General features: G+C 73.0%; 57 protein-coding genes, 1 tRNA gene and 1 riboswitch (2 of these 59 running past the window's edge). Of the genes, 38 read left to right on the top strand and 20 right to left on the bottom strand.

Annotation, left to right across the window (positions count from 1 at the left end; genetic code table 11):
* The 3 genes in view from GLX25_RS17645 to pnuC are tightly spaced (at most 24 nt apart) and all read left to right on the top strand, a layout consistent with a single transcriptional unit that may run on beyond the window.
* On the top strand, positions 1-437 hold the final stretch of the coding sequence (locus GLX25_RS17645) for a thioredoxin domain-containing protein (protein WP_155843813.1). 1498 nt of this gene lie to the left of the window's left edge; only the last 437 of its 1935 coding nucleotides appear in the window; its start codon lies off the left edge, out of view; it ends in the stop codon at positions 435-437.
* Between the two features lie 24 nt (positions 438-461).
* A complete protein-coding gene (locus GLX25_RS17640) occupies positions 462-899 on the top strand; it encodes a DUF3054 domain-containing protein (protein ID WP_155843812.1) in 438 nt (145 codons plus the stop codon).
* Positions 896-1570: a nicotinamide riboside transporter PnuC gene (pnuC, locus tag GLX25_RS17635; protein WP_166548964.1), complete on the top strand. Its 675-nt coding sequence runs from the start codon at positions 896-898 to the stop codon at positions 1568-1570. The genes GLX25_RS17640 and pnuC overlap by 4 nt, the downstream gene beginning before the upstream one ends.
* 39 nt (positions 1571-1609) lie before the next feature.
* Here pnuC and GLX25_RS17630 read toward each other — a convergent pair whose 3' ends face one another.
* The gene (locus GLX25_RS17630; protein ID WP_155843811.1) at positions 1610-1942 is read right to left on the bottom strand and encodes a hypothetical protein; all 333 of its coding nucleotides are present in this window, start codon (positions 1940-1942) and stop codon (positions 1610-1612) included.
* Positions 1943-2090: 148 nt separating this feature from the next.
* Between GLX25_RS17630 and GLX25_RS17625 the strand changes: the two genes are divergently transcribed.
* From GLX25_RS17625 to GLX25_RS17610, 4 genes are all read left to right on the top strand, one after another.
* Positions 2091-3683 carry a DUF7059 domain-containing protein gene (locus GLX25_RS17625; RefSeq protein ID WP_271192493.1) on the top strand — a complete coding sequence of 531 codons (1593 nt, stop codon included), beginning with the start codon at positions 2091-2093 and terminating at the stop codon, positions 3681-3683.
* Between the two features lie 75 nt (positions 3684-3758).
* On the top strand, positions 3759-4691 hold the full coding sequence (locus GLX25_RS17620; protein ID WP_155843809.1) for a J domain-containing protein: 933 nt from the start codon (positions 3759-3761) through the stop codon (positions 4689-4691).
* Positions 4692-4788: 97 nt separating this feature from the next.
* The gene (locus GLX25_RS17615; protein WP_155843808.1) at positions 4789-6072 is read left to right on the top strand and encodes a M18 family aminopeptidase; all 1284 of its coding nucleotides are present in this window, start codon (positions 4789-4791) and stop codon (positions 6070-6072) included.
* A 143-nt stretch (positions 6073-6215) separates the two neighbouring features.
* Positions 6216-6725: a rhodanese-like domain-containing protein gene (locus GLX25_RS17610; protein WP_155843807.1), complete on the top strand. Its 510-nt coding sequence runs from the start codon at positions 6216-6218 to the stop codon at positions 6723-6725.
* 73 nt (positions 6726-6798) lie between these two features.
* Here GLX25_RS17610 and GLX25_RS17605 read toward each other — a convergent pair whose 3' ends face one another.
* Positions 6799-6990, bottom strand: coding sequence for a hypothetical protein (locus tag GLX25_RS17605; protein WP_155843806.1), 192 nt, complete (start codon positions 6988-6990; stop codon positions 6799-6801).
* 64 nt (positions 6991-7054) lie between these two features.
* Positions 7055-8428 carry an L-serine ammonia-lyase gene (locus tag GLX25_RS17600; protein ID WP_166548963.1) on the bottom strand — a complete coding sequence of 458 codons (1374 nt, stop codon included), beginning with the start codon at positions 8426-8428 and terminating at the stop codon, positions 7055-7057.
* A 282-nt stretch (positions 8429-8710) separates the two neighbouring features.
* On the opposite strand from GLX25_RS17600, the gene GLX25_RS17595 reads away from it, so the two are divergent.
* The 3 genes from GLX25_RS17595 (at position 8711) to GLX25_RS17585 (ending at position 10944) form a co-directional block, all read left to right on the top strand.
* Positions 8711-9811 carry a ThuA domain-containing protein gene (locus GLX25_RS17595; protein WP_166548962.1) on the top strand — a complete coding sequence of 367 codons (1101 nt, stop codon included), beginning with the start codon at positions 8711-8713 and terminating at the stop codon, positions 9809-9811.
* 99 nt (positions 9812-9910) lie between these two features.
* Positions 9911-10510 (top strand): GNAT family N-acetyltransferase, encoded by a 600-nt coding sequence (locus GLX25_RS17590; RefSeq protein WP_155843804.1) that lies wholly within the window; start codon positions 9911-9913, stop codon positions 10508-10510.
* Positions 10511-10554: 44 nt separating this feature from the next.
* Positions 10555-10944 (top strand): MmcQ/YjbR family DNA-binding protein, encoded by a 390-nt coding sequence (locus GLX25_RS17585; RefSeq protein WP_166548961.1) that lies wholly within the window; start codon positions 10555-10557, stop codon positions 10942-10944.
* 32 nt (positions 10945-10976) lie between these two features.
* Here GLX25_RS17585 and GLX25_RS17580 read toward each other — a convergent pair whose 3' ends face one another.
* From GLX25_RS17580 to GLX25_RS17570, 3 genes are all read right to left on the bottom strand, one after another.
* Positions 10977-11594, bottom strand: coding sequence for a CoA-binding protein (locus GLX25_RS17580; protein WP_155843803.1), 618 nt, complete (start codon positions 11592-11594; stop codon positions 10977-10979).
* On the bottom strand, positions 11591-12910 hold the full coding sequence (locus tag GLX25_RS17575; protein WP_155843802.1) for an O-acetylhomoserine aminocarboxypropyltransferase/cysteine synthase family protein: 1320 nt from the start codon (positions 12908-12910) through the stop codon (positions 11591-11593). Before GLX25_RS17575 ends, GLX25_RS17580 begins: the two co-directional genes overlap by 4 nt.
* Positions 12911-12988: 78 nt before the next feature.
* Positions 12989-13552, bottom strand: coding sequence for a cysteine hydrolase family protein (locus tag GLX25_RS17570; protein ID WP_155843801.1), 564 nt, complete (start codon positions 13550-13552; stop codon positions 12989-12991).
* A gap of 98 nt (positions 13553-13650) precedes the next feature.
* Between GLX25_RS17570 and GLX25_RS17565 the strand changes: the two genes are divergently transcribed.
* Both GLX25_RS17565 and GLX25_RS17560 read left to right on the top strand, forming a co-directional pair.
* A complete protein-coding gene (locus GLX25_RS17565; protein ID WP_166548960.1) occupies positions 13651-13941 on the top strand; it encodes an antibiotic biosynthesis monooxygenase family protein in 291 nt (96 codons plus the stop codon).
* A complete protein-coding gene (locus tag GLX25_RS17560; RefSeq protein ID WP_155843800.1) occupies positions 13938-15110 on the top strand; it encodes an FAD-dependent oxidoreductase in 1173 nt (390 codons plus the stop codon). The genes GLX25_RS17565 and GLX25_RS17560 overlap by 4 nt, the downstream gene beginning before the upstream one ends.
* 31 nt (positions 15111-15141) lie before the next feature.
* Here GLX25_RS17560 and GLX25_RS17555 read toward each other — a convergent pair whose 3' ends face one another.
* Positions 15142-15942, bottom strand: coding sequence for an alpha/beta fold hydrolase (locus GLX25_RS17555; RefSeq protein WP_155843799.1), 801 nt, complete (start codon positions 15940-15942; stop codon positions 15142-15144).
* Between the two features lie 315 nt (positions 15943-16257).
* Positions 16258-16324: riboswitch (guanidine-III (ykkC-III) riboswitch) on the top strand.
* Between the two features lie 14 nt (positions 16325-16338).
* Here GLX25_RS17555 and GLX25_RS17550 point away from each other — a divergent pair.
* From GLX25_RS17550 to GLX25_RS17530, 5 genes are all read left to right on the top strand, one after another.
* Positions 16339-16665, top strand: coding sequence for a DMT family transporter (locus tag GLX25_RS17550; protein WP_155843798.1), 327 nt, complete (start codon positions 16339-16341; stop codon positions 16663-16665).
* A gap of 244 nt (positions 16666-16909) precedes the next feature.
* On the top strand, positions 16910-17341 hold the full coding sequence (locus GLX25_RS17545; protein ID WP_155843797.1) for a hypothetical protein: 432 nt from the start codon (positions 16910-16912) through the stop codon (positions 17339-17341).
* The gene (locus GLX25_RS17540; RefSeq protein ID WP_155843796.1) at positions 17335-17568 is read left to right on the top strand and encodes a helix-turn-helix transcriptional regulator; all 234 of its coding nucleotides are present in this window, start codon (positions 17335-17337) and stop codon (positions 17566-17568) included. Before GLX25_RS17545 ends, GLX25_RS17540 begins: the two co-directional genes overlap by 7 nt.
* The gene (locus GLX25_RS17535) at positions 17565-18563 is read left to right on the top strand and encodes an NAD(P)-dependent alcohol dehydrogenase (RefSeq protein ID WP_155843795.1); all 999 of its coding nucleotides are present in this window, start codon (positions 17565-17567) and stop codon (positions 18561-18563) included. Before GLX25_RS17540 ends, GLX25_RS17535 begins: the two co-directional genes overlap by 4 nt.
* Positions 18563-19615 carry an NAD(P)-dependent alcohol dehydrogenase gene (locus GLX25_RS17530; RefSeq protein ID WP_155843794.1) on the top strand — a complete coding sequence of 351 codons (1053 nt, stop codon included), beginning with the start codon at positions 18563-18565 and terminating at the stop codon, positions 19613-19615. The genes GLX25_RS17535 and GLX25_RS17530 overlap by 1 nt, the downstream gene beginning before the upstream one ends.
* Before the next feature lie 88 nt (positions 19616-19703).
* Here the strand turns inward: GLX25_RS17530 and GLX25_RS17525 are convergent, their stop codons facing one another.
* Positions 19704-20720: a YeiH family protein gene (locus tag GLX25_RS17525; protein WP_155843793.1), complete on the bottom strand. Its 1017-nt coding sequence runs from the start codon at positions 20718-20720 to the stop codon at positions 19704-19706.
* Positions 20717-22417 (bottom strand): dolichyl-phosphate-mannose--protein mannosyltransferase, encoded by a 1701-nt coding sequence (locus GLX25_RS17520; protein WP_155843792.1) that lies wholly within the window; start codon positions 22415-22417, stop codon positions 20717-20719. Before GLX25_RS17520 ends, GLX25_RS17525 begins: the two co-directional genes overlap by 4 nt.
* 52 nt (positions 22418-22469) lie before the next feature.
* Here GLX25_RS17520 and rsmI point away from each other — a divergent pair, with 52 nt between their 5' ends.
* The 10 genes from rsmI to GLX25_RS17470 all read left to right on the top strand — a co-directional run bounded on the left by rsmI (position 22470) and on the right by GLX25_RS17470 (position 33971).
* Entirely contained in the window at positions 22470-23297 is an 828-nt protein-coding gene (gene rsmI / locus GLX25_RS17515) for a 16S rRNA (cytidine(1402)-2'-O)-methyltransferase (protein WP_166548959.1), read from the top strand.
* A gap of 157 nt (positions 23298-23454) precedes the next feature.
* Positions 23455-24576 carry an NADP-dependent oxidoreductase gene (locus tag GLX25_RS17510; protein ID WP_155843790.1) on the top strand — a complete coding sequence of 374 codons (1122 nt, stop codon included), beginning with the start codon at positions 23455-23457 and terminating at the stop codon, positions 24574-24576.
* Positions 24577-24651: 75 nt separating this feature from the next.
* Positions 24652-26217 carry a methionine--tRNA ligase gene (gene metG / locus GLX25_RS17505; protein WP_155843789.1) on the top strand — a complete coding sequence of 522 codons (1566 nt, stop codon included), beginning with the start codon at positions 24652-24654 and terminating at the stop codon, positions 26215-26217.
* Positions 26214-27116 carry a TatD family hydrolase gene (locus GLX25_RS17500; protein ID WP_166548958.1) on the top strand — a complete coding sequence of 301 codons (903 nt, stop codon included), beginning with the start codon at positions 26214-26216 and terminating at the stop codon, positions 27114-27116. The genes metG and GLX25_RS17500 overlap by 4 nt, the downstream gene beginning before the upstream one ends.
* A gap of 58 nt (positions 27117-27174) precedes the next feature.
* A complete protein-coding gene (gene rsmA, locus GLX25_RS17495; protein ID WP_271192491.1) occupies positions 27175-28083 on the top strand; it encodes a 16S rRNA (adenine(1518)-N(6)/adenine(1519)-N(6))-dimethyltransferase RsmA in 909 nt (302 codons plus the stop codon).
* Between the two features lie 88 nt (positions 28084-28171).
* Positions 28172-29131, top strand: coding sequence for a 4-(cytidine 5'-diphospho)-2-C-methyl-D-erythritol kinase (locus tag GLX25_RS17490; RefSeq protein WP_155843788.1), 960 nt, complete (start codon positions 28172-28174; stop codon positions 29129-29131).
* Between the two features lie 46 nt (positions 29132-29177).
* Positions 29178-31085 (top strand): ABC-F family ATP-binding cassette domain-containing protein, encoded by a 1908-nt coding sequence (locus GLX25_RS17485; RefSeq protein WP_155843787.1) that lies wholly within the window; start codon positions 29178-29180, stop codon positions 31083-31085.
* 186 nt (positions 31086-31271) lie between these two features.
* A complete protein-coding gene (locus tag GLX25_RS17480) occupies positions 31272-32159 on the top strand; it encodes a MetQ/NlpA family ABC transporter substrate-binding protein (RefSeq protein WP_155843786.1) in 888 nt (295 codons plus the stop codon).
* A 124-nt stretch (positions 32160-32283) separates the two neighbouring features.
* Positions 32284-33312: a methionine ABC transporter ATP-binding protein gene (locus GLX25_RS17475; RefSeq protein WP_155843785.1), complete on the top strand. Its 1029-nt coding sequence runs from the start codon at positions 32284-32286 to the stop codon at positions 33310-33312.
* Positions 33312-33971 carry a methionine ABC transporter permease gene (locus GLX25_RS17470; protein WP_155843784.1) on the top strand — a complete coding sequence of 220 codons (660 nt, stop codon included), beginning with the start codon at positions 33312-33314 and terminating at the stop codon, positions 33969-33971. The genes GLX25_RS17475 and GLX25_RS17470 overlap by 1 nt, the downstream gene beginning before the upstream one ends.
* Positions 33972-34060: 89 nt before the next feature.
* Here the strand turns inward: GLX25_RS17470 and GLX25_RS17465 are convergent, their stop codons facing one another.
* Positions 34061-34558, bottom strand: a complete 498-nt coding sequence (locus GLX25_RS17465; RefSeq protein ID WP_155843783.1) for a MarR family winged helix-turn-helix transcriptional regulator — start codon at positions 34556-34558, stop codon at positions 34061-34063.
* Between the two features lie 92 nt (positions 34559-34650).
* Between GLX25_RS17465 and GLX25_RS17460 the strand changes: the two genes are divergently transcribed.
* The 5 genes from GLX25_RS17460 to GLX25_RS17440 all read left to right on the top strand — a co-directional run bounded on the left by GLX25_RS17460 (position 34651) and on the right by GLX25_RS17440 (position 39546).
* Positions 34651-35160 (top strand): flavodoxin domain-containing protein, encoded by a 510-nt coding sequence (locus tag GLX25_RS17460; protein ID WP_155843782.1) that lies wholly within the window; start codon positions 34651-34653, stop codon positions 35158-35160.
* Between the two features lie 84 nt (positions 35161-35244).
* Positions 35245-35316, top strand: a tRNA-Gln gene (locus GLX25_RS17455).
* 1 nt (position 35317) lies between these two features.
* Positions 35318-36784, top strand: coding sequence for a bifunctional UDP-N-acetylglucosamine diphosphorylase/glucosamine-1-phosphate N-acetyltransferase GlmU (gene glmU, locus GLX25_RS17450; protein WP_155843952.1), 1467 nt, complete (start codon positions 35318-35320; stop codon positions 36782-36784).
* A gap of 33 nt (positions 36785-36817) precedes the next feature.
* The gene (locus GLX25_RS17445) at positions 36818-37795 is read left to right on the top strand and encodes a ribose-phosphate diphosphokinase (RefSeq protein WP_155843781.1); all 978 of its coding nucleotides are present in this window, start codon (positions 36818-36820) and stop codon (positions 37793-37795) included.
* The gene (locus GLX25_RS17440) at positions 37795-39546 is read left to right on the top strand and encodes a long-chain-fatty-acid--CoA ligase (RefSeq protein WP_155843780.1); all 1752 of its coding nucleotides are present in this window, start codon (positions 37795-37797) and stop codon (positions 39544-39546) included. Before GLX25_RS17445 ends, GLX25_RS17440 begins: the two co-directional genes overlap by 1 nt.
* Here the strand turns inward: GLX25_RS17440 and GLX25_RS17435 are convergent.
* From GLX25_RS17435 to GLX25_RS17410, 6 genes are all read right to left on the bottom strand, one after another.
* Positions 39543-39908, bottom strand: coding sequence for a hypothetical protein (locus GLX25_RS17435; RefSeq protein ID WP_155843779.1), 366 nt, complete (start codon positions 39906-39908; stop codon positions 39543-39545). The genes GLX25_RS17440 and GLX25_RS17435 overlap by 4 nt on opposite strands.
* Entirely contained in the window at positions 39902-40231 is a 330-nt protein-coding gene (locus GLX25_RS17430; RefSeq protein ID WP_155843778.1) for a DUF202 domain-containing protein, read from the bottom strand. Before GLX25_RS17430 ends, GLX25_RS17435 begins: the two co-directional genes overlap by 7 nt.
* On the bottom strand, positions 40228-40584 hold the full coding sequence (locus GLX25_RS19215) for a YidH family protein (RefSeq protein WP_166548957.1): 357 nt from the start codon (positions 40582-40584) through the stop codon (positions 40228-40230). The genes GLX25_RS17430 and GLX25_RS19215 overlap by 4 nt, the downstream gene beginning before the upstream one ends.
* Before the next feature lie 42 nt (positions 40585-40626).
* Positions 40627-42096: an NADP-dependent phosphogluconate dehydrogenase gene (gene gndA / locus GLX25_RS17420; protein ID WP_155843776.1), complete on the bottom strand. Its 1470-nt coding sequence runs from the start codon at positions 42094-42096 to the stop codon at positions 40627-40629.
* 162 nt (positions 42097-42258) lie between these two features.
* Positions 42259-42978 carry a FadR/GntR family transcriptional regulator gene (locus GLX25_RS17415; protein WP_155843775.1) on the bottom strand — a complete coding sequence of 240 codons (720 nt, stop codon included), beginning with the start codon at positions 42976-42978 and terminating at the stop codon, positions 42259-42261.
* A gap of 32 nt (positions 42979-43010) precedes the next feature.
* Complete coding sequence (locus GLX25_RS17410; protein ID WP_166548956.1) at positions 43011-43571, bottom strand: SRPBCC family protein; 561 nt, start codon at positions 43569-43571, stop codon at positions 43011-43013.
* Positions 43572-43731: 160 nt separating this feature from the next.
* On the opposite strand from GLX25_RS17410, the gene GLX25_RS17405 reads away from it, so the two are divergent.
* Positions 43732-44466: a hemerythrin domain-containing protein gene (locus tag GLX25_RS17405; RefSeq protein ID WP_166548955.1), complete on the top strand. Its 735-nt coding sequence runs from the start codon at positions 43732-43734 to the stop codon at positions 44464-44466.
* Between the two features lie 24 nt (positions 44467-44490).
* Here the strand turns inward: GLX25_RS17405 and GLX25_RS17400 are convergent, their stop codons facing one another.
* A complete protein-coding gene (locus GLX25_RS17400; RefSeq protein ID WP_166548954.1) occupies positions 44491-45333 on the bottom strand; it encodes a UbiA family prenyltransferase in 843 nt (280 codons plus the stop codon).
* Positions 45334-45570: 237 nt separating this feature from the next.
* Between GLX25_RS17400 and GLX25_RS17395 the strand changes: the two genes are divergently transcribed.
* The 3 genes from GLX25_RS17395 (at position 45571) to GLX25_RS19210 (ending at position 48539) form a co-directional block, all read left to right on the top strand.
* A complete protein-coding gene (locus GLX25_RS17395) occupies positions 45571-46212 on the top strand; it encodes a 50S ribosomal protein L25/general stress protein Ctc (protein WP_155843771.1) in 642 nt (213 codons plus the stop codon).
* A gap of 107 nt (positions 46213-46319) precedes the next feature.
* Complete coding sequence (gene pth, locus GLX25_RS17390) at positions 46320-46949, top strand: aminoacyl-tRNA hydrolase (RefSeq protein WP_271192490.1); 630 nt, start codon at positions 46320-46322, stop codon at positions 46947-46949.
* Positions 46950-46991: 42 nt separating this feature from the next.
* Complete coding sequence (locus GLX25_RS19210; protein WP_155843770.1) at positions 46992-48539, top strand: adenylate/guanylate cyclase domain-containing protein; 1548 nt, start codon at positions 46992-46994, stop codon at positions 48537-48539.
* A gap of 90 nt (positions 48540-48629) precedes the next feature.
* Here the strand turns inward: GLX25_RS19210 and GLX25_RS17380 are convergent, their stop codons facing one another.
* A complete protein-coding gene (locus tag GLX25_RS17380; protein WP_155843769.1) occupies positions 48630-49343 on the bottom strand; it encodes an RNase H family protein in 714 nt (237 codons plus the stop codon).
* A gap of 105 nt (positions 49344-49448) precedes the next feature.
* On the opposite strand from GLX25_RS17380, the gene mfd reads away from it, so the two are divergent.
* Positions 49449-53117, top strand: a complete 3669-nt coding sequence (gene mfd, locus GLX25_RS17375; RefSeq protein ID WP_166548953.1) for a transcription-repair coupling factor — start codon at positions 49449-49451, stop codon at positions 53115-53117.
* Positions 53118-53163: 46 nt separating this feature from the next.
* On the opposite strand, the gene nhaA is transcribed toward mfd, so the two are convergent.
* Positions 53164-54366 carry a Na+/H+ antiporter NhaA gene (gene nhaA / locus GLX25_RS17370; protein WP_155843768.1) on the bottom strand — a complete coding sequence of 401 codons (1203 nt, stop codon included), beginning with the start codon at positions 54364-54366 and terminating at the stop codon, positions 53164-53166.
* Between the two features lie 169 nt (positions 54367-54535).
* Between nhaA and GLX25_RS17365 the strand changes: the two genes are divergently transcribed.
* A complete protein-coding gene (locus GLX25_RS17365) occupies positions 54536-55246 on the top strand; it encodes a nucleoside triphosphate pyrophosphohydrolase (protein ID WP_155843767.1) in 711 nt (236 codons plus the stop codon).
* Between the two features lie 55 nt (positions 55247-55301).
* Here GLX25_RS17365 and GLX25_RS17360 read toward each other — a convergent pair whose 3' ends face one another.
* Positions 55302-55313, bottom strand: the final stretch of a protein-coding gene (locus GLX25_RS17360; RefSeq protein WP_155843766.1) for an ABC transporter permease. The gene runs 1068 nt beyond the window's last position; the window shows 12 of its 1080 coding nt (coding positions 1069-1080); its start codon lies off the right edge, out of view; its stop codon occupies positions 55302-55304.

Below are 55313 nucleotides of genomic sequence, written 5' to 3'. Positions count from 1 at the left end.
CCGACGCCGCGTGGCGGCTCGCCGCGCTCGGCGCGGGCGATCGGTACCGCGAGCTCGCCGAGGCGGCCGCGCGAGTGGTCGCCGGCATCGCGCCGACGAGGCCGATCGCGTTCGGCGGTGCGCTCGGCCTGATGTCGTGGCTCGCCGCGCCGCTCGTGCAGCTCGTGGTCGTGGCACCCGACGACCCGACCGCCCCGCCGGCCGACCGGGACGGTCCCGCGACGGAGCTCATCGAGGAGGCGCGCCGGGCGGAGGCATCCGTCACCGCCGTCGTCACCGAGACGCAGGCCGCCGCATTCGCGGACGCCGGGTTCGAACTGTTCGCCGGCCGGACGACCCGGGACGGCCGTGCCACGGCGTATCGGTGCCGGTCGTTCGTGTGCGCCCTGCCCGTGACGTCGGCGGCCGAGCTCCGGTCGCTCTCGTCGGCCGGGTGAGTCCCGGCGACCTACGATGGTCGCATGCCCGCCGCACCCCGTCTCCCCGTCGTGGCGGCCGCCGCTGGGGCGGCCGACGTCGTCCTCGTCGTCGTGTTCGCCGCGATCGGTCGGGCCAGCCACGGTGAGACGGTCGACGTCGCCGGCACGTGGGAGACCGCGTGGCCGTTCCTCGTCGGCCTGGTGATCGGATGGCTCGTGGCGCGCGGGTGGCGCCATCCGCTCGCCGTGCGGCCGACCGGGATCGCCGCGTGGGTGTCGGCCGTGGTCGTCGGCATGCTGCTTCGACTCGCGACGGGGGCCGGCGCGGCGCTCGCCTTCGTGGTCGTCGCCTCGGTGACGCTGGCGGCGTTCCTGCTGGGCTGGCGGGCCGTCGTCTCGCTGGTCCGGCGCGCCCGGCGCGCCCGGCGCCCGCGCCGCGAGACGACGACCGAGCACGGCGACGCGGCGGTCGCGCCGTGAACCCGATCGCGTGGCTGTTCGACGCGCAGCTGGTGATCGGCGACCAGGTCATCCTCTGGCGTGAGATCGTCGGGAACGCGTTCGGCCTCGCGTCGGCGCTCGGCGGGCTCCGCCGCAAGGTGTGGGCGTGGCCGGTGGGCATCGTCGGCAACGTCCTGCTCTTCACGGTCTTCCTCGGGGCCGTGTTCGGCACGCCGAACCCGGTGAACCTGCTCGGCCAGGCCGCCCGTCAGGTCATGTTCATCATCGTGTCGATCTACGGCTGGATCCAGTGGTCGCGCAACCGGCACGGCGACGCGTCCGCTCCGGCCGTGACGCCGCGGTGGGCGACGGGCCGGGAGCGCGTGCTCCTCGTCGTGCTCCTCGTCGGCGGCACGCTCGCGCTCACCCCGGTCTTCCGGGCGCTCGGATCGTTCGAGCCGGTGTGGGCCGACGCGTGGATCTTCGTGGGATCGCTGCTCGCGACCTGGGGCATGGCGCGCGGCTGGACCGAGTTCTGGCTCATCTGGGTCGCGGTCGACATCGTCGGGGTCCCGCTGCTCGTGAGCGCCGGATACTACGCGTCGGCGCTGCTCTACCTGTTCTACGGGGTGTTCACGCTCGTCGGCTTCATCACCTGGATGCGGGTGCAGCGGCGTGCGGATGCCGCGAACGCGCCGGCCGCGACCTGACCCGCCGTCGACCCGGCGTGACGGACGCCGGGCGGCCGGTCACCAGGCGGTCGGGACCCGGCCGAGCAGGCTCCACACCGCGGTGCTGAGTTCGGGGTGATCGAGCGCGATGTCGCGGAGGATCTCGAACTCGAAGCGCTCGGCGGCGCCGCGTCGCGCGGTCGGATGGTAGGCGCGCGCCCGGGCGGGGCTCCAGCGCTCGGAGTGCAGGCGCTCCTCGCGGAGCGTCGCGACGACCTGCTCGTCGACCGACGGCAGCTCGGGCAGGAAGGCCCACGGGTCCTCGCCGAGGCGGCACCGCAGTTCGATGAGTGCGGCGAGTTCGTCTCGCGCGTCCTGTCGCAGGCGCTCGAGCGTGGTCGGCTCTGCCATGTGCGACCTCCCCTCGCTCGTCCGATCGTAACCGACCGTACCCGGGACGTGTGTCGTCCGGGTTACACGGGCCGGCGGCGCATGGACGTGCGGTGGCCGGCGGATGACGAACGGGCGACGGAGGCGGCTCGGCTGGTTGAATACCATCGTGAGCACACCCGCCGGCGGGCCCGACGACGCACCCGACCCCGAGTCGGTGGACGCGCTCGCGGCCGACCTGGGTGCCGCGGGGTACACGGTCGCGGGGATCGAGGCACTGTGGGAGCGCGGCGCCGCCGAGACGTCCACCCACCCGGGTGCCGCCCTCCGCCGGGGCCATCGCGTCCCCGCCCTCCGGGCGCTCGCCGACGTCGAGCCCGACGAGCGGCCGCTCGCGACGCTCGTGCGGTGCTTCGTGCTCGGCGTGCCCGTGGCATCCGTCGACCTCGCCGAGGCCCTGCCGGGGCTCGGCATCGACCGCGCCGCAGCGCTCGGCCTGGTGAACGTCGAGGGCGCCCTCGCCGCGCCGCGGGTGGACCTGCGTCCGTACGCGTTCGACGATGCCGCCGGCCGGGGGGAGTGGTGGATCGCATCCGACCCCGGCGAGCTCGCGACCGGCGGCGCACTCCCCGAGGAGTACGTGCTCGGCGTCGGTGGCGCATCCATGACGCTCAGCGGCCTCCTGCTGCAGCGGTCGATCGCGACCGCGTTCGACCTCGGCACCGGGTGCGGCATCCAGGCGATGCACGCGTCGCGGTTCAGTGACCGCGTCATCGCGAGCGACATCTCGGAACGCGCGCTGCGGTTCGCCCGGCTGAACGCGCGGCTCAACGGCATCGACGGCGTCGAGTTCCGGCTCGGCAGCCTCTACGAGCCGCTCGGCGACGAGCGGGTGGACCGCATCGTCTCGAACCCGCCCTTCGTGATCACGCCACGACGCGACGGCGTCCCCGCGTACGACTACCGCGACGGCGGAATGGTGGGCGACGCGATCGTCGAGGCGGTCGTGCGCGGCGCCGCCGATCGCCTCGCCCCCGGCGGGATCGCGCAGCTGCTCGGCAACTGGGAGTACCGGCGCGCGGGAGACGACCTCGCCGACGGGCTCGAACGCGTCGCCGGATGGGCCGCCGAGGCGGGCCTGGAGTACTGGGTCGTCGAACGCGAGCGGCAGGACCCGAGCGAGTACGCCGAGACGTGGATCCGCGACGGCGGGACCAGGCCGGGCACGCCCGAGTTCGAGGACCTGCACGGCGCGTGGCTCGAGGACTTCGCGAGTCGCGCCGTCGAGTCGGTCGGGTTCGGGTACGTGCTCCTGCGCCGTTCCGTCGAGGGCCGCGCACCGGTCCTCGCGCGCGCCGAGCGGCTTCACGGACCGCTCGGCGACGTCACCGGCGGTCTCGCCGCGCACCTCGAGACGTGCCTCGCGGCGTCCGACCTCGTCGGCGCGCTCGACGACGCCGCGCTCCGCGCCCTGCGCCTCGCGGTCGCCGAGGACGTGACGGAGGAACGGCACCACTGGCCGGGCGCCGAGCAGCCGACGGTGATCCTCCTCCGCCAGGGCGGCGGCTTCGGCCGGGTCGTCGACGCGGGCACCGGGCTCGCGGCGCTCGTCGGGGCGGCCGACGGGGACCTGCCGCTCGGCGTGCTCGTCGATGCGATCGCCGACCTGCTCGAGGTCGATCGCGCCGAGCTCTGGGACGAGCTCGCGCCGGCGACGCGCGAGCTCGTCGCCGGCGGGATGCTGCGCCCGGTCGTCGCCTGAGCCGTCTCGGAGGCGGCGCACGGCGAGATCCCCGACGGCGGCGGTATCCTCGTGGCTGCCACCGAAAGCGAGCCCATGCCCGACTCCCCTCTGTCCGATTCGCCCTACGAGGTGCTCGGCGTCTCCTCCGACGCGGACGCCGCGTCACTGCGCCTCGCGTACCGGCGAGCGTTGCGGCACGCCCACCCCGACACGGGCGGCGATGCCACGCGGTTCCACGCCGTGCAACGCGCCTGGGAGCTCGTCGGCACCCCCGAGGCGCGTGCGGCGTTCGACCGCGGGTCGGGCGGCGGCATGGCCGAGCCCCAGCACGAGGCGTGGGCGCCCGCGGCCCCTCGCCCGCGCCGCGACTCGCGGCCCATGGCCCGCGCGTACGGGCACCCGGGCGGCTGGACGCGCGAGCGCTACCTCGACCTCATCCGCGAGTGGGCGGGCCGCGGCGTGACGCTCGACGACCCGTACGACGCGGCGCTCGTGCGGTCGGCGCCGCGCGACATCCGTCACGTGCTCGCCGACGCGCTCGCCGAGGAGGAGACCGCCCGCGCGCTCGCGACCCTCGGCATCGCCTACACGGTCTGGCACGACATCGCGACGGATGCCGCCGGCCCGGGGTTCCCGCCCAAGCTCGACCACCTCGTGCTCGGCCCGACCGGTCTCCTCGCGATCCAGTCGGAGGACTGGGGCGGACCGGTCGCGTTCAAGCGCGGCGAGCTCGTCGGCGAGGCGCTCGACGGCGAGCGGCCCATCCGGTTGCTCGCCGCACGCGCGAAGGCCGTCGCCCGCGCGGCGCGGGTCAAGCCGACGGCGCTCGTGGTGGTCGTGCCCGACGAGGACGCCGCGATGCCGCTCGAGGTCGGCGGGTCCGTGCGCGGCGCGGCGGTCGTGCTCGCGCGGCGGTCGCGGCTCGCGAGCGCGATCCGCGAGGGCATCCCCGGGTCGCCCCTGCTCGGCGGTGCGGACGTCATGGAGATCCGGGCCCGGCTGCAGGCGACCATCCGGTTCGCCTGACGGCGTCGACCTGGGACCCGCGGCCGGCCGGCGGCGCCGGCACGGCGCGGCACGGCGGCGGTCCGGGGCACCGTCCGAGGTTTGCCAAGATGGAGGGATGGGCACCCCTGACGTCGACGCGTACATCGAGGACTTCACCGCGTTCGTGACGGCATCGCCGTCGTCGTACCACGCGGCCGAGGAGGTGGCCCGCCGCCTCGAGCAGGCCGGGTTCGACCGGCTCGACGAGCGCGACGCGTGGCCGAGCGACCCCGGACGCCGGGTCGTCGTCCGCGACGGCGCGGTGATCGCCTGGGTGCAGCCCGCCGGCGCGGAGGCGACCACGCCGTTCCGGATCCTCGGCGCGCACACCGACTCGCCGTCGTTCAAGCTCAAGCCGAACCCGTCGAGCGCGGCGGCCGGTCTCTCGCAGGCGAACGTCGAGGTCTACGGCGGGCCGTTGCTGAACTCCTGGCTCGACCGGGAGCTGCGCCTCGCCGGCCGACTCGCCACGCGCGACGGCGCGACCCACCTCGTCGCCACGGGCCCGCTGCTGCGCATCCCGCAGCTCGCGGTGCACCTCGACCGCGGCGTCAACACCGACGGCCTCACGCTCGACAAGCAGCGCCACGTGCAGCCGATCTGGGGCGTGGAGACGATCGGCGACCCGGCCGACATCGTCGCCCACCTCGCCGCGCTCGCCGGCGTCGACGCCGACGAGGTCGTCGGGCACGACGTGCACGTCGTCGACGCGGCGGCGCCCGCCCGGTTCGGCCGGGGCGACGTGTTCCTCGCCGCCGGGCGGATGGACAACCTGACCTCCGTCCATGCCGGGCTCACCGCGATCCTCGACGCGCCCGCCGACGCGGGGCACATCAGTGTCCTCGCCGCCTTCGACCACGAGGAGCTCGGCTCGGACTCGCGGTCGGGCGCGAGCGGGCCCTTCCTCGACGACGTGCTGGCCCGCATCGGCGCGGGGCTCGGCGCGGGCGTTGAGGAGCGCCGCCGCGCGTTCGCCGCGTCGTCGCACGTCTCGAGCGACGCCGGCCACGCCGTGCACCCGAACTACCCCGAGCGGCACGACCCGGTGAACCGTCCCGTGCTCGGCGGCGGGCCGCTGCTGAAGCTCAACGCGAACCAGCGGTACGCGACGGATGCCTCGGGCGCGGCGCTCTGGGCGGCGGCGTGCCGCGCAGCGGGCGTGCCGACCCAGGAGTTCGTGTCGAACAACGCGATCCCGTGCGGCTCGACGATCGGGCCGCTCACCGCCACCCGCCTCGGCATCCGCACCGTCGACGTCGGACCGCCGCTGCTCTCGATGCACTCGGCCCGGGAGCTGGCGCACGTCGAGGACCTCGCGGCCCTCGGCGCGGCGGTCGGCGCGTTCCTCCGCGGCGCCTGACGCCCAGGGGCGCCCGGGCGCGGGCATCGGGCGGCACGCATGCCCCGAGGACGAGGACGCGGTCCGGCGATCTGGCGGGATGTCGCGCAACGCGGGCCGGATTCGTGCCCGTCATCCGGTGAGCTCGGTGCGAGCATCGGAGCATGTCGAACGCGATCGCTCCCGTGCCCGCCGCCGCCGCGGCATCCGTCGACGGGCTCTTCGCCCACGTCGCCACGCCGGAGGAGGCCGTGCGCCACTTCCGCGCGCGACTCGGCTTCGAGACCGACGTCTCCGACGTGTCGGCGGCGCTCGGCGCATCCGACCCCGGCTTCGTGCTCGTCGACACGCGCAGCGAGGCCGCCTGGGCGGCCGGTCGCATCCCCGGGGCGGTGCACCTTCCCGGGCGTCGCATCGCGGAGGTCGCTCCGACGCGGTTCGCCCCGGGGACGCCGGTCGTCGTGTACTGCTGGGGCCCCGGCTGCAACGGTGCGACGCGCGCGGCGCTCGCGTTCGCGAGCCTCGGGCACCCGGTGAAGGAGATGCTCGGCGGCTTCGAGTACTGGGTGCGCGAGGGGTTCGAGGTCGAGCGCGACGGCGGGCGCGAGCGGCGTGCGGTCGACACGCTGACCAACGTCGAGACGGGCGGCCCGGTCGTCGAGTGCGCCTGTTAGGGGGACACGGGCGCGGGGCGGCGGGATGCGTCCGCGCGCGTCGACGACGGGCCGAGTCGTCGTGCGGGCGCGATCAGCGCAGCGGGCCTCGCCGCTGCTCGAGCCAGAGCGTGTGCTCGCGGAGGCCGTTGCGGACGGCGGCCTTGATGATCAGGTAGCCGATCCAGAGGCTCAGCGCGATGATCGCCAAGTAGATGAGCGAGCCGATGATGAGGGCGGCGACGCTCAGGCCGCCGACCATGCCGGGGTCGATGTTCGGGTCCACCCGGCTACCTTCGCAGAGTCGCGGCCTGCGGCGGAAGCGACCCATCCGGGGGACACGGCCCGGTTCAGCACTCGATGACGTTCACCGCGAGGCCGCCCTCGCTCGTCTCCTTGTACTTCGACATCATGTCGATCCCGGTCTGGCGCATCGTCTCGATCACGGTGTCGAGCGAGACGACGTGCGTGCCGTCGCCGTGCAGGGCGAGGCGCGCGGCCGACACCGCGGTCGACGCGGCGATCGCGTTGCGCTCGATGCAGGGCACCTGCACGAGCCCGGCGACCGGGTCGCACGTGAGCCCGAGGTGGTGCTCCATCGCGATCTCCGCTGCGTTCTCGATCTGCGCCGGCGTACCGCCGAGCACGGCGCACAGGCCGCCCGCGGCCATCGCGCACGCGGAGCCGACCTCGGCCTGGCATCCACCCTCCGCGCCCGAGATCGACGCGTTCCTCTTCACGAGGCTCGCGATCGCCGACGCGGTGAGCAGGTAGCGTCGGATGCCCTCGCGGTCGGCGCCCGGCACGTACTTGAGGTAGTAGTGGCCGACCGCGGGGATGATGCCGGCCGCTCCGTTCGTCGGCGCGGTCACGACCCGGCCGCCCGAGGCGTTCTCCTCGTTGACGGCGAGCGCGAAGGCGTGCAGCCATTCGGTGGACGTGTCCCGCACGTGCTCGTCGCGGTCGTATTCCTCGAGACGGCGGCGGACCTCGGGCGCGCGGCGCTTCACGCGGAGGCCGCCGGGGAGGGTGCCCTCGGTGGCGAGCCCGTGCGAGACGCACTCGGCCATGGCGTCCCAGATCGCGTCGAGGCCGGCGACGATGCCCTCTTCGCCGTGCACTGCGACCTCGTTCCGCCAGGAGATGTCGCAGAGGCTCACGCCGTGCTCCTGGCAGAGCGCGAGCAGCTCCGCCGCGTTCGAGTAGGGCAGCGGATGGCGCAGCGCCTCGGCCTGGTCGGGCGCGTCGCCGTCACGACGGATGAAGCCGCCGCCGACCGAGTAGTACGTCCCCTCGGCGATCGGGAGTGCGTCGTCGTCACCCCACGCCTGCAGGGTGAGCGCGTTCGGGTGACCGGGAAGCCGGGTGCGGGGTTCGAGGGAGACGTCGGCCTGCGACATCCGCACGGCGTGGTGACCGGCGAGGAGGACCTCGGCACCGTCGCCGAGCCTCGCCCACGCGCTGCGCACGTCGTCGGGGTCGCAGTCGTGCGGGGCGAGCCCGCCGAGGCCGGCGACCACGGCGTCGGGCGTGCCGTGACCGAGCCCCGTCGCCCCGAGCGAACCGTAGAGCGAGCAGGTGATGCGGCGCACGCGCTCGAGGCGGCCATCGGCGGCCAGACCGTCGACGAACATCCGCGCGGCCCGCATGGGTCCGACCGTGTGCGAACTCGAGGGGCCGACGCCGATCGAGAACAGGTCGAGGGCTGAGACGAACGCTGTCACGCTTCAAGGCTACGTCGCAGCACGCGCAGGCATTCGCCGCGGATTCGCAGAATCGTGCGTCCGACGGGCGCATCTCCGCCGGAATGCACCGACATTGCGCATCTGCGCACTTTGATGTCGATGACGACAAAAGATGCTCACGTAGTGCACAGGTATCGACGGAAGGGATTGACATCTCCCGACGCCGCCGAATAGTGTCGGTCGCGCAATATGTCGCCTGACGCAACATATTCAGCGGTTCAGGCGGCACCGGAACGGTCCACTCGAAGGGGAGAACGACCCATGAAGCAACCTGCCAAGCTCGCCGTCACGGGGCTCTGCGCCGTCGGCCTCACGCTCGGCCTCGGCATCGCCGCGGCACCCGCCCAGGCGGACGACGACTACGAGGTGCTCGTCGTCGGCGAGACCCTCGGGTTCCGCCACTCGCACATCGACGACACCACGAACGCGATCATCGCGCTCGGCGAGGAGCACGGCTTCGACGTCGACGTGTGGGATCCGCCACAGGGCAACTCGCCCGGGCAGCCCGCGCTGACGCTCGCGAGCTCGCCGTTCACGACCGCCGATGACCTGTCGACGTACGCCACGATCATCTTCGCCTCGCCCGTGGACGCGACCAACAACCTCGACCCGAACCGGCCCCGCCTGCTGAACGACACCGAGCTCGCGGCGTTCCAGGGCTACATCCGCGGCGGGGGCGGCTACGTCGGTCTGCACGCGGCGACCGATTCGATGCACACCGTGCCCTGGTACAGCGAGTTGACCGGCGGCAGCGCCCGGTTCCGCAACCACCCCGCGCAGCAGACCGCCACGATGCGCGTCGAGAGCCCGGCGCATCCGTCGACCGAGATGCTGCCGACCGAGTGGGTGCGCTTCGACGAGTGGTACAACTTCACGACCAACCCGCGCGACGACGTGCACGTGCTGCTCACGCTCGACGAGTCGACGTACAACCCGGGCAGCGGCGCCATGGGCGCCGACCACCCCATCGCGTGGTGCCACAACTTCGAGGGCGGCCGGTCGTGGTACGAGGGGGCCGGGCACGTGGATGCCGCGTGGTCGGACCCGCTGTTCCTCAGCCACATCCTCGGGGGGATCGAGTGGACCGCCGGCGTCGTCGAGGGCGGCGGCGACTGCGTGACCTTCGGCGAGGTCGGGGGCGTCCTCGACGGGCTCGCGGACGGATCGATGCGCGCGCAGATGCTCGGCAGCGGCGTGGGCGAGTACCTCGCCGAGGCCGAAGCCGCCGCTGATGCCGGCGACCACGCCTCCGCTGCGGCAATCCTCCGCCAGGCCCAGGGGAAGGCCCACGGCCTGCAGGACGACGTGCTCGTGGCGAAGATCGGCGACCTCATCGAGTGGCAGGTCGGCCTGACCGGCTGACCTCGCCGAAACGGGCGACGGCCGGGGAACGCGATCCCCGGCCGTCGCTGCGCGCGGTACCCGGCGGAGGCACAGCCGTCGACGCGTAGGCTGGATCGGATGCCCACCACCGAATCGATCCCGACGTTCCGCCTCCCCGCCTCGACCGCCGACGGGGTGGCGATGCGACGCATGCGCGACGACGAGATCCCGCTGGTCGGACGACTCGTGCGCGACGCGTACGCGGGCGACTACGAGCTGACCGAGGCCTACCTCGACGAGATCGAGGCCGTCGGCGAGCGTGCGCGCGAGCACGAGGTCTGGGTCGCCGCCGACACGGTGACCGGCGAACTGCTCGGCACCGTGACGCTCCCGCGACCGGGTCGGCGCATGTCCGCCGTCGCGCGGCACGAGGACGAACTCGACTTCCGGTTCCTCGGCGTCGCGGCGGCCGCGCGTGGGCGTGGCGTCGGCGAGGCCATGGTGCGGCACGTGCTCTCGCTCGCCGTGAGCCGCGGCATCCGTCGGGTCGTGCTCAACACGGGCGAGCAGATGCGGCCGGCGCGCCGGCTCTACGAGCGCATGGGCTTCGAGCGGCTCGAGGACCGCGAGTTCACGTTCTCGCGGCCCGACGGCACGCCCGTGCACATCCTCGCCTACGGGATCGACGTGCCCGGCGCGAGCAGCGGCCCGGGCGTCGCCACCGCGCCCGCGGCCTGACGGTCGGCCGTCCGCCTGACGGTGGGGCGGCGTAGCCTCGAGGCGTGGCCACCATCCACGACCTTCGCCGCGCCGCCGGCGCGCTTCCCGGCAGTGAGGAGCGCGCGATGACGGGCGGCGCCGCGTGGTTCGTCCGCCGCAGGCTCTACGCGTGGGAGTGCCATCCGTGGCCCAGCATCCCGGCCGACATGCGCGAGATCATCGCGGCCGAGCTCGTCGTCGGGGTCAAGGTCGCCGAGCCTGTCGATGCCCTCGCGCTCGTGCAGATGGCGCCCGACGTGTTCCTGCGGACGACCACGACCTGGGGCGAGCCGAAGGTCGCGTTCCGGATGGCGGCGATCGACCCGGATCATCTGGCCGAACTGGTCACCGAGGCGTGGCGCGTGCAGGCGCCGAAGTACCTCCGCGCCGAGTTCGACGCCGCGCTCGGCTAGGGTTCCGGGCGCCGTGCTCGTGAGCCGCGGACTCAGCGACCGCCGCGGCGACTCGTGATCTGGCCGGTGTCGAAGCCGAGCAGGTGCAGCCCGCCGTGGAAGCGCGCGTGCTCGACCTTGATGCAGCGGTCCATGACCACCGTGAGGCCCTGCTCCTCGCCGTAGTACGCGGCCTGCTCGTTCCAGATGCCGAGCTGGACCCAGATGGTCTTCGCGCCCGCCGCGACGACCTCGTCGACGACCGACGGGATGTCGCTGCCGCGCCGGAACACCACGACGACGTCGGGCACCTCGGGCAGGTCCGTGAGGCTCGCGTACGCCGGCTGGCCGAGGATCTCGGTCTCGTTCGGGTTCACGAAGTACACCCGGTAGTCGCTCGACTGCTGCAGGTACGTGCCGACGAAGTAGCTCGAGCGCTGCGGCTTCGGCGAGGCGCCGACGATCGCGACCGACTTCGCCGCGTTCAGGATTCGAAGCCGCGCCTTGGCGTCGGGCCCGATCCAGGTGCGCTGCGACTTCAGCAGCTTCGCCAGCGGCGAGCTCGCCGGGAGTTCGCAGGAGAGCCCGTTGACGAGGCGGACGGTCTCGACGTCGGATGCCGCGGCATCCGCCTCGGCTGCGGTCGTGCCGGTCTCGCTCGCGATGCTCATCGTGCGCCTCCCAGGGCGGTCAGGACGCGGTCCCGCGTCGCGGCGGTCAGCGCCTGGTCGAGGTCGGCGATGATGTCCTCCACATCCTCGATGCCGACCGAGAGGCGCACGACGCCCGGCAGCACGCCCGCGTCGACGAGCTGCTGGTCGGTGAGCTGCGCATGCGTGGTCGACGCGGGGTGGATGATGAGCGTCTTCGCGTCGCCGATGTTGGCGAGGTGCGAGGCGAGGTTCACGTTCTCGATGAGCTTCTGGCCCACCTCGCGGCTGCCCTTCACCTCGAAGCTGAACACCGAGCCCGGCCCCTTCGGCAGGTACTTCGCCGCGCGCTCGAAGTGCGGGTGGTCGGGCAGGCCTGCCCAAAACACGCGCTCGATGCGCGGGTCGTCGTCGAGCCACTCGGCGACCTGGCGCGCGTTGTCGATGTGCGCTTGGATGCGGTACGGCAGCGTCTCGACGCCCTGTGCGAGCAGGAACGCCGAGTGCGGGGCGAGCGCGGGCCCGATGTCGCGCAGCTGCTCCGCACGGAGGCGCGTGAGGAACGCGTACTCGCCGAAGTTGCCCGACCACTGCAGGCCGCCGTAGCTCGGCACCGGCTCGCCGAACAGTGGGAACTTCTCGGAGTGCCAGTCGAACCGGCCCGACTCGACGACCACGCCGCCGAGCGTCGTGCCGTGCCCGCCGAGGAACTTCGTCGCCGAGTGGGTGACGAGGTCGGCGCCCCACTCGATCGGTCGGTTGAGGTACGGCGTCGCGATCGTCGAGTCGACGATGAGCGGGATGCCGTGCGCGTGCGCCACGTCGGCGAGGCCCTCGAGGTCGGCGATCTCACCCGAGGGGTTCGCGATCGTCTCGACGAAGATCGCCTTGGTGCGCTCGGTGATCGCGGGCGCGTAGTCCGCCGGGTCGGAGGAGCGCACGAATGTCGTCTCGACGCCGAAGCGGCGGAGCGTCACATCCAGCTGCGTGATCGAGCCGCCGTAGAGGTTCGCCGAGGCGACGATGTGGTCGCCCGTGCCCGCGAGGCTCGCGAAGGTGATGTACTGCGCCGAGAGTCCGCTCGCGGTCGCGACGGCGCCGAGGCCGCCCTCGAGGCTCGCGACGCGCTCCTCGAACGCGGCGACCGTCGGGTTCGCGAGGCGCGAGTAGATGTTGCCGTACTTCTGCAGCGCGAAGCGCGCAGCGGCATCCGCCGTGTCGTCGAAGACGAACGCGCTCGACTGGTAGATGGGGAGCGCGCGGGCGCCCGCCTCGGCGTCGGGGATGTTGCCCGCGTGGATGGCGCGGGTCTTGAAGCCGTATTCGCGGTCTGCCATGGGGACACGGTAGTCCGGTCGGTCGCGGCATCCGCTCGCGCCCGTAACGCAGGGCAACGGATGCCGCGGCGCTGCCCGCTACCCGCCGAGCACGTCGTCGGTCGCGACGACCCGCGCGAAGCCGCCGCCGTCGAGGTTCACCGCGGTCGCGCGCGCGAGCTCGGCCGCGGTGAGGCGGATGCCGCCGGGGCCGGCCATCTCGAACGTGTGCGTCGCGTCGATCGGCAGCACGACGTCGTAGCCGAGGTTGCCCGCCATGCGGGCGGTCGTCTCGACGCACTGGTTGGTCTGGATGCCGCAGACGACGAGTTGACGGATGCCGCGCTCGCCGAGCCAGGCGTGCAGGTCAGGGTCGCCGTAGAACGCCGAGTTGACGTCCTTGGTGACGAACAGGTCGTGCGGGGCGTCGGCGACTACGGGCTTCAGGGCGTTGCCAGGGGTGCCTGCCGCGAGCGGGGAGCCGGGCTCGCGCGAGTCGTGGCGGACGAGCACGATCGGCCGCGAGGCATCCGCCCATGCCGTGACGAGCCGGCCGACGTTCGCCTCGGCGTCGGGGTTGTCGCGCTCGCCCCAGTAGTCGGGGTCGTCGAAGCCCTGCTGCACGTCGATCACGATGAGGGCGGCGGTGTCGTCGAGGTCCATGCATCCATCGTCGCCGGGCGGCGGCGCCGGTGCGCCCGCGACGCCTGCCGATCTTGCGCGAACGACTGCCACGCTGTGCCGCGGGTAGCGTTGGGCGCGTGATCCTCGAACACGCGATCCTGCCAGTCGTCCCCGGCCGCGAGGCCGCCTTCGAAGCCGCGTGCGCCGAGGCGCGGCCGATCATCTCGTCGATGCCGGGGTTCGTGGACCTCACCCTCTCGCGCTCGGTCGAGACGCCGAACGAGTACCTCCTTCTCGTGCACTGGGAGCGACTCGAGGATCACGACCCGGGCTTCCGCGAGTCGCCGGAGTACGCGCGCTGGCGCGAGCTGCTGCACGGGTTCTACGAGCCGTTCCCGGTGGTCGAGCACTTCCGGGAGGTCCGATGAGCGGCGTCACGCACGTCGAGACGGTCGTCGTCGGCGGCGGTGCGATGGGCGCCGCGACCGCCTGGCAGCTCGCGCGGCGCGGGCGCGACGTGACGATGCTCGAACGGTACGAGCCGGGGCACCGCAACGGCGCCTCGCACGGCGCCTCGCGGAACTTCAACGTCGGGTACGCCGACCCCGCCTATGTCGCGATGCTCGTCGAGGCGCTGCCGCTCTGGCGCGAGCTCGAGGCGGACTCGGGGACGCCGCTGCTCGAGCTCGTCGGGGTCGCGAACCACGGGCGGGCCGCGCACTTCGACGCCGTCCAGGCGGCGCTCACGGCGGCCGGGATCCCGGCCGAGTTCCTGCCGATCGAGGAGGCGTCGCGCCGCTGGCCCGGCATCCGCTTCGACACCCGGGTGCTGTTCAACGAGCGGGCGGGCCGGGTGAACGCGGATGCCACGATCGCGGCGCTGCACGCGACGGCCGCCGCCGCCGGGGCCGACGTTCGGCACCGCACGCGGGCCACGCGGATCGAGCCGCTCGGCGAGGATCGCGTGCGCGTGGCATCCGTCACCGACGCGGGCGTCGAGGAGGTGTTCGAGGCACGGACGGCCGTCGTCACGCTCGGCGCCTGGACCACGAAGTTCGTCGGCGGTCTCGCGCTGCCGTCGCTCGTCGTCACGCAGGAGGGGCCCGCGCACTTCGCGGTGCGCGACGAGGCGATGCCATGGCCGAGCTACAACCACTTCCCGGGTGCGGCGGCCGACGGGTACGACTACTGGCGCTCGCCCGTCTACGGCATGCTGACGCCGGGCGAGGGCGTGAAGGCCGGATGGCACGGGGTCGGCCCCGTCGTCGACCCCGACGCCCGCGACTTCCTGCCCGTGCCCGACCAGCTCGCCGACCTGCAGCGCTACGCGCGCGACTGGCTGCCCGGGGTCGACGCCGACGCGGTGACGCCGATCAGCTGCACGTACACGACCACGCCCGACGAGCACTTCGTGCTCGACCGGATCGGGCCGATCGTTGTCGGCGCGGGTTTCTCGGGGCACGGGTTCAAGTTCACGCCCGTCGTCGGGCGCATCCTCGCCGATCTCGCCGACGGGTCGGGGCCGGCGCCCGAGCGGTTCGCGGCCGATCGCGTGGCTCAGGCCGGCGGATCGCCGACGGGGCTCGCCGGGAGCTGACGCGCCCCGGGTCGTCGCTCCGACGCCGCCGTCACGCGGCGTGCGCGTCGAGGAACGCGAGGACCGCAGGGTCGGCCGGGTCGATCAGGTGACCGCCGGCGACGTCGGACCGACGTGCGCCCGGGATCCGGTCGACGATCCACCCGGCGGCCCGATGGAGCGGCTCGGGCGACGACTCCGCGACGACGACGAGCGTCGGCGCGCGCACCGCCTCGAGTTCCCCGGCCTCGTAGCGCCGCGGACGCGCGGAGAGGTCGAGCCCGTCGCCGGCGAGCTCGGCGAGCACCCCGCCGTTCGCCGCTGCGAACGCGCCGCGCACGTCGGCGGGGAGCCCGGTCCACGCCTCGTCCCCGAGCATCACCCGGAACACCGCTTCGGCCGCCCGGTCGGGGTGCTCGGCCGCCGTGGCGGCGATCCGGTCGCGCGCCTCCGCGGCCCAGGCACGGGCGGCGGCGTCGGTCGTGAACAGCGCGGGCTCCAGGAGGACCAGCGCCGAGACCGCCTCGGGGTGTCGGCGCGCGAGCTCGAGTGCGATCAGGCCTCCCGTGCTGCGGCCGACGACCGCGGCAGGCGTCGCGTCGGCCTGATCGAGCAGGGCCGCGGCGTCGGCCACGTGGTCGTCGAGGCTGGTCGCGGCATCCGCTTCGGCACCGGCGCTGCGGACGAAGCCGCGACGGTCGTAGGTGAGGCACCGCCCGCGCTCGGCGAGGCGTTCCGCCGCGTCGGCCCAGAGGGCGGCGGAACTCGGCGTGCCGTGGATCCCGAGGATCGGCGCTCCCCGGCCGCGCTCCTCGACGTGCAGGTCGACCCCGTTCACGCGGATGCGGGCCATGCCGTCAGGCTACGCCGATCGACCCGGGCTGCACAGGGCCTGATCAGGCCCTGTGCATGCCCGGCGCCCGCCCGGTTCGCGGCCGATCGCGTGGCTCAGGCCGGCGGATCGCCGACGGGGCTCGCGGGGAGCTGACTGTCGCGGTCAGGCGCTGCACGCCGGGCGGAATGTAGGACGACGGCCGGAATGGAGGACCGGAACGGCAGTCTGCGTCCTTCATTCCGCGGTTCGTCCTACGAAGGAGGGTATGGGCGGGCTGCGCCGCGGGCGCCCGGGCTGCACAGGGCCTGATCAGGCAGGGTTGCTAGCCTCAGGGCAGGTCGCCCGACGGCGGCCCCGGACGAGGGAATCCAGTACCCGGAACGCGACAAGACTGGCCGAAGGAGTGCCGTCATCATGTCGTGGATCGTCCTCATCGTCTCCGCTGTGCTCGAGGCCGTCTGGGCCACCGCCCTCGGCAAGTCCGAGGGGTTCACCAAGCTCTGGCCGTCCGTCGTGTTCGGCGTCGCGCTCGTCGGCTCGATGGGCGGGCTCGCCTGGGCCATGCGCGACATCCCGGTCGGCACCGCGTACGCGGTGTGGGTCGGCATCGGCGCGGCCCTCACGGTGATCTGGGCCATGATCACGGGCGACACGGAGGTCTCGTGGGCGCGGCTCGCGCTCATCGCGGGCCTCGTCGGCTGCGTCGTCGGCCTGAAGCTCGTCGGCGGCGCCGACCACTAGGCGCGACTCCGCGTGGCGACCCGGGCACGCACGCCCCGCCGTGCCCCGAGAAGTCGCGCATGCACGATCCTGCCGGGCATCCGCGACTTCTCGACGAATGACGCTCGGCGCGCGGCCGGCCGCGCTGCGAAGCACTCGCGTGCGGCGCGGGCGCGCGGCATCCGCTCTGTAAAGAATGCTTGACATGGTGTCGAGAATGGTTGACACTGGGCATGTCAAACATTCTTCACATCGGAGGACGCGGATGTCGTATGAGGAGAAGGGCACCTGGGTCTACCTGGTCGTGTCCGTCGCGGCGTACGGGGTGTACCTCTCCCTCGTGATCCCTCGGCTCGCGGAGGGAGGCCCCGTCGGGGACGTCGACTACGTCGCACCCATGCTGTGGACGATCGGCGGTGCGATCGTGGCCTCCATCGTCGGGCGGATCCTGGTCGAGATCGTCTTCCCGAGCGAGAGCACGAAGGGCGACGTTCGCGACCGCGAGATCGACCGCCTCGGCACCCGGGTCGGCAGCTCGTTCATCGTGATCGGCGCGCTCGGCGCGCTCGTGCTGTCGATGCTCGAGGCCGATTGGTTCTGGATCGCCAACGTGATCTACCTGGGCTTCCTCCTCGGCGCGGTGCTCGAGAGCATCACGCGGCTGTTCGCCTATCGCCGGGGGGTGCCGACATGGTGAAGCCCACGCGGGTCACCAACGACATCCGTTCGCTTCGATTCCGCCACGGCGAGATGACGCAGGCCGAGCTCGCGGAGCGGCTCGGCGTCACCCGCCAGACCGTCATCGCCATCGAGCAGGGCCGCTACTCGCCCTCGCTCGAGATGGCCTTCCAGATCGCTCGGGTGTTCGGGGTGCCGCTCGACGACGTCTTCCAGTACCCCCACGAGGAGGTGTCGGCATCATGAGGATCGCCGCCTATCACCGGTACGGTGCACCCGAGGTCGTCGGGGTCGAGGAGCGGGAGCGGCCGGAGCCCGGCCCGGGCGAGCTCCGCGTGCGGGTGCACGCGGCGTCGGTCGGGGCGGCGGATGCCGCGGGCCGATCGGGTTCGCCCTGGTTCGCGCGGCTCGCCTTCGGGCTGCGCCGCCCCCGCAACGCGGTGCTCGGGTCGGACTTCGCGGGCGTGGTCGACGCCGTCGGCGAGGGGGTGACGCGCTTCGCGGTCGGCGACCGGGTCTTCGGCGCGACGGGCGTCGACGGCGGCGCCCACGCCGAGGCGGTCGTCGTCCGCGAGGACGGCGCCGTCGTGCCCCTGCCCGAGGGCGTGTCGGTCGAGGCGGCCGTCGCGATCTGCGACGGAGCGATGACGGCGCTGCCGTTCCTCCGCGACGGCGGCCGCGTCGGCGCGGGCAGCCGGGTACTGGTCAACGGCGCATCGGGCGCGGTCGGCGCGGCCGCGGTGCAGCTCGCCGTGCGGCTCGGCGCAGAGGTCACCTCGGTGTGCGGGCCTACGCACGTCGAACTCGTCGCGGGGCTCGGGCCTCACCGGGTCGTCGACTACACGCGCGACGATCCGATGCGGCCCGGAGCCCCCGGTGCGCCGTTCGACGTCGTCTTCGACGCGGTCGGCAAGTCGACCTTCCGGCGGGCGCGCGCCGTGCTCGCGCCGGGCGGCCGGTACCTGACGACCGTTCCGTCGTGGGCGATCATGGCCCAGCAGGTCACCTCGCGGCTCGGGCGTCGGCGCGCGATCGTCATGTTCACCGGGCTGCGCTCGGTCGAGGCCAAGCGGCCCGATCTCGAGGAACTCGCGGCGCTCGCCGCATCCGGCGCGTTCACCCCCGTCATCGAGCGGGTCATCCCGCTCGACGCGATCGCCGAGGCGCACCGCCTCGTCGACACCGGACACAAGTCCGGCACGGTCGTCGTCACGCCCGTGCCCGAATACCAGGAGGCATGATGCGCGCACTCGTCCAGAACGGCTACGGCGGCCCCGAGGTGCTGGCCGTCGCCGACGTCCCCGAGCCCGGCGCGCCCGGCCCCGGCCGGGTCGCGATCGAGGTGCACGCCGCGGGCGTGCACGCCGGCGACGTGTGGATCATGCGCGGCGAGCCCCGGCTCATCCGCGCCGCGTTCGGCTGGAAGCGCCCGAAGAAGCCGGTCGGGCGCGACGTCGCCGGAGTCGTGAGCGCAGTCGGCGCCGGCGTCACGACCCTCGCGGTCGGCGACCGCGTCTTCGCAGAGTCCGACCAGGCCGGGTTCGCCGAGACCGCCGTGGTCGACGCGCGCTTCGTCCGGCGCGCGCCCGCGAACCTCGACGACGTGCACGCGGCCGTCATCCCGGTCTCCGGGACGACCGCGCTGCAGGCGCTGCGGCTCGCTCGCGTCGGCCCGGGCGACCGGGTGCTCGTCATCGGCGCGTCGGGCGGAGTCGGCACGTACGTCGTGCAGCTCGCAGTGGCGATGGGAGCGACCGTCACGGGCGTCGCGAGCGGAGCCAAGGCCGACCACGTGCGCTCGGCCGGCGCGACCCGCGTGATCGACCACCGCACCGAGGACGTCACGGCGGACGGTGCGACGTACGACGTCGTGATCGACCTCGTGGCCGCGCAGTCGCTCGGCGCCCTGACGCGCATCCTCGCGCCGCGCGGGACGCTCGTGCTGTCGGCCGGCACCGGATCGCGCACGTTCGGCCCGCTTCCGCGCATCGCCGCCGCGGTGTTCCGGTCGCCCTTCACGCGGCGGCGCCTCGTGTCCCTCGCGGCGCGCCGCAACGGGGACGACCTCGATGCGCTCCGCGCGTTCGCCGAGGCGGGGGAGCTGCGGCCCGTCGTCGACGAGGTGTTCCCGCTCGACCGGGCGCCCGAGGCGCTCGCGCGGCTCGCATCCGGCAGTGTCCGTGGCAAGGTCGCGATCCGCGTGCGCGGCGGCGACGACGAGACGGATGCCGCGGCTCGCGCGGCCTCCGACGTCGGCGCACCGGCGACCGGGCACGTCGCCCAGTCGGACTGACGCGTCGGACGGGGCGGTGCGGCGCTGCTTCGGCCGCGCCGCACCGCCTCGCAGGTGCCGCACGCGATCAGTCCCCCGGAGCCGCCGCTCAACCGAGCAGCACAGCCCCGTACGCGAGCGCCGCGACGAGCACCCACGACGCGAGCCCCGTGACGAGCGCCCGCCACCCCGTGTGCAGCAGCGCGGCGACGCGGATCGACGCGCCGAGCGCGAACAGCGCCATCGCGAGCAGGGTCGTCTGCACGAGGTCGGCCGCCGCCAGCACGGCCTCGGGCACGTGAAGGAACGTCCGCACGAGCACCGCGACCAGGAAGCCCGCGATGAACAGCGGCACGATCGCGGGGCGCGGGCCGGAGGCATCCGTCGATCGACGTCGCTCGACGCCCGCGACGATCGCGACGATCGGCGCGAGCAGCAGCACGCGCGTGAGCTTCACGACGACCGCCACGGCGAGCGCCGACGCGCCCGCGATCTGCGCGGTCGCGACCACCTGGCCGACGTCGTGCACGCCCGCTCCGACCCAGTGGCCGAACTGAGTCGCCGAGAGGCCGAGCGGATGCCACAGCGCGGGCAGCACCGCGATCGCGAGCGTGCCGCACAGCGTGACGAGAGCCACCGGCCGGGCCTGCTCGTCGTCGCGCGCCCGGACCGTGGCGGCCATCGCGCCGATCGCCGAGGCGCCGCAGATCGCGAAACCGCTCGCGACGAGGAGCGGCTCGTGGCCGGGCAGCCGCATGGCCCGGCCGAGCGCGACCGTGCCGAAGAACGTGAGGACGACCACTGCCACGGTGGTCGCGATCGTGATCCAGCCGAGGCCCGCGATGTCGGCGAGGCTGAGCTTCAGGCCGAGGAGCACGATGCCGGTGCGCAGCAGGGTCCGCGCGGAGAAGCCGAGGCCCGGCTTCAGCACGCCGTCGAGGCCGGGGCGCACCGGCGGGAGCTGCCCGGCGACGATGCCCGCGGCCACGGCGACCGTGAGCAGCGGCACGGCCGGGACCGCGAGGTGGACCAGCCAGGCGCCCGCGGCGGCCGCCGCCGCGACGGCGAGGCCCGGCATCCGCTCACGCCACCGGCGCCGCGCCTCGCCCGCCGCTGCGCCGCTCATCCCCAGCCCGGCAGCCAGAAGTGCAGCTGCCGGAACTCGGGCGTCACGGGCATCGCCGTCCAGAGCGGGAGGAAGAAGATCGAGACCGCCGCCGCGACGCCGAGGAACACTGCGACGGTGGCGATGCCCTGCTGTCGTCGCCACGTCGGGTCGTCCCGCCGGCCGAGCACGATGCCGATGACGGCGGCCAGCGCGAGCAGCAGGTAGGGCTCGTAGGCGATCGTGTAGAACTGGAACACCGTGCGCCCGAGGTACGCGAGCCACGGGAGGTAGCCGGCGGCGACGCCGACGAGGATCAGGCCGGCGGTCCACTCGCGGTACCGGGCGAACCGGTAGACCAGGTAGCCGGTGGCGAGCGTCGCGGCCCACCAGATGATCGGGTTCGGGATGCCCATGATCGACGACCAGCACTCCGCCTGGCCGCAGCCGCCCGACCCGTCGGTGGTCGAGGCGAAGTACATGTTCGTCGGCCGCCACGAGATCGGCCAGGTCAGGGGGTTCGCCTGCCACGGATGCGGGGAGGCCACGCCGACGTGGTAGCCGTACGCGGCCTGGTGGTAGTGCCAGAGGCTCTGGAGCGAGTGCGGCACCCACGACCAGAACCCCGTCGCTGCGTTGCCCGGTTCGTCGGCCCAGCCGCGGTAGTAGCCGCCGTCGGTGACGAGCCATCCGGTCCACGAGGCCAGGTAGACGACGCCGGCCACGGGGACGAGCAGGAGGAAGGTCGCGGGCGCCTGCTTGAACAGCGCGCCCTCGACCCAGAACCCGAGCCCGGCGCGGCGCCGCGCCATAGCGTCGACGAGCACGAGGTAGAGGCCGAAGGCGGCGATGAAGTAGAGGCCCGACCACTTCACGGCGGTCGCGGCACCGAATGCGACGCCCGCCGCGATGACCCAGGGGCGCGCCCAGACGACGGGCCCCCAGTGCGGATCGCCGCCGCCGGCGCGGAGGGCGGCCAGCCGTTCGCGCAGCCGCGCCTCGGTCGCCGCGCGGTCGAGCAGGACGAACCAGAAGCCGAGCAGGCAGAACAGCATCACCCAGTTGTCGAGCAGTGCCACCCGGCTCATGACGATCGCGTTGCCGTCGATCGCGAGCAGGAACCCGGCGATCACGGCGACGAGCGTCGAGCGGAACAGGCGCGTGCCGATCATGGTCATGAGGAAGACCGCGACCGTGCCGGCGAGCGCCGTCGACGCGCGCCACCAGAACGCGCTGTCGGCGCCGAACAGCGCCATGCCGAGGCCGATCATCCACTTGCCGAGCGGCGGGTGCACGACGTACGCGGGATCGTCGGAGAACACCTCGGTGTCGCCGCGAGCGAAGTCCTCGTTCGCCCCCTCGGGCCACGCCGACTCGTAGCCGTTCGCGAGGAGCGTCCAGGCATCCTTCACGTAGTAGGTCTCGTCGAACACGATCGCCTGCGGGTGCCCGAGGTTCCAGAACCGCAGCACCGCGGCGAGGAGCGTCACCGCGATCGGGCCGCCCCAGGTCCACAGCGCACGGCGGCGCGGCGTGCGCAGCAGGTTCGACCACCACGCGTCGAGGCGGGTGCCGACGGGCCCGCGCGCCGACGCGGGTGGGGCGGGGGCGTCGGATGCCTCGGGCTCGCGCTCCGGTGCGGGCCGGTCGCCGTCGCTCCCGTCGGGGGCCGCCTCGTGCGCGTCGCGCGCGCTCGCGTCGACCTCGTGGAGACCCATGCGCTCCACCCTAATCGCGCGTCACGCGGCGCCCGTGCGCCAGACTGGACCGGTGATCATCCTCGCGGCGACGCCCATCGGCAACCTCGGCGACGCGTCGACCCGGCTGCGGCAGGCGCTCGAGGACGCCGACGTGGTGGCCTCGGAGGACACGCGCGTCACGCAGCGCCTGCTCGCGGCGCTCGGCATCGCGAACCGCCCCCGGCTCATCGCGCTGCACGAGCACAACGAGCGCGCCCGTGCGGGCGACCTCGTCGCGCTCGCGAGCGAGGGCGACGTGCTCGTGCTGAGCGACGCCGGCATGCCGACGGTGTCCGACCCGGGCTTCCCGCTCGTGCAGGCCGCGGTCGCCGCGGGCGTCGACGTCACGGCGATCCCGGGGCCGAGCGCGGTCGTGACCGCGCTCGCCGTGTCGGGCCTGCCGACCGACCGGTTCGCGTTCGAGGGCTTCCTGCCGCGCAAGGCGGGGGAGCGCTCGCGCCGCCTCGCCGAACTCGCCGGGGACCGCCGCACGCTCGTCTTCTTCGAGGCGCCGTCGCGGCTGGCCGCGAGCCTCGGCGCGCTCGCGGAGGCGTTCGGCGCCGAACGGCCCGCCGCGGTGTGCCGCGAGCTGACGAAGCTCCACGAGGAGGTCCGGCGCGGCCCCCTCGGCGAGCTCGCGGAGTGGGCCGAGGGCGGCGTGCGCGGCGAGATCTGCGTCGTGGTCGGGGGCGCGGCCGAGGCACCCGCAGCCGATGCCGGCGAGGCGGTCGCGCGGGTCGTCGCGCTCGCGGCATCCGGCACCAGGCTGAAGGATGCCGCGGCGCTCGTCGCGGGCGAGACGGGACTCGGCAAGCGCGACCTGTACGAGGCCGCGCTTGCGGCCAGGGCCGAGCGGTAGCCCCGCCGACCGTCCCGCCGACGGGCCCGCCGAGCCGGATCGGCGCACCCGTGGTGCTCCATGCGTACGTATGCATCGAAGTCACAGGCGGCTCCCATCCGGCTCCCATTCGACGGGAGGACCCTGAAAGCACAGGACCGACGCGGGGGTGGGGACGATGGCAAGGGCAGTGGTGTTCGAGTCGTTCGGCGGGCCGGAGGTGCTCGAGGTCGTCGAGGTCGACGTTCCGAAGCCCGGACCGGGGGAGGTGCTCGTCGAGGTCTTCGCCAGCGGCATCTCGCCCGTCGAGACCGCGGTGCGGCGCGGCGACCGCCAGGACCACTGGCCGGTCGAGTTCCCCTCGGGGCAGGGGCGCGACCTCGCGGGCGTCGTCGACGCCGTCGGCGAGGGCGTCACGCGGTTCCGCCGGGGCGACGAGGTCATGGGCTACGTCGCGCGCGGCGCGCAGGCGGCCTACGTGCTCGTGCCCGAGGCGCAGCTGCTGCCGAAGCCCGTCTCGCTCTCCTGGGAGGTCGCCGGATCGCTGTACGTGGCGGGAACGACCGCGCTCGGCGCGGTGGACGGGCTGAACCTCGGCCCCCGCGACCTCGTCGTCGTGACGGCGGCGGCCGGCGGCATCGGATGCCTCGCGGCGCAGCTCGCACGGGCGCGCGGCGCCGGGGTGATCGGCACGACCGCCGAGTCCCGGTTCGACTTCGTGCGGCAGTTCGGGATCGAGCCGCTCGCCTACGGTCCCGACCTCGCGGCGCGGGTGCGGATGCTGACGGACCGCCCGGTCACCGGGTTCCTCGACTTCCTCGGCGGGCAGACCGCGGAGGCCGCGGAGCTCGGCGTGCCCGCGTCGCGCGTCTTCACGACGACCGACTGGGCCGCGGTCGAGGACCACGACGCGATCAAGCTCTGGGCCGGCGACACGATCGCGCTCGGCCGCATCGCGCAGCTCGTGGCCGACCGGCAGGTGCGACTGCCGATCGCGGACGTGTTCCCGCTCGCCGACGTCGCCGACGCGTACCGGGAGCTCGACCACCGCGACTCGGCGGGGAAGATCGTGATCGGCATGAAGGTCGTCGACTACCCGGGGCAGAAGGTGCGCGCCGTCAAGGGTCTGCGCGAGCAGGACCTGACGATCGGCGTGCCGACCCCGCACGAGCGGATGCAGGTCCAGGAGCAGATCCCGCCCGTGCTCGCGGACGGCCGGGCGCGGCAGCGCCGCGCGGAGACGCACGCCGCCGCGCAGGGCCCGCCGAACGGGAAGGACGGTGGGGCTGCGGGCGGCTGAGCCGCGCCGGCGGCGACCGGAGGGCGGCATCCGCTCGGGCGTAGCGCACCGATGCGCGCCCGTAGGATTGTCGGCATGGCCGACGCCTCCTCGTTCTACATCACGACCCCCATCTTCTACGTCAACGACGTGCCGCACATCGGGCACGCGTACACGGAGGTGGCCGCCGACGTGCTCGCGCGGTGGAACCGCCAGGCGGGTCGCGACACGTGGATGCTCACCGGCACCGACGAGCACGGCCAGAAGATCCTCCGCACGGCGACCGCGAACGGCGTGAGCCCGCAGGAGTGGGCCGACAAGCTCGTCGCCGAGGCGTGGAAGCCGCTGCTCGACACCGTCGACGTCGCCAACGACGACTTCATCCGCACGACCGACGAGCGCCACGAGCGCAACGTGCAGAAGTTCCTCCAGCACCTCTTCGACGAGGGCTGGATCTACACGGGCGAGTACGAGGGCTACTACTGCGTCGGCTGCGAGGAGTACAAGCAGCAGTCCGAGCTCGTCGACGGCACGGGCGAGTACGAGGGGCAGCTCGTCTGCGCCATCCACTCCAAGCCCGTCGAGCTGCTGCACGAGAAGAACTACTTCTTCCGCATGTCGGCGTTCGCCGACAAGCTGCTCGAGCTGTACGAGACCCGTCCCGACTTCGTGCAGCCCGAGTCGGCGCGCAACGAGGTCGTGAGCTTCGTGCGGCGCGGCCTCGACGACCTCTCGATCTCGCGGTCGACGTTCGACTGGGGCGTGAAGGTGCCGTGGGACGAGACCCACGTCGTCTACGTCTGGTTCGACGCGCTCCTCAACTACATCACCGCCGTCGGGTACGGCGAGGACGACGAGCGGTTCGCGCGGCGCTGGCCGGCGCAGCACCTGGTGGGCAAGGACATCCTCCGCTTCCACGCCGTCATCTGGCCGGCCATGCTCATGGCCGCGGGCCTCGACGTGCCGACCGGCGTGTTCGGCCACGGCTGGCTGCTCGTCGGCGGCGAGAAGATGTCGAAGTCGAAGCTCACCGGCATCGCGCCGTCGCAGATCACCGAGACGTTCGGCTCCGACGCATTCCGGTACTACTTCCTCTCGGCGATCTCGTTCGGACAGGACGGCTCGTTCTCGTGGGAGGACCTCGCGGCGCGCTACCAGGCCGAGCTCGCCAACGGCTTCGGCAACCTCGCCTCGCGCGTGATCGCCATGATCGGACGGTACTGCGGCGGCGAGGTGCCGACCGGCACCGAGGCGGCCCGCACGGAGGCCGACGAGGCGATCCGGCGCATCGAGGCCGAGGCGACGGATGCCGCGTGGCAGGCGATCGAGCGACTGCAGATCCACGAGGCGATCGCCGCGACGTGGAAGCTCGTCGACGCGCTGAACGGGTACATCACCGAGCAGGAGCCGTGGGCGCTCGCGAAGGACGAGACCAAGCGCGCTCGCCTCGAGGCCGTGCTCGAGACCGCGTACCACGGCGTCGGCACGCTCGCCGTGCTGCTCTCGCCGGTGCTGCCCAAGGCGACCGCGAAGCTCTGGACCGCGCTCGGCGCGCCCCGCACCGTGCAGGAGCAGCGCATCGACCGCGCCCACGAGTGGAGCGTCGGCACGCGGACCTCCGCGCTCGAGCCGCTGTTCCCGCGCGTGGAGGCGACCGAGTGACGGCTGGCGCCGAGCACCTGCGCACCCGCTCCGACGGCGGCCGCGCCGCCGAGTACCCGCCGCCGCCCGAACCGTTGGCGGTCGCCGTCTACGACAACCACACGCACCTCGAGATCGCCGACGGGGCGCTGCCGCTCACGGCGCACGAGCATCTCGAGCGCGCGGCATCCGTCGGCGTCGCGGGCGCCGTGCAGGTCGGCACGGATGTCGCGACCAGCCGCTGGTCGGCCGAGATCGCCGCGCGCGAGCCCCGCCTGCTGGCCGCGGTCGCCCTGCACCCGAACGAGGCGCCCGAGCTCGATCGGCGCGGCGAGCTCGACGCGGCGATCGCCGTCATCGACGAGCTCGCGGCGCGCCCGCGCGTGCGCGCGGTCGGCGAGACCGGCCTCGACTTCTACCGCACGGGCGACGACGGCCGCGACGCGCAGTTCCGCTCGTTCGAGGCGCACATCGACATCGCGAAGCGGCACGGCATCGCGCTGCAGATCCACGACCGCGACGCGCACGACGAGGTCGTCGCGACCCTCCGCCGCGTGGGGGCGCCCGAGACGACGATCTTCCACTGCTTCTCCGGCGGCGAGGAGCTCGCCCGCCTCGCAGGGGACGCCGGCTGGTACTGCTCCTTCGCGGGCAACGTGACGTTCAAGAACGCCGGGAACCTGCGCGAGGCGCTCCGGGTCGTGCCGCGCGACCGGATCCTCGTCGAGACCGACGCGCCGTACCTCACCCCCGTGCCGCTCCGGGGCCGGCCGAACGCCCCGTACCTCGTGCCGCACACCATGCGATTCATGGCCGAGGCCCTGGGCGCCGACCTCGACGAGCTGTGCGCACAGGTCGCCGCGAACACCGAGCGCGCCTACGGCTCGTGGGCCGACGGGCTCGAGGCGGGTTCCGCGTGACGCGGCGCGCCGCGTGCGCGGTCGGCGCCGACTGCCCCAGCATCGGGAGGGTGCGGGGGTGCAGGGCGTGAACGCGCATCGGCATGAGGCCGACGGCGGCGGCGCCGTCACGCCGCGCCTGCTCGGGCCGGCCGAGATCCGCGACCTCGCCGAGCTGCTCGACGTGACGCCGACGAAGAAGCTCGGCCAGAACTTCGTGCACGACGCCAACACGGTCCGCCGCATCGTGCAGACCGCGGGCGTGCAGCGCGGCGAGACCGTGCTCGAGATCGGACCGGGGCTCGGTTCGCTGACGCTCGGCCTCCTCGAGGCGGGCGCAGAGGTGATCGCCGTCGAGATCGACGCGCGCCTCGCGGCCCAGCTCCCGCACACGGTCAGCGTCATGCAGCCCGGCACGTCCCTCACGGTCGTCCGCGAGGACGCGTTGCGCGTCGACGAGCTGCCGGGGGAGCCCACGCGGCTCGTCGCGAACCTGCCCTACAACGTCTCGGTCCCCGTGCTGCTGCACCTGCTCGAGCACTTCCCGTCGCTCACCTCGGGCATCGTGATGGTGCAGGCCGAGGTCGGACACCGGCTCGCCGCCGAGCCCGGCTCGAAGGTCTACGGCGCGCCGAGCGTGAAGGCGGGCTGGTACGGCGACTGGCGCACGGCGGGGCAGGTGTCGCGCATGGTGTTCTGGCCCGTGCCGAACGTCGACTCGGTGCTCGTCGGCTTCGAGCGCGGCGACGCACCCGGCGATCCGCCCGGCACCGAGCAGGAGCGCATCGCCGTGTTCGCGCTCGTCGACGCCGCGTTCCAGCAGCGGCGGAAGATGCTCCGCCAGTCGCTCTCCGGCGTGCTCGGCGGCTCCGCCGCCACGGCGAGCGCCATGCTCCAGGCTGCGGACGTCGACCCGCAGGCGCGCGGCGAGCAGCTCACCGTCGAGGACTTCCTGCGGATCGCGCGCACCGCGGCATCCGTCGCCTGACCCTCGCGAGCGACCGCGCCCTGCCCGCGCCGCCGACGTGGCCTCGGCGGTGCGCGATCGGCCCGCCCGCGTCGGCTAGCGTGGTGCCATGGTGTTCCCGGCGACCGACGCGTCAGTGCACGTCCGAGCCCCCGGGAAGATCAACCTCTTCATGCGGGTCGGCGCGCTCGACGACGACGGCTACCACGACGTCGCGACGGCGTACCAGGCCGTGTCGCTGTACGAGGACGTCCGCGCCTGGCCCGACGACGAGTTCTCGGTCGCGTTCGGCGGCTCGGTCGACACCTCGGGCCTGCCGACGGATGCCTCGAACCTCGCGATCCGCGCGGCGAAGCTGCTCGCCCGCCACGCCGGCGTGCCGGGCGGCGTGCGGCTCGAGATCGACAAGCACGTGCCCATCGCGGGCGGCATGGGCGGCGGGTCGGCGGATGCCGCGGGCACGCTCGTCGCGTGCGACGCCCTGTGGGGCACGGCGCTGCCGAAGGAGGAACTGCACGCGCTCGCCGCGTCGCTCGGCGCCGACGTGCCGTTCGCGCTCACCGGCGGCACGGCGATCGGTACCGGGCGCGGCGACCGACTGAGTCCGGCGCTGGCCACGGGGTCGTTCCACTGGGTGCTCGCGATCGCCGACTTCGGGCTCTCCACGCCGGCCGTGTACGGCGAGCTCGACCGTCGCCGCGACGCCGGCCTCGACCCGGAGTGGCGCGACGGCCACCACGGCGCGCGCTCGGCGCTCGACTCGCCGACGGTCGACGCGGCCGTGCTGCACGCGCTCCGCGCGGGCGATCCTCGGCAGCTCGCCGCCGCGCTGCACAACGACCTGCAGTCGGCGGCGGTCGGGCTCGCCGGCCGGCTCGCGCAGGTGATCGACCTCGGAGAGCAGAACGGCGCCCTCGCGGGCCTCGTCTCGGGTTCGGGGCCGACGGTCGCGTTCCTCGTCGACGACGCCGACAGCGCGCTCGAGCTCCAGGTCGCGCTCTCGGCGGCCGGCCTCACGGCGCTCCACGTGCACGGACCCGTGCACGGCGCCCGCGTGCTGCCCTTCTGACCCGCCTCGGTCGCGCCGAGCGCGGCGAAGTAGGGTTGAGCGCGACATGGCACACCTCCTCGGCGCCGAGCGCCTGCACCTCGAGTTCCCCACGCGCATCGTCTTCGACGAGGTGACCCTCGGCATCGACGAGGGCGACCGCATCGGCATCGTGGGGCGCAACGGCGACGGCAAGTCGACGCTGCTGAAGCTGCTCGCGGGGCGGCTCGAGCCCGACGGCGGGCGCGTGACCGTGCGGCGCGACGTGCGCATCGGCATGCTCGACCAGGCCGACACGGTCGACGCGGATGCCACGGTCGCCGAGGCCGTCGTCGGCGGCATCGAGGAGCACGTCTGGGCGGGCGACGCGAAGGTGCGCGACGTGATCGCGGGCCTGCTGGCGGATGTGCCGTGGCAGGGCCGCGTGGGCGACCTGTCGGGCGGCCAGCGCCGCCGCGTCGGGCTCGCGGCGCTCCTCGTCGGCGAGTGGGACGTGCTGTTCCTCGACGAGCCCACGAACCACCTCGACGTCGAGGGCATCGCGTGGCTCGCGCGGCACGTGAAGGGCCGCTGGGCGGCGAGCGACGGCGCCGTCGTGGTCGTCACGCACGACCGCTGGTTCCTCGACGAGGTGTGCACCGCCACGTGGGAGGTGCACGACCGTATCGTGGAGCCCTTCGAGGGCGGGTACGCCGCGTACGTGCTGCAGCGGGTCGAGCGCGACCGGATGGCCGCCGCTTCCGAGGCCAAGCGCCGGAACCTCATGCGCAAGGAGCTCGCGTGGCTGCGCCGCGGCGCGCCCGCGCGCACGTCGAAGCCGAAGTTCCGCATCGAGGCGGCGAACCAGCTCATCGAGGACGAGCCGCCCGTCCGCAACCCCGTCGAGCTCAACCGCCTGGCGGTCTCGCGCCTCGGCAAGGACGTCGTCGACCTGCTCGGCGTGACGGTCGAGTACCCGGTGCGGGATGCCGCGTCCGGCGCGCCGTCGACCCGGACCGTGCTGCACGAGCTCGAGTGGCGCATCGCGCCGGGCGAGCGCACCGGCATCCTCGGCGTGAACGGCGCCGGCAAGTCGACGCTGCTGAAGCTCGTCACGGGCGAGGTGCAGCCGACCACCGGCCGGGTGAAGCGCGGCACGACCGTGAAGATCGCCGTGCTCAGCCAGGAGCTCGCGGAGCTCGCCGAGTGGACCGACGAGCGGGTGAGCGCGGTCGTCGCCGCGCAGAAGACGAGCTACGTGTTCGGGTCCGGCTCGAAGGCCGTCGAGCTCACGCCGGGGCAGCTGCTCGAGCGGCTCGGCTTCACGAACCAGCAGCTCGCGACGCCGGTGCGCGACCTCTCGGGCGGCCAGAAGCGGCGCCTCCAGCTCCTGCTGATCCTGCTGCAGGAGCCGAACGTGCTGATCCTCGACGAGCCGACGAACGACCTCGACACCGACATGCTCGCCGCGATCGAGGACCTGCTCGACGCGTGGCCCGGAACGCTGCTCGTCGTGTCGCACGACCGGTACCTCGTCGAGCGGGTCACCGACCGGCAGGTCGCGATCCTCGACGGGCACCTCCGCGACCTGCCGCGCGGCGTCGACCAGTACCTCGAGCTGCGGGCGGCGGGTCTCGATACGCGCCCGGCTGCGCCGGGTGCTACTCGACCACCGGGGAGCTCGGCTTCGCCGGGTGCTCCTCGACCACCGGAGGCAACCGATGGTCGAGCAGCAGCCGAAGGCAGCGTATCGAGATCCTCCCCGGCCCTCACGGGCGCCGACCGCCGCGCCGCCGAGAAGGAGCTCTCGTCGATCGACCGACGCCTGGAGAAGCTGCAGTCGCAGATCGCCGAGCAGCACGAGAAGCTCGCCCGCCACGACCAGTCCGACTACGTCGGGCTCGGCACGCTCGGCGACGAGTTGCGCACGTTCGAGGACTCCGTCGCGGAGCTCGAGACCCGATGGCTCGAAGTATCCGAGCAGCTCGAGGGGTGAGATCGCAGGATCTGTGACGCTCGATGACCGGGTGGTCAATCGAGCGCAGATCCTTCGCCTACCGTTGGAATGCGCCCGCGATCGCGGCAACGAGGCCCCACCGCCACCAGCGGTGGGGTTCGTCATGTCCAGGCACCACCGCCACCAGCACCTGATCGCGCGCCCATCGTGAAAAGGAACCCCGCCATGCCCAGCTCCACCACCAAGCTCGTCGCCGCGCTCGCCGCAGCCCCGCTCGTCATCGGCCTCGCCGCCTGCTCGTCCGCCGGTGCCGCCGAGGGCGACGACGTCGTCCGCATCGGCGTCGTCGGCAAGTCCGACCCGCAGTGGCCGGCCTTCGAGGAGGCCGCCGCCGACGCCGGCATCGACATCGAACTCGTCGACTTCGCCGACTACACCCAGCCCAACCCGGCGCTCACCGAGGGCGAGCTCGACCTCAACCAGTTCCAGCACATCGTGTACCTCGCCGACTACAACGTGTCGGCCGACGCCGACCTCGCGCCGATCGGCTCGACCGCGATCTACCCGCTCGGCCTCTACTCGCTGGCCTACGACTCGGTCGACGACATCCCGGCCGGCGAGACCGTGGCCGTGCCCGACGACCCCTCGAACCTGGCCCGCGCACTCCTCGTGCTGCAGTCGGCCGGCCTCATCGAGCTCGACGGCGGCGGCTCGATCTTCTCGACCGTCGACGACATCGACGAGGCGAACTCGAAGGTGAAGGTGACGCCGCTCGAGGCGTCGCTCACGCCGACGAGCCTGCCCGACGTCGCCGCGGCGATCATCAACAACGACTTCGTGCAGGACGCCGGTCTCACCTTCGCCGACGCGATCGCGCAGGACGACCCGAGCGACCCGAACGCGCTGCCGTACGTGAACATCTTCGCGGCCCGCGCCGACGACGCCGACGACGAGACGTACCTGAAGCTCGTCGAGATCTTCCAGACCGACCCCGAGGTCCGGGCGGGCCTGCTCGAGGCCTCCGGCGACACCGCCGTCGCGCTCACGACGCCGGTCGACGAACTCGTCGACGCGCTCGCCACGGTCGAGGACGACACCCGAGCCCAGGGCTGACACGACGACGGGCCCCGGTGGTCGAGTAGGCCGCGCAGCGCCCGTATCGAGACCCGTGCGAGGTCTCGATACGCGCCTCCGGCGCCACTCGACCACCGGGGATGCTCATGCAAGGAGGTACCGCATGGCGCTCGTCACCCTCGAGCACGTCAGCAAGTCCTATCCGGCCGCGGGCCGCGCGGCCGAACCGGTCGTCGCCGTCGACGACGTCTCGCTCGAGATCGAGGCCGGCGACGTGTACGGCATCATCGGGTACTCGGGTGCCGGCAAGTCGACGCTCGTGCGCCTCGTCAACGCGCTCGAACCCGCCACGAGCGGCTCGATCCGCATCGACGGCCGGGAGATCACCGGCCTCCGCGAGCGCGAACTCCGCGGCATCCGCCTCGGCATCGGCATGGTCTTCCAGCAGTTCGAGCTCTTCGAGGCGAAGACCGTGCGCGCCAACGTCGCCTACCCGCTGAAGGTCGCCGGGTGGGCGAAGGCCGACATCCGGGCCCGCGTCGACGAGCTGCTCGCGTTCGTGGGCCTCTCGGACAAGGCGGGCGCTCGCCCCGACCAGCTCTCGGGCGGGCAGAAGCAGCGCGTGGGCATCGCCCGCGCGCTCGCGACGCGCCCGCGCATCCTCCTCGCCGACGAGGCGACGAGCGCGCTCGACCCCGAGACGACGCAGGAGGTGCTCGCGCTCCTGAAGCGCGTGAACGAGGAGCAGGGCGTGACGATCATCGTCATCACGCACGAGATGGACGTCATCCAGTCGATCGCGACGAAGGTCGCCGTGATGGACCGGGGCCGGGTCATCGAGCACGGCGACGTCTTCGACGTCTTCTCCGCCCCGCGGCATCCGTCGTCGCGGAGCTTCGTCGGCACGGTGGTCAAGGGCGTGCCCTCGCCGACCGAGCTCGCGGTCCTGCGCGAGCGGCACGAGGGACGCATCGTGACGTGCTCGTTCCGCGACGGCGACGCAAGGCAGGCGCGCGTGTTCCTCGACCTCGCCGAGGCCGGGCTCGAGTTCGAGCTCGTCTACGGCGGCATCAACGACATCCGCGGCCGCGCCTTCGGCCACCTGACCCTCGCCGTGCGCGGCGACGACGCCGCGATCGACCGCGCGCTCGTCGCGGTCTCGCAGCACGCCGACGTCACGGAGGCGCGCTGATGGACCGGCTGCTCGAACTGGGCCCCGAATTCTGGGCCGCCGCGGGCGAGACCCTCTACATGGTCGCGCTCACCATGCTCTTCGGCGGCGCAGGCGGGTTCCTGCTCGGCCTCGGCCTCTACGCCACGCGGCGCGGGGGACTGCTGCCGAACGCCGTCGTGAACACGGTGCTCAACGTCGTCATCAACTTCTTCCGGCCGATCCCGTTCATCATCTTCATCGCGGCCGTGCAGCCGCTGACGCGCGCGGTCATCGGCGTGGGCATCGGGACGGATGCCGCGATCTTCGCGCTCTCGCTCGCCGCCTCGTTCGCGATCGGGCGCATCGTCGAGCAGAACCTCGTGACCGTGCGGCCGGGCGTCATCGAGGCGGCGCGGTCGATGGGCGCGGGCCCCGCGCGCATCCTCGGCACGGTCGTGGTGCCCGAGGCGCTCGGACCGCTGATCCTCGGCTACACGTTCATCGTCATCGCGGTGATCGACATGTCCGCGATGGCGGGGCTCATCGGCGGCGGCGGCCTCGGCTACTTCGCGCAGCTCTACGGGTTCCGGCAGTTCGAGCCGGTGGTGACCTGGGCCGCAGTCCTCCTCATCGTCGTCTTCGTGCAGGTCGTGCAGGGTGTCGGCAACCGGCTCGCGCGGCGGGTGCTCGGGCGATAGCCGGGTCCGCGACGCCCCGCTCGGGCCCCGGGCGACGGGCCCCGGGCGACGGATGCCGCGTGCCGCACGCGTCGCGGCATCCGGCCGGATCAGGCGAAGCCGAGCGAGAGCTTCCGCAGCAGCGCGGCCAGCCGGCGCTGCTCGGCGGGGGGCAGGCCGGCGAGCAGCTCGGCCTCGGCGTCGACGAGCCGCGTGATCGCCGCGTCGACACGCGTGACCCCGGCCGGGGTCATCTCCACGAGGATGCCGCGGCCGTCGTGCGGATCGGTCTGCCGGGTCACGAGCCCGCGGCCGACGAGCCGGTCGATCCGGTTCGTCATGGTGCCGCTCGAGACGAGCGTCTGCGCGAGCAGCGCCTTCGGCGGCAGGCGGAATGGCGCGCCCGCCCGGCGCAGGGCCGAGAGCACGTCGAACTCCCACGACTCGAGCTCGGAACGCTCGAAGGCCTGCTTGCGCGCCCGATCGAGGAGCTTCGCGAGCCTGCCGACGCGCGAGAACACCTGGAGCGGCGCGAAGTCGAGGTCGGGGCGCTCGCGCTCCCAGTCGTCGACGATCCGGTCCACCTCGTCCTGGTCGCCGGTCGTCATGCCGCCAGTATCCCACCGCGTGCGCGCCCGCCCGTCGACGCCGAGGGCCCAAGGTCCCGACCGCACGGGCTCGCGGTCGCAGGGTGGAAGGCATGGCACACGTCCTCGTCGCCTACGCGACCAAGCACCAGTCCACCGCCGAGATCGCCGAGGCGATCGCCGGCGAACTCCGCGCGCGGGGCCACGTCGCCGAGGCGGCGGAGGCCGGGCACGCCACCGCCGACGGCTTCGACGCCGTCGTGCTCGGCAGCGCGACCTACGCCGGCCGCTGGCGCCGCGAGGCGCGGCACTTCCTCTCGCACGAGCGCGACCGGCTCGCGGCGATGCCGTTCTGGGTCTTCAGCTCGGGCCCGATCGGAGAGCCGAAGCCCGATGCGCCGCCCGACGACGACAAGTGGCTCGAGCCGCGCAAGGTCATCGAGCAGGCCGAGGCGCTCGGCGTCCGCGAGCACGTGGTGTTCGGCGGCCACGTGCCGCAGGACCCGGGGAACTTCGTCGAGCGCGCGATGCTCCAGAACACGCCGGAGGAGTACCAGGACCTGAGGGACTGGGACGAGATCCGCGCGTGGGCCGACCGGATCGCGGACGCGCTGTCCGCCTGAGCGCCCTCCGCATCGCCGCACGCACCTCGCATGGCAGACTTGACACCGCGCCCGAGGGCCGCCCGCGGGCGGCTCCGCGCGCGGTCCGCCATGGTGTAACGGCAGCACGACAGCCTTTGGAGCTGTGAGGACCAGGTTCGAATCCTGGTGGCGGAGCATGGACGAGAACCTCGCGATCATCGTGCTCGCAGCGGGACAGGGCACCCGCATGAAGTCGGCCACCCCGAAGATCCTGCACCCGCTCGCGGGCGCCCCGATCATCGCCCACGTGCTCGCCACGGCGCGAGCCCTGGACGCCAGGTACGTGGTGGCGGTCGTCCGCCACGAACGCGACCTCGTCGCCGGCGCGATCCAGGCCGAGCTGCCCGAGGCGGTCATCGTCGACCAGGACGAGGTCGCCGGGACCGGACGCGCGGTGGAGCAGGCCATCGCGGCGCTCCCCGACGACTTCACGGGCGACGTGCTGGTCCTGAACGGCGACGTGCCGCTCCTCAACGCCTCGACCCTCGCCGAGATGCTCGAGCGCCACCGGGCCGACGGGCTCGCGGCATCCGTCCTCTCGGCACGGTACGACGACCCCAGCGGGTACGGCCGCATCGTCCGCAGCGCCGAGGGCGCCTTCGACCGCATCGTCGAGCAGAAGGACGCGACCGACGACGAGCTCGCCATCGACGAGGTCAACGCCGGCGTCTACGCGTTCGGGGCGGCCGCGCTGCGCGACCAGCTCGCGAACCTCACGACCGACAACGCGCAGGGCGAGAAGTACCTCACCGACATCATCGCCCTGCTGCGTGGCGCGGGCTCCGAGGTGAAGGCGCGGCCGGTCTCCGAGTCGTGGCTCGTCGCGGGCGTGAACGACCGCGCGCAGCTCTCCGAGACCGCGGCCCGGCTGAACGCGCTCATCGTCCGGGGCTGGCAGCTGAACGGCGTGACCGTCGAGGACCCGGCGACGACCTGGATCGACCTCGCCGTGCGCATCGAACCCGACGTCACCGTCCGCCCGGGCACGCAGCTCAAGGGCGCGACCGCGATCGCGTCGGGCGCGATCGTCGGTCCCGACACCACGCTCGTCGACTGCGAGGTCGGCGAGCGGGCCGAGGTGAAGCGAACGGATGCCACGCTGGCGGTGATCGGCGCCGGTGCGACGGTCGGCCCGTTCGCGTACCTCCGCCCGGGCACCGTGCTCGACGCCGACGGCAAGATCGGCACCTTCGTCGAGACGAAGAACGCGCGCATCGGCGCGGGCAGCAAGGTGCCGCACCTCTCGTACATCGGCGACACCGAGATCGGCGAGGGCTCGAACGTCGGCGCCGGATCGATCACCGCCAACTACGACGGCGTGGCCAAGCACCGCACCACGATCGGCTCGCACGTGCGAACCGGCTCGCACGGCGTCTTCGTCGCGCCCGTTACGATTGGGGACGGGGCGTACACGGGGGCAGGCACGGTCGTCCGGAAGGACGTGCCGGCCGGTGCGCTCGGCGTGAACGTCGCCCCGCAACGCAACATCGACGGATGGGTCCAGCAGCACCGTGCCGGAACCGCGGCCGCGCAGGCGGCCGAGGCCGCGCAGGCGGCGCACGAGGCGGGCGAGGCCGACGGCGATGGACGTGAAGCCGAATAGCACCCGGCAACGCCGGTGGGAAGGACTGTGAGCATGTCGGGAATCGAGACCACCGGATCCAAGCGCCTGGTCCTCGTGTCGGGGCGTGCGCATCCGGCGCTCGCGAAGCAGATCGCCGCCGAACTCGGCAGCGAGCTGGTCCCGACCGATGCCCGCACCTTCGCCAACGGCGAGCTCTACGCCCGGTACGACGAGAGCGTGCGCGGGTCCGACGCGTTCGTCATCCAGTCGCACGCGGCGCCGATCAACGAGTGGCTCATGGAGCAGCTCATCATGGTCGACGCGCTGAAGCGCGCGTCGGCGAAGCGCATCACCGTCGTCTCGCCGTTCTACCCCTACGCCCGCCAGGACAAGAAGGGCCGCGGCCGCGAGCCCATCTCGGCGCGCCTCGTCGCCGACCTCTACAAGGCGGCGGGCGCCGACCGGATCATGTCCATCGACCTGCACGCCGCGCAGATCCAGGGCTTCTTCGACGGGCCCGTCGACCACCTCTTCGCCATGCCCGTGCTGCTCGAGGAGTTCAAGAACTCGCTCGACCCCGAGACCCTGACGGTCGTCTCGCCCGACATGGGCCGCGTGCGCGTCGCCGACATCTGGTCCGACAAGCTCGGCGTGCCGCTCGCGATCATCCACAAGCGTCGCGACCCGCTCGTGCCGAACCAGGTCTCGGTGCACGAGATCGTGGGCGAGGTCGACGGCCGGGTGTGCCTGCTGGTCGACGACCTCATCGACACCGGCCGCACGATCGTGAAGGCCGCCGAGGCGCTGAAGGCGAACGGCGCGACCGGAGTCGTGGTCGCGGCCACCCACGCGGTGTTCTCCAACCCGGCGACCGAGATCCTGCAGTCCGACTTCATCGACCGCGTCGTCGTCACCGACACCCTGCCGCTGCCCGAGGAGAAGCGCTGGGACCGCCTCACGGTGCTCCCGATCGCGCCGCTGCTGGCCCGCGCTATCCACGAGGTCTTCGAGGACGGCTCCGTCACGAGCATGTTCGACGGGGCCGCCTGATGACGGATGCCGCGGCCAGGCCCTGGCTCGCGAGCTACGCCCCGGGCGTCCCGCACTCGCTCCCCGCCCCCGAGGGGTCGCTCATCGACCTGATCCACCACACGGTCGAGCAGTACCCGGATCGTCCGGCGTTGGAGTTCTTCGGCCGCACGACGACGTACGCCGAGCTCGGCGAGCAGATCGATCGCGCGGCGGAGGGCCTGCGGCGGCTCGGCGTGCAGGCGGGCGACCCGGTCGCCATCGTGCTGCCGAACTGCCCGCAGCACATCGTCGCGTTCTACGCCGTGCTCCGGCTCGGCGCGATCGTCGTGGAGCACAACCCGCTGTACACGCCGCGCGAACTCCGCCACCAGTTCGAGGACCACGGCGCCCGCGTCGTGATCGCGTGGGACAAGGTCGTCGCGACCATCCAGGACTTCCCCGACGACCTCGCGATGCGCCACGTCGTGTCGGTCGACCTCACCCGGGCGATGCCGTTCACCACCCGCGCCGCGCTGCGGCTGCCGATCGCGAAGGCCCGCGAGGCGCGGGCCGCGCTCACCACGAGCGTGCAGGGCACCGTGTCGTGGCGGGAGCTCGTGGCATCCGACCGCATCGCACCCCACATCCACGCGCCGCGCGTCGGCGACGTGGCGCTCATCCAGTACACGAGCGGCACGACCGGCAGCCCGAAGGGCGCCACGCTCACGCACGCCAACCTGCTCGCGAACGCCGCGCAGGCGCGCGCCTGGGTGCCCGACATCGAGCGCGGCACGTCGGTCGTCTACGCGGTGCTGCCGATGTTCCACGCCTACGGGCTGACGCTCTGCCTCACGTTCGCGATGAGCATGGGCTCGCGGCTCGTGCTGTTCCCCCGGTTCGATCCCGACCTCGTGCTGAAGGTCGTGAAGAAGCATCCGCCCACGTTCCTGCCGGCCGTGCCGCCGATCTACGAGCGACTGACCGCGGCGGCCGCCGAGCAGGGCGTCTCGCTCGAGGGCATCAGCATCGCGATCTCGGGAGCCATGCCGCTGTCGGCATCCGTCGTCGAGCCGTGGGAGGAGAAGACCGGCGGGTACCTCGTCGAGGGCTACGGGCTGTCGGAGTGCTCGCCCGTGCTCATGGCGAACCCGGTCGCGCCGACCCGCAAGGCGGGGACCGTCGGCCTGCCGCTCCCCGACACTGAGTGCCGGGTCGTCGATCCCGACTCGCCGATGAACGACGTGCCCGCAGGGGAGCGCGGCGAACTCGTCGTGCGCGGGCCGCAGGTGTTCGGCGGGTACTGGCACAAGCCCGAGGAGACCGCGGCGGTCTTCGTCGACGATCCCGACGGCGGCGCGCCGTGGTTCCGCACCGGCGACATCGTCACCATCGACGACGACGGCTTCGTCCGCATCGTCGACCGCATCAAGGAGCTCATCATCACGGGCGGGTTCAACGTCGCGCCGAGCGAGGTGGAGGATGCGATCCGCCAGCACCCGGACGTGGCGGACTGCGCGGTCGTGGGGATGCCCGACGAGCGCTCGGGCGAGGAGGTCGTCGCCGCGGTCGTGCTGCGCCAGGGCGCGACGCTCGACGCCGACGGGATCCGCACCGCGGTGCGCGACCGGCTGACGCCCTACAAGGTGCCGCGTCGCGTCGTCGCCGTCGACGACCTCCCGCGCTCGCTGATCGGCAAGGTGATCCGCCGCCAGGTGCGCGAGCAGCTGCAGGCCGCGTCGGCGCAGCCGGCGCCGGGTACGGCGGAGGGCGGCTCGGGAACGCCCGACTAGGCGTCGCGGCCGGGCGCCGCGGGCCTCGGGAACGCGGGCATCGGTCCGAGGTTGCCGAGCACCGTGCTCGATCCCGACGGAGCGACCGCGATGCACAGCCACCCCGGCCCGCCGCGCGCGAAGAGGTCGAACTCGACGCGCGAGTCGTCGAGCCGGCTGAGGTCGGCGACGTACGCGGCGCACGCGTTCGCGGCCGCGGAGCGGGCGACGCCGAACGCCGAGAGCACGAGCGGCAGCACCATCGCGCCGAGCGCGAGCACCACCGCGATCCGGATGGCGCGCCTGCGGCGCGCGCCGACGACCGGTCCGTCGTCGAGTTCGCCGGACTCCTCCCACCCGCTCGCGGGCTCGTGGTTCACCATGGCGAACTCGCGAGCATCGACCAGGTCGCCGCCGCACAGGCGAGCAGCGTGGCGCCGAGGACGGTCCAGGCCATCGGGAGCGGAAGCGGCAGCGGCGTGGCCGCTGCGGCGAGCGCTCGACGGCGATGCCAGCCGACGGCGAGGATGGCGGCGGCGCCGGCGAGGAGGACGACGGATGCGGCCACCAGCCAGGTCTTGTCGCTGATCAGTCCTTCGCGGAGGACGAGGAGCGCGTTCAGGGCGACGGCGAACGAGGTGCGCGTCCAGGCGAGCGCGGTCCGCTCGGGCTGGAGGCCCGGATCGCGTACGACGGCATCGGTCATGACGTCACCACGAACAGGGTCGCGAGCACGGCCGCCGCGAGCAGGCCGATCGCGGAGATCAGCGGGAGCACCCAGCTGAACGGGAGCGGACCGTTCCGGCGCATCGCGATCTCGTTGGCGCGCCAGCGCGTGTAGGCGCCGACGCTCAGGACGGCGGCGGCGATCGCCAGCACGACGGCGAGGACCAGCACCGCCACGCGCGGCTCGAGGGCGGTGGCGAACTGATCGAGGAGGACCGCTCCCGCGAGCAGCGCGAGCGCGGTGCGGATCCACGCGAGGAAGGTGCGTTCGTTGGCGAGCGTGAACCGGTAGTCCGGGTCGTCGCCGTCACGGCGCCACGATGGTTCGCGCACCGGGCCTCCTTCCTCGCGTGGGATCCGTCCGTCCAGTATCCGTCAGTGCGAGGAGGGCGTGGTCTCGATCTCGCTGCGGTCGCCCGACCACAGCGTGTGGAACACGCCCGGCCGGTCGACGCGCTTGTAGGTGTGCGCGCCGAAGAAGTCGCGCTGGCCCTGCACGAGTGCGGCGGGGAGCCGGTCGGCGCGCAGGCCGTCGTAGTAGGCGAGCGACGACGAGAATGCGGGCGTCGGGATGCCGGCCTGCGCGGCGGTCGCGACGACGCGACGCCACGACGACTGCCCGCTCGCGATCGCATCGCGGAAGTACGGCGCGACCGCGAGCGCGACGAGCGTCGGGTCGTCGGCGTAGGCGTCGGCGATGCGGTTCAGGAAGCGGGCCCGGATGATGCAGCCCGCGCGCCAGATCTTCGCGACCTCGCCCTTGTGCACGTTCCAGCCGTACTGCTCGGCGCCGGCGATGATCTCGTCGAAGCCCTGCGAGTAGGCGATGATCTTCGACGCGTAGAGCGCCTTGCGCACGTCCTCGATGAACGCGTCGGCGTCCTCCGGCGCGACCGACCAGGCCTCGTCGGGACCGGGGAGGTCGACCGCGGCCTCGCGCTGCGCGCGCTTGGAGCTGAGGGACCGGGCGAAGACGGCCTCGGCGATCCCGGAGACCGGCACGCCCAGGTCGAGCGCGTTCTGCACGGTCCAGGCGCCCGTGCCCTTGGCGCCGGCCTCGTCGAGGATGACGTCGACGAGCGGCTGCCCGGTCGCGGCATCCGTCTGGCGGAGCACCTCGGCCGTGATCTCGATGAGGTAGCTCTCGAGTTCGCCCGTGTTCCACTCGGCGAAGACGTCGGCGATCTCGGCGGGGGTCTTGCCCGTGCCGCGGCGGATGAGGTCGTACGCCTCGGCGATGAGCTGCATGTCGGCGTACTCGATGCCGTTGTGCACCATCTTGACGAAGTGACCGGCGCCGTCGGTGCCGATGTGGGTCACGCACGGCTCGCCCTCGGCGACCGCGGCGATCGAGGCGAGGATCGGGCCGAGCGTCTCGTAGGACTCGGCCGAGCCGCCGGGCATGATCGACGGGCCGTGCAGCGCGCCCTCCTCGCCGCCCGAGATGCCGGCGCCGACGAAGTGGATGCCGGTCGGCTTGATCTCGGCCTCGCGGCGGATGGTGTCGTGGAAGTTCGCGTTGCCGCCGTCGACGATGATGTCGCCCGGCTCGAAGCGCGAGACGAGCTCGGAGATGACGGCGTCGGTGCCCCGTCCCGCCTGGACCATGATGATCGCCGTGCGGGGCTTCGCGAGCGAGGCCACGAAGTCGTCGTAGCTCTCCGAGGCGACGAAGCCGGCCTCGGGGTGCTCGCCGGTGAGGGTGTGCGTGCGCTCGGGGGAGCGGTTGAAGACCGCGACGGTGTTGCCCTCGCGGCTGGCGAGGTTGCGGGCCAGGTTGGAGCCCATGACGGCGAGGCCGACGACTCCGATGTTCGCGCTGGCGGTGGTGGTGCTCTCGGGCATGCTCGTGGCTCCTGCGAAGGTGGGGGTTTCCGGCACCACGCTAGCAGGGCGGCACCGCTCAAGAATCAGACGTCAATCAGTATCGCATCGAATACGTATGATTTAAAACGGATGGCGCTGCGTGACGCTGCGCGCGGACGAATCGCCCTCGGCGTCGAGGCCTCAGGTCGCGGGCAGCGCCCTCGGGATGTCGCGCCAGGTGCGCTCGACGTCGTCGGCCGTCCGGCCCAGCACCCGGAGCATGGCCTCGCGCGCGGCATCCGCCCGGCCGGCGAGGACGGCATCGGCGACGTCCACGTGCCACTGCATCGCCTCCTCGCTCGGATGCGCCGGCATCAGCCCGCTCGACGTGCGCCCGTGCAGCACCTCGCCGACCGCGTCGCCGAGTGCGGCGAACATCTCGTTGCCCGACGCGCGGAGCACGGCCCGGTGGAACTCGATGTCGTGATCGAGGAAGGCGTCGGCGTCGCCGGCCCTCCCCGCCGCGCGCATGGCCGCCGCGATGCCCATGAGCTCCGCTCCCTGCTCCGGCGGTGCGAAGCGCGCCGCGAGCTCGGCCGCGACCGGCTCCACGGCCGTGCGCAGTTCGGTGAGCGAGCGCAGTTGCGCGCCCTTCCGCTCCGACTCGAGTCGCCACCGAATCACCGACGGATCGAACAGGTTCCACGACGCCATCGGCAGCACCCGGATCCCGACGCGACGCACCGACTCGACGAGGCCCAGCGACTGCGCGACGCGCACGGCTTCGCGCACGACGGACCGCGACACCCGCAGGTCGGCCTCGAGCACCTCGGTGCGCAGGACCGTTCCCGGCTCGAGCTCGCCCGACACGATCCGCGAGCCGAGGTGCTCGACGGCCAGGTCGTGCAGTCGGGAACCCATGCCGCGAGCATAACGGCGGCGTCCGAGGGGGATCACGTCGACGCGGTGCCGTGCCGCTCCTCCCACCGCCGCGCGGCGCGCGCCCGCCGGTCCAGCACGCGATCGAGGCGGCGGAAGTCGCCCGCGAGGATCCAGTGCGTCGCCCACCGCGGGAGCCATCCGGCCTGCCAGCGCAGCGAGCCGCCGAGGTCGCCCCGGTAGTCCGCCCTGATCCGCGTCACCGCCCCCGACGCCGTGCACGCGTACTCGACGCGCGCGTTCCAGGGCGCCGATGACAGCCAGACCACGCGCCGGCCCTCCTCGAGGACGTCGAGCGTGTCGATGAAGTGCGCCCGGAACGGGCCGATGCGATCCGTGGACATCCACCGCGTGCCGACCCGGATCGGACCGTCGTCGAGCTGCCGGCGGAACGCGACCGCCGGCGCGAACTCGTGCCAGCGCATCGGGTCGGCCAGGTACGGGAACACGGCCTCGACCGGGTGGTGCACGGTCGCGTCCACGACGACGTGACGCTCCCACCGACGCGGTCGGGCGCGTGGCTCGGCCCGACGCCCGTCGGTCGGGTCCTCGTGCGCGACGGCGTCCCCCTCCACGCGCGTGAGTGTATTTCGGCCCGCCCCGCACCCGCAATCACTCGGCGCTCGCGGCGGCGCATCGTCACCGCGGCCGGAAACCGCCCGGGTGTAGAATCCGGGTGTTCGCCGCGGGATGCGGCATCCACCCGTCGCTCCGTTGGCGAGATCGGGGGTGAAGATGGCCGAGAGACTGCCGTCGTCCGGTTCCCTCCCCGACGGCCAGGTCGCGGGGTGCGACACGTCGGGCATGATCCTCGTCCACCGCATCTTCCGGTGGCTGTACCGAGAGCTCCCATCGCTGGTGCGCGACGTGGACGACGGCGACGTCGAACGCGCCGGCGTCGTCGGGATCTACGCGAAGCTCGACTTCTTCGCGCTGCACCTGCACCACCGCACCGAGGACACCGTGCTGTGGGACCGACTCGCCGCTCGCGAGCCGGGTTGCGCCGTGCACGTGGAACTCATGCGAGCGCAGCATGCCGAGGTCGCCTCGCAGCTCGCCCGGATCGAGCCCCAGCTCGACCCCTGGCTCGAGGCGGCCGATGCCGGCCTCCGCGACGCGTTCGCCGGCGACATCGAGTTCCTCCGCGACACGCTCCTCGTGCACCTCGGCAACGAGGAGGACGACATCCTCCCGGTCGCCGGCGCGGTGATGTCCCAGCAGGAGTGGGACCAGCTCGAAGCGCACACGCGGAAGACCCTCCTGGCGCGGCGCCGCGACTTCCCGCGGGACGTGCTGTCGCTGCAGCTCGGCCTGCTCCTCGCGAGCGTTCCCGAGGCCGAGCGCGACGAGTGGTACCACGCGAACGTCCCCGCGCCGATCCGCCTGCTCTACCTCCTCCTGATGAAGCGCCGGTACGACCGCGCGATGCAGGAGCTCTACCCCGACCGGCCCGTCCCGTCGATGTTCTGAGCGCCCTCTCCCGCTCCGATCGGATCAGTCCGCGAGCACCCGGCCGGCAGCGACGACCTGGGCGGCCAGGAGCAGCGCGGCCAGCATCACGAGCCGGAAGAGCCTGCGCGACGGGGGCCGCAGGAACGCCGCGGCCAGCGTCGCGGTCGCGACCGCGACGACCCCGGCGAAGCACGCCCACGAGACCGGGGAGACCCTCGACCACTCGCCGCCCGCCGATCCGACGAGGGCGACCACGGCGCCGACGACGACGGCTCCGGCCGCGACCGACGTCGCCGCCCTCGGGCCCCAGCGGTGCGGAAGGCCGCGGACGCCGGTCGCGGCATCCTGCTCGAGGTCGGGCAGCACGTTCGTCAGGTGCACGGCCGCGCCGAACGCGGCGCCGGCGATCCAGGCCCACGGCGGGGCGACGGCGGGCTGCGGCGCCGAGAGCGTCGCGAGGCTCGGGAAGATCCCGAAGCTCACGAGGAACGGGACGATCGAAGCCGCCGTCGACTTGAGCCGGACGTTGTACGCCCACGCCGACCCGAGGGCGAGCGCGTGCGCTGCGAGCGTCGCCCAGCCGAGCAGTGCCGAGAGCACCAGGGCGGATGCCAGCGCGGCCAGGGCCGCACCCCAGGCGACGCGGAGGCTCACCTCGCCCCGCGCGATCGGCTTGTCGGGCCGCGACGCGGCACGGTCGCGCGGGGCGTCGATCGCGTCGTTGGAGATGCCGACCGAGAGCTGGCCCGCGAACACCGCGAGCGCGAGCAGCGCGATGCGGGCCGGATCGAGCCCGGCCGACCAGCCGAGCGCCAACGCGAGCGCGGTGACGATCGACGTCGGTCCGGGGTGCGACGACCGCCACAGCGCCCCCGGGGTGCTCACAGCCTCGATGCTCTCACATCGCATCGAGCGGGCCGCGGCATCCGGTAGACTGACCCATTGAACTTCGGCGAGGGATGCCGCCGGAGCCGGGTTCGTCCCGGTGCGGCATCCGTTATCGACGCGGTGGAATCAGACTCACGGCTGTTCCTCACGCTGGCTGCGCGCGCAGCCCCGGGCGTTCGAGTTGACACAACGGAAAACCCACTCTGGGCCGCGAGCCCGCAAGGAGCCATCACCATGGACGAAGACAACAAGGTCGTCGCCGAACTGCGCGAGTCGTTCGGCAAGGGCGCTGCCCGCAAGATCCGCGCCCTCGACAAGATCCCCGCCGTGCTCTACGGCCACGGCAGCGAGCCGAAGCACCTCACGCTCCCCGGCCACGAGACCGCGCTGCTCATCCGCAAGGCCAACGCCGTGCTCGACCTGCAGATCGGCGGCAAGAGCCAGCTCGCGCTGGTCAAGGACGTGCAGAAGGACCCGGTGCGCCAGCTCATCGAGCACATCGACCTCATCGTCATCAAGCGCGGCGAGAAGGTCCAGGTCGAGGTGCCGGTTCACGTCGAGGGCGAGCCCGTCTCCGGCACGATCGCCGACCTCGACGCGCACACGCTGCTGCTCGAGGTCGAGGCCACGCACATCCCCGAGAACGTCCCCGTCTCGGTCGAGGGCCTCGAGGAGGGCACCCAGGTGCTCGCGAAGGACGTCGAGCTGCCCAAGGGCGCGACGCTCGTCAGCGACGAGGAGATGCTCGTCGTCAACGTGCACGTGCCGCAGAAGGTCGACCTGGGCGAGGAGCCCGAGGCCGCCGAGGGCGAGGCCGCCGAGGCCGCAGCCGAGGGCGAGGCCGAGGAGGCCGCCGAGGGCGAGTCGGCCGAGTAGTCGATCCCGCTTCGTCGCGAGGGTCCGCGGCGCCGCATCCGGGTACGCTCGGATCGCGGGGCCGCGGGCCCTCCGCCGTTCCCACCAACCCCAGCCCGGAGGCATCCGTGAACCTCATCGACCGCCTCCTGCACCGCCGGAAGGACGAGGTCGTGTCCGACAACACCTGGCTCGTGGTCGGCCTCGGCAACCCCGGCGCGCAGTACGCCGGCAACCGGCACAACGTCGGCCAGATGGTCGCCGACGAGCTCGCCGCGCGCATCGGCGCGACCTTCAAGAGCCACAAGACGGCCTCGCGCGTCGCCGAGGGCTTCCTCGGCCCCGGCCGGCCGAAGCTCGTGCTCGCGAAGCCCAACAGCTACATGAACACCTCCGGCGGGCCGGTCTCGGCGCTGCTGAAGTTCTACTCGCTCGGCGCCGACCGCCTGGTCGTGGTGCACGACGAGCTCGACATCCCGTTCGACACCGTGCGCCTGAAGCTCGGCGGCGGCCACGGCGGCCACAACGGGCTGCGCGACATCCAGAAGGCCGCGGGTTCGCCCGACTTCACGCGCGTGCGCGTCGGCATCGGCCGCCCGCCGGGTCGCATGGATGCCGCGGACTACGTGCTGCGCGACTTCGCCGGCCCCGAGCGCGCGGCCCTCCCGAACCTGCTGTCGGATGCCGCGGACGCGGTCGAGGCCGTCGTCGAGCACGGGCTCGTGGCGGCGCAGCAGCGCTTCCACTCGCCGGCGTAGCCACGGGTCCGGTGCGGGGCCCGGAGGAAGGGGACAGGCATCGTGAGCACGCCACCGCCGTCGTCGCGGGAGATCTCCCGCAGGGTCGCGACGCTCATCACCGCAGCGACCGTCCTCGGAGCCCTGATCGTCTTCCTCTACTTCTCGTTGATCGATCCGATGCCCGTCGACGACGCGGCGGTCCGTTCGCTCGACCCCGGAGGCCTCGTGACGTTCGCGATCGTGGGCGCACTGCTCCTCGTCGGTGCGATCGCGATGGTCGTCTGGCTCGGACGCCCGATCCGGAGCTGGCTGCGCAGGATCGAGTCCGGCACGCCCCCGTCGGAGCTGCCGCCGAACGTCGCACGCCTGGTCCTGATCTGGCCCCTCGTCGGCGCGTCGCTCGTCGCCGCGGGCAGCCTCCTCGCGGCCGTGTTCTTCTCGATCCTGTACGACGATCCGGGCAACTTCGTCGGCATCGCCATCGGCGGCGCGGTCGGGACGACCATCGTCTACTTCGGCACCGACCTGATCTGGCGGCAGCAGGTCCCCGCCTTCTTCCCCGACGGCAGGCTGAGCGCCGTCCGCGCCTTCCGGCTGCTCGTTCGGAGGCGCCTGCTGATCGCCTTCGCGCTGATCGGCGGGCTCGCGCCCACCCTCCTCGTGGTGCTGACCCAGGCGCGCACGCGAGCCGTGCTCGACGCCGAGAACCCGCAGGCGATCCTCGACAACCTCCTCGTGGTGCAGCTGTTCATCCTGGGAGTCGGCCTGGTCACCGGCGTGATCACGGCCGCCCTGGTCGCGCGAGCCATCGTGGGTCCGCTGCAGGCGTTGCAGGCGGCGATGGGTCGCGTCGAGGACGACGAGCTCGACACGAGGACCGTGGTGACCACCAACGACGAGCTCGGATACCTGGGCGAGCGGTTCAACGTCATGACGGACGGACTGCGCCAGGGTGAGCGCCTGCGGGAGCTGTTCGGCCTCTACGTCAGCCGCGAGGTGGCCCGGGCCGCCGTGGAGACCGGGGCCGGTCTCGGGGGAACGCTGGTCGACTGCTCGGTCGTATTCTCGGACATCCGCGACTTCACGACGCTCAGCGAGCAGCTGCCGCCCGGGCGGCTCGTCGACGTGATCAACCGGTACATGACCGCCATGGTGTCGGTCGTCGTCGAACACGGGGGCGTCGTCACCCGCTTCGGCGGGGACTCCGTCATGGCGGTCTTCGGCACGCCGCTGAACCCGATGGCCGATCATGCCGGCCGAGCGGTGCGGACCGCGATCGGAATGCGCCGGGCGCTGGAGGCCTTCAACGTCCGGGAGACCCTGGACGGACTCCCGCGCCTCGAAGCCGGGATCGGCATCGCGACCGGGCCGGTCATCGCCGGCAACATCGGCGGCCGGGAGCGCATCGAGTACACGGTGATGGGGGATGCCGTCAACCTCGCCGCCCGGCTGGAGGACAAGACCAAGGAGGTCGGCGCCCCGATCCTCGTGAGCGCCGAGACCTACCGGGCGGTCGACGGGGAGTCGGACCTTCGCGCCCGGGTGCTGACGGACGTGCGGATCAAGGGCAAGCGGGACCCGGTGACCGTCTACGCGCTCTCGGAGTGAGCGGACGCGAGCCGGGCCGGTGCGCCGGGCCCGGTGCGCCGCGCCCGGTGCGCCGCACCCGGGATCGCGACGCATCGACCCCCGGCGACGCTAGATGAGCCCGCGCAGGAACTCCTCGGGAGTGAGGCCGGCGGCGCGGGCGCGCTCGACGAGCCTCGTGTGCTCCTCGGTGGTCAGCTCGAGTGACAGGGTGCGCCAGTCCGCCTCGGGCTCGTCGAAGTCGAAGAGGGCCGCGTCCTCGGTCTCGCGGTCGGCGAGGGCGGCCGCGGCCGGTACGGCCGGCTCGGATGCCGCCGACTCGACGGGGACCGCGGCGACCGCGGCATCCGTCGCCGGTTCGCAGTCGCCGACCCAACCGGGCCCGGTCGGGACGTCCTCGCCGCGGCGATAGGCCTCGGCGACCGCTCGGGCACGCTCGTCGGCGGCCTCGTTCATGGGGTGGCCGACATGGCCGCGGACCCACTCGAAGCGGTAGCGGCGCCCGGCGATCGCGGCGTCGAGCTGTTCGAGCAGCTCGCGGTTCAGGACGGGCGATCCGTCGGCCTTGCGCCAGCCCTTGCGCTTCCAGCCGGCCATCCACTTCGTCACCGAGTTGATCACGTACTGGCTGTCGCACTGCACGAGCAGCTCGTCGTCGAGGTGCGCGGTCGCGCGGAACAGCTCGAGGACCGCGGTCAGCTCGCCCTGGTTGTTCGTCGCGCGGGGCCACCCGCCCGCCGCCCAGCAGTCGTCGGAGACGTACCAGGCCCAGCCCGCCGGGCCGGGATTGCCGAGGGCCGAGCCGTCGGCGGCGGCGATGATCATGCGGTGGTCCTTCCGGTGGGAGCGGGCGGCGACCATGCTATCGGCGCCCGCCGACCGATCCGTCCTTCCGGCCGCCGTGTCAGCGGGCGCGCGTAGACTGCTCCGGTGATCCTGCAGGGCTTGAACACGGCGCTTTCGCGCGCCTCCACGATCGATCGAGCCCTCGCGGAGGCCGAGCGGAACGCCGACTTCTCCGCGCCCTCCGGGCTCGACGCGCCGCTCCTCGCGGGCCTGCTCGGCCGGCGCGCGGCCGAGGGCCACCCGCCCGTGCTGTTCGTCGTCACCGCGACGAGCCGCGAGGGCGAATCGCTCCGCACCGCGCTCGCGCCCTACCTCGACGACGCCGAGATCCTCGAGTTCCCCGCGTGGGAGACGCTGCCGCACGAGCGGCTCAGCCCGAGCGCCGAGACGGTCGGGCGTCGCCTCCACGCGATCCGCCGGATGGCGGCGTGGAGCGCCGAGGGCACGAGCCATCCGCTCGTCGTCGTCGCCTCGGTGCGCGCCGCCCTGCAGCCCGTCGCCGACAACCTCGCCGACCTCGCGCCGATCGAGCTCGCCGCGGGCGGCCGCGGCCACGACCTGTCCGACCTCGCGGTGCGGCTCGTCGACCTCGCGTACGCGCGCGTCGACATGGTCTCGCGCCGCGGCGAGTTCGCCGTCCGCGGCGGCATCCTCGACGTCTTCCCGCCGACCGCCGACCACCCGGTGCGCGTCGACTTCTTCGGCGACGAGGTCGAGGAGCTGCGCGCATTCTCGGTCGCCGACCAGCGCTCGCTGCCCGACCGGGTCGAGCGGGTCCTCCTCGCGCCGAGCCGCGAGCTGCTGCTCACCGAGCCGGTGCGCCAGCGCGCCCGCGAGATGGTGCACGAGTTCCCCAACCTCGCAGGTCTGCTCGAGCGCATCGCCGAGGGCATCCCGGTCGAGGGCATGGAATCGCTCGCGCCGGCGCTGCTCGAGCGGCTCGTGCCCGTCACCTCCTACCTGCCCGAGGGTGCAGCGGTCGCGGTCGTCGGGCCCGAGCGCGTCGCCGGCCGCGCGGTGAGCCTCGGCGAGACGAACCGCGAGTTCCTCGCGGCGGCGTGGGATGCCGCGACCGCGGGTGCCGCGGCCCCCATCGACCTCGCCGCGGGCGACTTCCTGACCCTCCGCGCGCTGCGCGAGTCGGTGCTGTTCAGCGCGCCCGGCTCGCCCGATCCCGACCGGGTGTGGTGGACGTTCTCGAGCTTCGACCAGGGCGACGCGGCCGAGGCCGTCGGCGAGACCGCGGGCGGGGCGGATGCCTCGTACGTGCGCGTCGCGGCGGCGACCGTGCCGAGCTTCCAGGGCAACGTGGAGGGCGCCGTGGCGCACGTCGGCGAACGCCTGCGCGACGGCTGGAGCCTCGTCGTCGCGGCCGCCGGACACGGGCTCGTCGAGCGCGCGCGCGACGTGCTCGCCGAGCACGGGCTCGCCGGCCGCATCGTCGAGTCGGTGCCCGACGAGCTCGAACCGGGCGTCGCATTCCTCGTGCAGGCGCAGGCCGCGGCCGGCTTCGAGGTGCCCGAGGCGAAGCTCGGGCTCATCGCCGAGGCCGAGTTCTACGGTCGCTCGGCCGGGTACGACACGCGTCAGGTGAAGAAGCTCGCGAGCCGTCGGCGCAACGTGGTCGACCCGCTGCAGCTGAAGGCCGGCGACCACGTCGTGCACTCGACGCACGGCATCGGCCGCTTCGTCGAGCTCGTGCAGCGCGAGGTCGCCGCCGGCGCCCGGCCGACCGGGCCGAGCCGCACCGCGGGCATCCGGCAGGCGCCGACGACCGTGCGCGAGTACGTCGTGCTCGAGTACGCGCCATCCAAGCGCGGACAGGCCGGCGACCGCCTCTACGTGCCGATGGACCAGCTCGACCTGCTGAGCCGCTACGTGGGCGGCGAGGCGCCGAGCCTGTCGAAGATGGGCGGCAGCGACTGGTCGCAGGCCAAGTCGCGCGCCCGCAAGGCCGTGCGCGACATCGCCGTCGAGCTCGTGAAGCTCTACTCGGCGCGGATGGCGGCCAAGGGCCACGCGTTCGGCCAGGACACGCCCTGGCAGCACGAGCTGGAGGAGGCGTTCCCCTACGCCGAGACGCCCGACCAGCTGCAGACCATCGACGAGGTCAAGGCCGACATGGAGCGGCCCATCCCGATGGACCGCCTGCTCGCGGGCGACGTCGGCTTCGGCAAGACCGAGGTCGCCGTGCGCGCGGCGTTCAAGGCCATCCAGGACGGCAAGCAGGTCGCGATGCTCGTGCCGACCACGCTGCTCGTCCGGCAGCACCTCGAGACCTTCTCCGAGCGGTTCGCCGGGTTCCCGGTGCACGTGCGCGCGCTCAGCCGGTTCCAGACCGACAAGGAGGTCCGCGAGACCGTCGCGGGCCTCGCGGACGGCACCGTCGACATGGTCATCGGCACGCACCGGATCCTCACCGAGAAGGTCGTGTTCAAGGACCTGGGCCTCATGATCATCGACGAGGAGCAGCGCTTCGGCGTCGAGCACAAGGACCAGCTGAAGAAGCTCAAGACCAACGTCGACATCCTCGCGATGAGCGCGACGCCGATCCCGCGCACGCTCGAGATGGCCGTCACCGGCATCCGCGAGATGTCGACGCTCGCGACTCCGCCCGAGGACCGGCACCCGATCCTCACGTTCGTCGGTCCGCACTCCGACCAGCAGGTGGCCGCTGCCATCCGTCGTGAGATGCTCCGCGAGGGCCAGGTGTTCTTCGTGCACAACCGCGTCTCGTCGATCAACCGGGTCGCGGCGCAGCTCGCCGAGCTCGTGCCCGAGGCCCGCATCGCGGTCGCGCACGGCCAGCTCAACGAGCACGTGCTCGAGCAGATCGTCGTCGACTTCTGGGAGCGCAAGTTCGACGTGCTCGTCTCGACGACGATCATCGAGACGGGCCTCGACATCTCGAACGCGAACACGATCATCGTCGACCGGGCCGACAAGTACGGCCTCTCGCAGCTGCACCAGCTCCGCGGCCGCGTCGGGCGCGGGCGCGAGCGCGCGTACGCCTACTTCCTGTACGACCCTGCCAAGCCGCTCTCCGAGACCGCGCACGACCGACTCTCCACGATCGCCGCGAACAACGAGCTCGGCAGCGGCATGCAGGTCGCGCTGAAGGACCTCGAGATCCGCGGTGCGGGCAACCTGCTCGGGGCCGAGCAGGCCGGGCACATCGCGGGCGTCGGCTTCGACCTCTACCTGCGCATGATCGGCGAGGCCGTGAACGCGTTCCGCGGCGACGTGGCGGAGGGGCAGACCGAGCTGCGGCTCGAGCTGCCGGTCGACGCGCACATCCCCGAGGACTACGTCGACAGCGAGCGGCTGCGACTCGAGGCCTACCAGAAGCTCTCGGCCGCGAGCGGGCCCGCCGCGAAGGACGGCCAGATCGACCTCGTCGTCGAGGAGCTGGTCGACCGCTACGGCGAGCTGCCCGAAGCGGTCGAGCACCTCGTGGCGGTCTCGCGCCTGCGCCGGACGGCGCAGCTCGCAGGGCTCTCGGACGTCATCGCGACGGGATCGAAGCTGCGCATCGCGCCGGCGAAGCTCCCCGACTCGCGTCGCGTGCGGCTCGAGCGCATGTACCCGGGCGCGAAGCTGTTCCCGCAGAACGACGTGATCCTGGTGCCGTTCCCGACGCCGGGCGGCGAGGCGCCGGGCGACGCCGACCTCATCCAGTGGGTGTCGAACCTGATCGGCGTGATCTTCCCCGCGGAAGCGGCGACCGCATCCGCGGCCGCCCCCGCGAGCTGACGCGCCGGCGAGCCGCGGCGCCGGCGAGCTGACGCGCCGGCGCCGGTCAGTGCGCGAGCGGTCCGCCGACGCCCTCTGCGGCGCCGCTGCGTCGGTACGTGCGCGACCTCAGGGCGACGAAGACCGCCGAGATCGCGATCGCGATGCCCGACCCGATGAGCACGGCGACGACGCCCTGATCGGCCACCTCGGGGTACTCGCGGAACGCGAGCTCGTTCATCAGCAGCGACACGGTGAAGCCGATGCCGCCGAGCGCGCCGACCATCGCGATGTCCGACCAGGTGAGCGGCTTGATGCCCGTCCGGCGGTGCACGAAGAGCGTCGCGATGCCGCCGATGAGCGTGATGCCGACGATCTTGCCGACGGGAAGGCCCACGAGGATGCCCCAGAACGCCGGGTCGAGCTCGCTCGGGCGCACCGCGGGGATGGCGACGAGCGCGGCCGAGAACGCGAACAGCGGCAGGATGACGGCGTTCGACAGCGGCTCGAGCGAGTGCACGGCGCGGCCCGCGGGTCGACGCGACATGACGAGGCCGAGCATCACGCCCGCGATCGTCGCGTGCACGCCCGAGAGGTAGACGAACGACCAGGTCAGCACGGCGAGCGTCCATAGCGCCACCATCACCGGCCACTGGGCGCGTCGCGCGAGGACGTACGGCGATCGCGGCGAGAGGAGCCGGCTCATCATGCCGAAGAGCGTGACCGTGATGGCGGCGAACCCGAGGTAGGCGAGGTCGGCGTCGCTCGTGAAGAAGAACGCGATGATGAGGATCGCGATGAGGTCGTCGAGCACGGCGAGCGCGAGCAGGAACACGCGCACGCGCGTCGGGATGAACCGCCCGAACATGGCGAGCACGCCCAGGGCGAAGGCGATGTCGGTCGCGGTCGGGATCGGCCAGCCGTCGGCGGTCGGGCCGGCCCCGGCGAAGGCCAGGAACACGAGCGCCGGCGCCACGACGCCGCCGAGCGCCGCGATGGCGGGCAGCGCGGCCTTCGAGAAGCTGTTCAGCTCGCCGATGACGAGCTCGCGGCGGAGCTCCACGGCGACGATGAAGAAGAACACGGCGAGCAGTCCGTCGCTCACCCAGTGCCCGAGCGACAGGTCGAGCCCCGTGAACGGGACCGCGAGGTGCGCGTGCTTGAACTCGACGAGGTCGTGCCCGATCGGCGAGTTCGCGATAACGAGGCCGAGGACGGCGGCGGCGAGCAGGAGCGACGCGGAGACGCGCTCGGAGCGGAGGAAGTTCATGGCACCTCTGACGGGGGTCGGGAACGGCGACGGAGCCGTGCGGAAACAGCGACGACGCGCGACGCGTCGGCCGACCAGACTTCCCGGCACACCTGGCGTCGAGTCTATCGGGCGGCGCGGTTAGGCTCGCAGCGACGGGTCGCGCCGCGGCCCGAGAGGGCGGTGGGTCATGACGCGAACGTCCGGCGGGCACGGTGCGGGCGAGCACGCGACGACGGATGCCGCGGCCGCGACGCCGGCCGCCGGCGACGGGTTGCTCGAGCTCGTGGCCATGGTCGGCCGCCTGCGCGGCCCGGGCGGATGCCCGTGGGACGCCGACCAGACCCACGAGTCGCTCGTGCAGTACCTCGTCGAGGAGTGCTGGGAGCTCATCGACGCGATCGAGTCGGGCAGCCGCGAGGAGATGATCGAGGAGCTCGGCGACGTGCTCTACCAGGTGCTGTTCCACGCCGACCTCGCCGCGCACACCCCCGGCGAGGACTACGACATCGACGACGTCGCCCGCCACATGACGGCGAAGATGGTGGCGCGGCATCCGCACGTCTTCGGCGACCGCGAGGCGGAGACCGCGGCCGATGTCGTCGCCTTCTGGGACGACCTCAAGGCGAGCGAGAAGCCGCACCGCACGAGCGTGCTCGACGGCGTCCCGCAGGGCATGCCCGCGCTCGCGCTCGCGCAGAAGCTGCTCGGCAAGGCCGAGAAGGTCGGCGTGACGAGGGCGGCGACGGATGCCGCGTCCGCGCCGGCCACGGAGGCCGAGCTCGGCGACACCCTCATGGCGCTCGTCGCGTCCGCCCGCGCGCAGGGCCTCGACGCCGAGCGCGCGCTCCGCGGTGCCATCCGCTCGATGCAGGACGACGTGCGCGCCGCGGAGGCCTGACGGACCCGTCGCCGTGCGAGCGGCGTGGTCGCGAGGTCGACCGACGCCGCGCGGCTCAGGCGATCCG

The organism is Agromyces luteolus (genome assembly GCF_009729855.1).
Taxonomy (GTDB): domain Bacteria; phylum Actinomycetota; class Actinomycetes; order Actinomycetales; family Microbacteriaceae; genus Agromyces; species Agromyces luteolus.
The sequence above is the reverse complement of the archived record's forward strand: the minus strand, read 5'-3'. Positions and strand labels throughout refer to the sequence as shown.

Bases quoted from the DNA above. Each gene is read 5' to 3' on its own strand.
- GLX25_RS17640 (WP_155843812.1), top strand. From the start codon at position 462: ATGCCCGCCGCACCCCGTCTCCCCGTCGTGGCGGCCGCCGCTGGGGCG.
- GLX25_RS17630 (WP_155843811.1), bottom strand. From the start codon at position 1,942: ATGGCAGAGCCGACCACGCTCGAGCGCCTGCGACAGGACGCGCGAGAC.
- GLX25_RS17620 (WP_155843809.1), top strand. From the start codon at position 3,759: ATGCCCGACTCCCCTCTGTCCGATTCGCCCTACGAGGTGCTCGGCGTC.
- GLX25_RS17615 (WP_155843808.1), top strand. From the start codon at position 4,789: ATGGGCACCCCTGACGTCGACGCGTACATCGAGGACTTCACCGCGTTC.
- GLX25_RS17610 (WP_155843807.1), top strand. From the start codon at position 6,216: ATGTCGAACGCGATCGCTCCCGTGCCCGCCGCCGCCGCGGCATCCGTC.
- GLX25_RS17595 (WP_166548962.1), top strand. From the start codon at position 8,711: ATGAAGCAACCTGCCAAGCTCGCCGTCACGGGGCTCTGCGCCGTCGGC.
- GLX25_RS17590 (WP_155843804.1), top strand. From the start codon at position 9,911: ATGCCCACCACCGAATCGATCCCGACGTTCCGCCTCCCCGCCTCGACC.
- GLX25_RS17580 (WP_155843803.1), bottom strand. From the start codon at position 11,594: ATGAGCATCGCGAGCGAGACCGGCACGACCGCAGCCGAGGCGGATGCC.
- GLX25_RS17575 (WP_155843802.1), bottom strand. From the start codon at position 12,910: ATGGCAGACCGCGAATACGGCTTCAAGACCCGCGCCATCCACGCGGGC.
- GLX25_RS17570 (WP_155843801.1), bottom strand. From the start codon at position 13,552: ATGGACCTCGACGACACCGCCGCCCTCATCGTGATCGACGTGCAGCAG.
- GLX25_RS17560 (WP_155843800.1), top strand. From the start codon at position 13,938: ATGAGCGGCGTCACGCACGTCGAGACGGTCGTCGTCGGCGGCGGTGCG.
- GLX25_RS17555 (WP_155843799.1), bottom strand. From the start codon at position 15,942: ATGGCCCGCATCCGCGTGAACGGGGTCGACCTGCACGTCGAGGAGCGC.
- GLX25_RS17550 (WP_155843798.1), top strand. From the start codon at position 16,339: ATGTCGTGGATCGTCCTCATCGTCTCCGCTGTGCTCGAGGCCGTCTGG.
- GLX25_RS17545 (WP_155843797.1), top strand. From the start codon at position 16,910: ATGTCGTATGAGGAGAAGGGCACCTGGGTCTACCTGGTCGTGTCCGTC.
- GLX25_RS17540 (WP_155843796.1), top strand. From the start codon at position 17,335: ATGGTGAAGCCCACGCGGGTCACCAACGACATCCGTTCGCTTCGATTC.
- GLX25_RS17535 (WP_155843795.1), top strand. From the start codon at position 17,565: ATGAGGATCGCCGCCTATCACCGGTACGGTGCACCCGAGGTCGTCGGG.
- GLX25_RS17530 (WP_155843794.1), top strand. From the start codon at position 18,563: ATGCGCGCACTCGTCCAGAACGGCTACGGCGGCCCCGAGGTGCTGGCC.
- GLX25_RS17525 (WP_155843793.1), bottom strand. From the start codon at position 20,720: ATGAGCGGCGCAGCGGCGGGCGAGGCGCGGCGCCGGTGGCGTGAGCGG.
- GLX25_RS17520 (WP_155843792.1), bottom strand. From the start codon at position 22,417: ATGGGTCTCCACGAGGTCGACGCGAGCGCGCGCGACGCGCACGAGGCG.
- GLX25_RS17510 (WP_155843790.1), top strand. From the start codon at position 23,455: ATGGCAAGGGCAGTGGTGTTCGAGTCGTTCGGCGGGCCGGAGGTGCTC.
- metG (WP_155843789.1), top strand. From the start codon at position 24,652: ATGGCCGACGCCTCCTCGTTCTACATCACGACCCCCATCTTCTACGTC.
- GLX25_RS17490 (WP_155843788.1), top strand. From the start codon at position 28,172: ATGGTGTTCCCGGCGACCGACGCGTCAGTGCACGTCCGAGCCCCCGGG.
- GLX25_RS17485 (WP_155843787.1), top strand. From the start codon at position 29,178: ATGGCACACCTCCTCGGCGCCGAGCGCCTGCACCTCGAGTTCCCCACG.
- GLX25_RS17480 (WP_155843786.1), top strand. From the start codon at position 31,272: ATGCCCAGCTCCACCACCAAGCTCGTCGCCGCGCTCGCCGCAGCCCCG.
- GLX25_RS17475 (WP_155843785.1), top strand. From the start codon at position 32,284: ATGGCGCTCGTCACCCTCGAGCACGTCAGCAAGTCCTATCCGGCCGCG.
- GLX25_RS17470 (WP_155843784.1), top strand. From the start codon at position 33,312: ATGGACCGGCTGCTCGAACTGGGCCCCGAATTCTGGGCCGCCGCGGGC.
- GLX25_RS17465 (WP_155843783.1), bottom strand. From the start codon at position 34,558: ATGACGACCGGCGACCAGGACGAGGTGGACCGGATCGTCGACGACTGG.
- GLX25_RS17460 (WP_155843782.1), top strand. From the start codon at position 34,651: ATGGCACACGTCCTCGTCGCCTACGCGACCAAGCACCAGTCCACCGCC.
- glmU (WP_155843952.1), top strand. From the start codon at position 35,318: ATGGACGAGAACCTCGCGATCATCGTGCTCGCAGCGGGACAGGGCACC.
- GLX25_RS17445 (WP_155843781.1), top strand. From the start codon at position 36,818: ATGTCGGGAATCGAGACCACCGGATCCAAGCGCCTGGTCCTCGTGTCG.
- GLX25_RS17440 (WP_155843780.1), top strand. From the start codon at position 37,795: ATGACGGATGCCGCGGCCAGGCCCTGGCTCGCGAGCTACGCCCCGGGC.
- GLX25_RS17435 (WP_155843779.1), bottom strand. From the start codon at position 39,908: ATGGTGAACCACGAGCCCGCGAGCGGGTGGGAGGAGTCCGGCGAACTC.
- GLX25_RS17430 (WP_155843778.1), bottom strand. From the start codon at position 40,231: ATGACCGATGCCGTCGTACGCGATCCGGGCCTCCAGCCCGAGCGGACC.
- gndA (WP_155843776.1), bottom strand. From the start codon at position 42,096: ATGCCCGAGAGCACCACCACCGCCAGCGCGAACATCGGAGTCGTCGGC.
- GLX25_RS17415 (WP_155843775.1), bottom strand. From the start codon at position 42,978: ATGGGTTCCCGACTGCACGACCTGGCCGTCGAGCACCTCGGCTCGCGG.
- GLX25_RS17405 (WP_166548955.1), top strand. From the start codon at position 43,732: ATGGCCGAGAGACTGCCGTCGTCCGGTTCCCTCCCCGACGGCCAGGTC.
- GLX25_RS17395 (WP_155843771.1), top strand. From the start codon at position 45,571: ATGGACGAAGACAACAAGGTCGTCGCCGAACTGCGCGAGTCGTTCGGC.
- GLX25_RS17380 (WP_155843769.1), bottom strand. From the start codon at position 49,343: ATGATCATCGCCGCCGCCGACGGCTCGGCCCTCGGCAATCCCGGCCCG.
- nhaA (WP_155843768.1), bottom strand. From the start codon at position 54,366: ATGAACTTCCTCCGCTCCGAGCGCGTCTCCGCGTCGCTCCTGCTCGCC.
- GLX25_RS17365 (WP_155843767.1), top strand. From the start codon at position 54,536: ATGACGCGAACGTCCGGCGGGCACGGTGCGGGCGAGCACGCGACGACG.